Here is a 46,780-nt window from a genome sequence, read left to right on the forward strand (position 1 = left end):
TGGGGGGTGGGGTGGTACCCCGCCCCCGCGGGTTCCCCACCCCTCAGACGGTCACCCGGTGGTTTCTAGTAGAACCAGACGGAGAGGCGGGCGGTGTTCGGGGCGACGTCGCAGAAGTAGCCGACCGCCTCCCCGCGAGCCACATAGGCCTTGCCGGCCGCGTCGCACGCGGCGCCGCTCGGGTACATGCCGACGTAGGTGTAACCGGTCGTCCTCGTGGTGGACGCCTGGGCCGCGGGGGCGGCCATCAGACCGCCCGCAACCGTGAGCAGCCCGGCCAGGGCCATGGTGGAAACCGCCTTGCGAAGTGCCATGTCGATGTCTTCCTCGCTCAAGGGAGAACACCGGAGTCCGCTTCCCGGTGCTCGGCGGCGAGCCTTCCGGAATCCCGGATTCGGGGCAATGGTAGAGACCAATTTGGCAGAAAAGAGCCGCCCGCTGCGCAGTTGCGCACACCTCGGCCCCGCCGCCCCTGGGCTGGGGCGGCGGGGCCGAGGGCTGTGGTCAGCGGGCGTCGAACTCGCCGGTGCGGACGGCGGTGACGAAGGCCTGCCAGGCGGAGGCGGGGAAGAGGAGGGCCGGGCCGGAGGGGTCCTTGGAGTCGCGCACGGGCATGACGCCGGCGAAGCCGTCGGCGACCTCGATGCATGCGCCGCCGTTTGCGCCGCTGTACGAACTCGTTCGCCAGGACGCCTCGGTCAGGTCGACATCCACTCCAGGTCTCTCCTTGCCGCACGGATGAAAGCCAGCGATTCGGCCTGGCCGAGGGCCTCGACCGCAAGCCGATCGTAGCTCCTGGCGAGTGTGGCAACCGACTTGGCATCGCGGTCGATGTAGCCACGCGATTCAATTTCGCCGTAAGCGAGAACTTTGCGGTTCGGCATGGTAAGGAGATACGTCATGTGTGTGAACGGCCGGTTCTCGCCCATGGAGAACGGAGCCACCTGGATGACCACGTTGGGCCGAGAGGACAACTGCTCCAGGTGAAGCAGCTGTTCGACCATCACATTGCGTCCGCCGATGATCCTCCTGAGGCACGTTTCGTCCAGCACCGCGTGGACGAGTGGGGGAGGCGTTCGCCCCAGGACCTGCTGCCGGGCAAGCCTGAATTCGATGCGTTCCTCGGCCAGCTTCTGGGATGAAAGGCCTTGCCTGACGAAACCCATCTGAACGGCGGTTGCGTATCCCCGGGTCTGCAGAAGTCCGGCGACGAGGTCGACTTCGAAGATCCTCATCTCTTCCGCGAGCGCCTCGTACCGGGCGTACTCCGGAAAGCCCTCCAGGATTGCGGCGTTCTTCAGCTGATACCACATCAGCATCATGGTGCCGCCCGTGTCGAGCGCGATGTCGGAGAGTTCGGCGAGCTTGCGACTCGGGGGCCGGTGCGCAAGTTCGACGTAGGAGAGGTGCGACGGCGAGCACCCGATGAGCGGAGCCAGGTCCTCCTGGAGGATGTCCTTGGCCTCTCGAAAGGCGCGGAGTTGGATTCCGAAGGGTGCCCACGGGCTCGACTCGGGGTCGATCTTCTTCTTGTTCATGGCAGCCCCTCAACTTCCCTGCGGCCCCTCGGCAAGTAGCAGGCCGCTTCCGATGGTAGGCGACCTTGCGCCACCATATGCACAGAACGTGAAACTCCGATCGCAGAGAGTTCCCCCATGCGCCACGACCAACTCCCTCGCCTCCACGGCTACGGCGTCCGCTGGGACGCCGAGGCCGACCGTTACCGGGTCCGCAACGAGATGACCGGCGAGTGGCTGCACCGGCCCACCGGCGAACTCGCCTCCTTCGTCTTCTTCGGGGACGCGTACAGCGCCTGGCGTACCTTCGAGGTCCACAAGCGGCCCGGGGAGAAGTGAGATGTCCACCCTCTCCCGCGCGACCGCCGAGCAGCGCCGGCAGGCCGCCGACGTCCTGGACGACCTCGCCACCGTCCTCGCCCTCGGCGGCGTCGAGCTCCCCACGCTCGAAGTCGACTGGGCGGAGGGTCGCCTGACGTGCAGCTACCTGCTGCGCCTCACCGCGCGCCCGCTCGACCTCCTGCGCATGGTCGACCTGCTCCGCAAGGGGCTGCGCTACGAACGCCTCACCCACGACGACTGAGCATCCCCCACCGCGTCGAGAAAGCGACCTCCCCCGTGCAAGATCCCCGCCTGCTCGCCAAGCCCCCCGTCTGCCGGCTCGGCTGCCTCGTCCTCGTCCGCAACCGGCGCGGCGACGTCCTGCTGGTCGACCCGGACTACATGGACGGCATGATCCTGCCGGGCGGCTCCGCCAAGCCCAACGAGCCCCCGCATCTGGCCGCCGCCCGGCACCTGCACGCCGGGACCGGCCTGATCGTCCGCCTCACCGACGTCCTCGCCGTCGACTTCACCCCGGCCGACCGCTTCCTGGAGCGCCTCACCCTGGTGTTCGACGGCGGCGCCGTCCCCGACGGCACCCTCATCACCGTCCCCGGGCAGCGCAGGAGCGGCCTGCTCGGCGCCCGCTTCGTGCCCGCCCGCAGCCTCCCGGACTTCATGGCCCCTTCTCAGGCCGCCCGCGCCGCCGAGGCCCTCGCCGGCCGCTCCCTGCCCGCCCTCCTGCTCGGCCAGCGCGCCGCGTGACGGCACGTGGACATGCCCCGGCCCGGCGCGGGCTCCCCGCGCCGGGCCGGGGCGGATCCGTCAGTCCCTCGGGGCGCGGCGACAGGCGTCTGCCGCGACGGTGGCGGCGATTCGTCGTACCAGCTTCATAGTGATCAAATCCTCTCGGATGACATGGAGTTGGCGGGACGGCGGGAGCATGATTCGCCCGCGATCATCGGCCCGGGACATACATGCCGGACCGCACACCCTGCCCGTCCGGACGCCGCGCCGACATCCGACCAAGATCACCCGAAGACGAGGGGGAGGGTCGTTCCGGGCCCGCCGACCACTGCGGTGGCAGGATGGCGGCATGGAACGAGTGCTGGGAATCGGCGGGTACTTCCTGCGGGCCGCCGACCCTGCGGCGCTGGGTGCCTGGTACCGCGACTGCCTGGGGCTGGACGCCGACGAACACGGCCTGTGGCGCCAGGAGCCCGGGCCGACGGTCTTCGCGGCCTTCGAGTCCGGGACCGACTACTTCGGCTCCCGCAGCCAGCGGACCATGCTCAACTTCCGCGTCCGCGACCTGGACGCGATGCTCGCCCAACTGCGCGCCCGGGGGGCGGACGTGGCCGAGGAGACCCAGGACATGGCGGGCGTCGGCCGGTTCGGCTGGGTCACCGACCCCGAGGGCAACCGGATCGAGCTCTGGCAGCCCGCCCGACCGGGCTGAGCCGAGGCGGGCCGAGGTGATCACCTCCCCATCCCGGTACGGGAGATGAGGGTTCTCTGAGGGTGCTTTCTCGGGGACAACCCCGATGCCGGACCCGGCCGTGGGGCCCGAGACTCGGATGCATGCGCATCACACGGGCCGGCTGGGCCGTCATGACGGTGCTCTCCACCCTCATCGTCGCCGTCTCCGCCAAGTACCTCAGCTTCGATCCTGCGGTCTTCATCGAGGAGCAGCGCGCCACCTACCTGAGTCACGAAGTGCCGCTCTACATCCACATATTCGGCGCGCTCACCGCTCTGCTGGTGGGGCCGTGGCAGTTCTCCCGCCGCCTGCGCGAACGCCGCCCGCGCCTGCACCGCCGCATCGGCGTCACCTACCTGATCGGCTGCCTGGTCGGTGGAGCGGGCGCGCTGCTGATGGCGCCCGTCGCGTTCGGGGGCGCGGCCTCCGGGATCGGCTTCGCCTGCCTGGCCGTCGCCTGGCTGGTGACCGGCGGCGCCGGGCTGCGGGCGATCCTCGACGGGCGGGTGGTCGACCACCGCCGCTGGATGGTCCGCAGCTTCGCGCTCACCTTCGCTGCCGTCACCCTGCGGCTCATGCTGGTCGTGGTCATGGCCGCGCACCTGGACTTCCGCACCTCCTACACCGCCATCGCCTGGCTGTGCTGGGTGCCCAACCTGCTGCTGGCCTGCTGGTTCACCCGCCGGCGCCCCGTCGCGGGGGCGCCGGCGTGACCGGTGCCCGGACCCGGGTGCGGACGTGGGTGGTGGGGCTGCGGCCCGGGGTGCGGACGATGCGCAGGGCGCTGCCCGAGTAGCTGACGTTCGGCTTGTCGCCGGCGGCGGCGGAACTGGGCGAGGTGACGGCCACTCATGTTTGTGCCGCCGGCTGGTCGTTGATCGAACAGGGGAGTGCGGCCCCCGTTAGCCCGGCCGGGCAGCGGGGTTCCTCCGCCCGGGTAGCGGATGTCACCCCTGGCGGCGGGTCAGGGTGGTTCGGGTACGGATCGGGGTCGATGCGGGGAACAGTCCGCCGTCGACACAGCCCGACCCACACCCCACACCCCACACCCCACGTCCCAGGAGGCCGCCGTGGCCCGTACGAAGACCCTCGTCCTGACCGCCCTCACCGCCTTCAGTGTCCTGGCCGCGAGTGCCGCCGTCGCCTTCGCCGACGGCAAGCCCGCCGGCAAGCCGAGCGTCGTCGTGCCCCACGACGAGGCCGCCGCCGACCCCGCGCTGCTGTCCGCGCACAACCAGGTCTTCGGCGACTTCGTCGACGTGGCCCCGGGCGGCAACGGGTTCGCGACCGTGACCTGTCCCTCCGGCCAGGTGCCGACCGGTGGCGGCGGCCAGACCAGCGCCTTCCGGATCTTCTTCACCGACTCCTACCCGAGCGGCAGCTCCTGGGTCGTCCGCGGCACCAACACCGGTACCGCGACGGAGTCCATCCTGGCGACCGCCGTCTGCACCACCCCCTGAGTTCCGGGGGCGCGGCCCGGGTCCGGCGTTCGGGCCCGGGCCGCTGCATGTCCCGCGCCCGGGGCCGCCCCGCCGGTGGGCGACCTCGCCGGAGGGTCACTTCGGCGCCGGCAGCAGCCCGAGGTCGGAGACCGGCCCGAGGTGGGCGAGCTTGTCGGGGTTGGACACGGCGTGGACGGCCCGCACCGCGCCGTCGGCGTCGATGTCCAGCTCGATGACACTGGCCACGCGCTGCTCGGCGTCGTACACCACCGCGCCCGGGCGGCCGTTGACCCGGGCCGGGGCGAGGCGCGCGCCCAGGCGGCGGATGCGGCGCAGGCCGCCGACGAGCAGCTGGGCGACGCGACGCGGATCGGTGAGGGAGTGCGCCAGTGCGCGGGCCTTGCCGCCGCCGTCGCCCCGGAGCACCACGTCGGGGGCGAGCATGCCGAGCAGCGCGTCCAGGTCCCCGCCCTCGGCGGCCTCGAAGAAGCGGCGGGCCAGCTCCTCGCCCTGCGCGCGGTGGGCCGGGGCCGGCAGGACGGGGCCGTCCTCGGGGCCGTCCTCGGACGCGGCCAGGCGCTTGCGGGCGCGGGAGAGGATCTGACGGCAGTTCGCCTCGCTCCGTCCGACCATCTCCGCCACCTCCGGGTAGCCGTACCCGAACGCCTCGCGCAGCGTGAACACCGCGCGCTCGACCGGGGAGAGGGCCTCCAGCAGCACCAGGAACGCCATCGACAGGGTGTCCGCCAGCTCGGCGTGCTCGGCCGGGCCGGGGCGCCCGGCGGTGGTCGCGACCGGCTCGGGCAGCCACTGGCCGACATAGCTCTCGCGGCGCACCCGGGCGGACTTCAGGTGGTTGATGCCCAGGCGGGTGACGGCCGTGGTCAGGTAGGCCTTCGGGTCGGCGATCGCGGTGCCGGCCCGCTCGGCGCGGGTGAGGCCGAGGAAGGTGTCCTGGACGAGGTCCTCGGCGTCGCCGACCGAACCCGTCATCCCGTAGGCGATGGAGAACAGCAGCGGCCGGTACCCGGCCGCGCCCGCCACATCCGTCGAACTCACCCTGGACTCCCCCGTCCCGATCGTGGCCAGCAGGCTACCCGAGGCCCGCCGCGGCCCGCGGGCGGACGGTGTGGCGCAGGTCACGGCGGGCGGGCGGCGCGGGGATGTCACAAAACGGCGGGCTGTCCTGTCTTCAAGGGCAGCAACGGGACCACCGACCGAGGAGCACCCCATGGAACCCCGCCTGAACCCCTTCGCCAGCCCCGTCATGGGCAAGGTCTTCAAGCACCTGATCGCCGCCAACAGGCCCGTCGCCGAGTCGAGCCTGCCGTACACCGTCCAGGAACTGGTGCGGCTGCGCGCCAGCCAGATCAACGGCTGCGGCGCCTGCATCGACATGCACTTCAAGGAGGCCGTCCACGCCGGGGAGGACCCGGTGCGCCTCAACCTGGTCGCCGCCTGGCGCGAGGCCACCGTGTTCACCGACGCCGAGCGCGCCGCGCTGGAACTCGCCGAGGAGGGCACCCGGCTCGCGGACGCGGCCGGCGGGGTGAGCGACGAGGTGTGGGCGAACGCCGCCAAGCACTACGACGAGGAGCAGCTCGCCGCGCTGGTCTGCGTGATCGCGATCATCAACGCCTTCAACCGGGCCAATGTGATGCTCCGCCAGCCCGGCGGCGGCTACGAGGTCGGCATGTACCAGCACTGACCGGGCCGGGACGCGAGGAGAGGGGGACGCCGTGAATGTCGCGCTGTGGATCGTCGCCGGGCTGCTGGCCGCCGCCTACCTGCTGGGCGGCGTGTTCAAGATGCTCGCGCCGAAGGAGAGGATCGCCGCCGCCGGGGCCGCCGGCCGCTGGGTGGAGGACTTCAGCGCGGGCGGGGTGAAGGCCATCGGCGCGGTCGAGGTGTTGGCGGCGGCCGGGCTGGTCCTGCCCGCCGTGCTCGGCATCGCGCCGGTGTTCGTGCCGCTGGCGGCCGTCGGACTGGTGCTGCTGATGGCCGGTGCGGCGGCCGTGCGGATGCGCCGCCGGGAGTACCGGCTGGTGGCGGTGGACGCGGTCTACATCCTGTTGGCCGCCTTCGTCGCCTGGGGCCGCTTCGGACCCGAGTCCTTCCTCACCTGACCGGCCGGGCAGGGCCGGTGGGAGGACCGGGGCCGCCCGACGGTACGGCCGCCGCGAGGGCGCGGCGCCGCGCCGCCGGGCGGCCCCGGCGGCCGTTCACCGGGCGCCCGGACCGGGCGGGTGCGGGTGGCCTACCATGTCCCACTGATGATCATCTCGTGGCCGCACCCGGTGCAGGGGAGCGGGCCGAAGGGGGACGGGTATGGAGATCGGGCTCGCGGACACCATTCGGGCGCTTCGGCAGGAGCTCGCCACCGCGATGGCCGACGGCGAGGGTTCGCCGGTGCGGCTGCGCGTCAACTCGGTCAAGCTCGATGTCGAGGTCGCCGTCACCGCCTCGGCCGAGGTCGAGGGCGGGGTCAAGTTCTGGGTGGTCTCCGGCGGGGCCAAGGCCGCCGGCGCCAGGACCGCCACGCACACGGTGTCGCTGGAGCTGACGGCCGAGACCGAGCAGGGCGGTGCGGTGCTGACCAACTCCGAGGCCGGGATCCTGCTGCCCGACTGACGCCGGGCGGGGCCCGGCGGACGGCGGTAGTCACCACCGGGGAGGCTTTGCGGAACGGTCCGAACGGCGGGTGGGGGACAGGGCATGCGGCGCGGCCCGAACGGCATGCTGGACAGGGTGGTGATGGTCGCCCGACGGGACCGGACGACCGGCGGGACGCGGTTCCTCGCCTCGGGCTTCCTGCTCGCGAGCGGTCTCGCACTCTCCGTGCGCCACGCCTTCGAGGACTCCGAGCGCTACGCGTACGAGGTCCGTCCGGCGGCGGGAACGGCCGGCGGGAGCGGCAAGCCCGTCGCCGTCGACCTGGTGGTGAGCCACCAGGACCCCTCCCTCGACCTGGCCCTGCTGGTGCTGGCCGAGGACCACGGCGACCTGCCGCCGATCCGGCTCGGCGTCGCGCCCACCCGGCTCGGCCGCATCGCCTTCACCGCCGTCGGCTTCCCGGACTTCGCCATCGACCGGATGCGGCCGACCACCCGGCAGATCGACGGCGACGTGCTGCTCGGCTCCTTCCTGGGCCGCGCCGACCTGGAACTGTCGCTGACCTCCCCGCCCCCCGAGACGCCCCCCGCGGCGCCCACCGACCGGCCCGGACCGGCATCACCGTGGACGGGCTTCTCCGGCGCCGGCGTGTTCACCCGCGACGACGTCCTGCTGGGCGTGTGCAGCAGCCACCACACCCGCGGGGGGACCGCGAGCCTGACGGCCACCGGCTTCCAGGGGCTGTCCGAGGACCCCAGGTTCGTCCGCTACCTGCGCGCCCACGACGTCGACCCGGACCCGGTCGCGGTCACCGACCGCGAGGAGTCCGCGCAACGCCTGCGGGAGATCCACACCCACGACGAGGTCGTCCGGGGACTGCACGGACGCGAGACCCGCCTCGTGGACGACCGCCTCTCCTTCGTCAGCCCCGGCCCCCTCCACGAGGCCCAGCCGCGGAACCTGCTGCGCCGTCTCTCGACACCGGACCCGCGAGGCGTCCTCCTGGTCGGACAGGCCGGCGCGGGAAAGACCCGGACCTGCTTCGAGGTCGCGCGGGCCGCCCATCTCGACGGCTGGCAGGTCCTCCACCTCCAGGCGAACAACTCCGTGACGGTGGACGACCTCTCGCAGGTCGTGCGTGAGGCCGAGCGGCCCCGGGTCCTCCTCGTCCTCGACTCCCTCGACACCTGCGCCCAGCTGGACCTGCGGGCACTCGTCGACGCCCTGCTGCCCGAGGCCAAACGGTGCGGCGTCCACGTCGCGGCGCTCGCCTCGACCCGCCCGGGAGCACGCCACCGACTCCACCAGCGCGGTGCCGGGCTCCTCTTCGACGAGGTCCTGCTGCGCCAGGACGAGGACCACCGGACCACGGTGATCACCCACATCCTCCGTGAAGTCGCCCCGCAAGCGCTCCAGCGGTGGGGGGAGGAGGAACTCGCCCGGGCCTGCGGGCGCCGTCCGGTCATCGCCCTGCTCATCGCCGACGCCCTCGAACGCCGGATCCGCGCCGGCCACCCCGCCCCGGACCTCGCGCGGGTGCGCCCCGGTGAACTGGTCAGCTGGATCCGGGAGGGAATCCGGCAGGACTCGCTGACCCCCGTCGGCACCGGGGACGCGACCGGCCCGCTGGCCACCGCCCTGCCCGACCTCGCCCACCTGGCCTTCGCCACGGCGGTCAGCATCTGCCCGCAGCCCCGCCCGGCCGTGGAGGAGGCGCTCGACGCGCTGCTCGACGCCCACCCCTCCACCGCCGCGGGCGTCATGGGCGGACGGCACGTCACCGACACCCTGGTCTCGCTGGGGTGGATGGACGAGTCCGAGGGCGAACTCCACGTCGTCCACGACATCGTGACGGACGAACTGGTCCTCCACTCCCTCCTTCCGCCACCGGGCTGGAGCATCCACGGCGCATCCGCCGAAACGCTGTTCGACGCCACGTCCCGGCACTCCCGTTCGTTCGCCCTGTTCACCGGCCATCTGCAGCGGCTGGCCTCCGACCTGGACGGGCCGGCAACGGGCCACCGGGCCGGCGCACTGGAGCGCTTCTGCCGGGACTGGGCCACCCGCAACGCCGTCAGGCTGGGAAAGCTGCTGGAGCACGCGGGCAGGGACGGCGAGCAGGCGCTGCTCGCCATGACCCTCGACCCGCCCTGGAAGTCCGCGGCCCTGGAGACCTGGGACGCACTGGTCCACCCCTGGCTGACCCGGGCCGAACTCGACCACGCCGCACGGCCGTTCCTCTCGGCGGCGCTCGGCGATCCGCAGAACGTGCCGCAGCCGCTGATCTCGGCCTCGCTGTCCTGGCTGTCCCGGCGGGCCGGGCAGACCGACGCCGACCACGTCATCCAGGCGCTCCTGGAACGGGACGACCTCTCCTGCGGCCAGGAGCGGCTGGCCGTGGACCACGCCCTGGAGTGGGTCCGCGGACACGCCGGCTGGCGCTCCGCTCCACTGGTCCTCAAACAGCTGCTCAAGCGGGACCACGACACCCCCACCCGCGGCCGGGTGGTCCAGTGCGCCTTCGACTGGCTGAGCCCGCGCCGCCCGTCCGAGGCGAGCGCCGCCGTCCTGCAGCACCTGCTGACGTACGGGAACCCGGCGGGGGAGCAGCGGGAGGAGGCCGTGCGCCGCACCCTCGCCTGGTTCGCCGACCACCGGGACGCCGCCGGCACACTGCGGGCCGCGTCGCTCCTGCGCACGCTCCTGAGCCACCCCACGCTGACGGCGCCCGAGGAGCACGCGGCGCTCGAACGGGGCCTCGACTGGCTCGCGGAGCACCACGCCGAGGTCCCCACCGCGGGCGCGGTGCTCCGCGTCGTCCTGGAGCGCCACACGCTCACCCCCGACCGGGCCCGGCGGGTGACCCGCTACGTCGAGGCCTGGAGCAGGCTCCATCCCGCCAGCCCGCACCGCAGCCACGTCCTGCGCGTCCTGCTGGCCAGCGAAGGCACCGGCACCGGCGAAGGCACCGGCACCGGCGAAGGCACCGGCGCGGGCACCGGACTGCTGCACCAGCTGGCCGGCGACCCCGCCGACCCGGCGGCGGCCGTCGCACTGCAACGACTGCTCGAACGCCCGCTGACTCCCGAGCAGGCCCGCCCCCTCGTCTCCCGGGCGTTCCGGTGGCTGGAGCTGAACGAGACCTCCGCCGACCGCCGGCGCGTCCTCCAGGTCCTGCTGTGGCGCAGGGAACTGACCGGGGAGCAGCTGACCGAGGTGGCCGATCTGGTGGTGGCGGAGCTCCGCGCCGGCCCCGCCCAGCCGGCCCTCCTCGGCTCGCTCCTCGGCCGCCGCACCGGACTGCGGCCCGACCAGGCCCGGTTCGGGATCGACCTCGCGATCGACCTGTGCGCCGTCCACACCACCTTCCACTTCCAGCGGCCGTTCCTGTGCCCGCTCCTGAGACGGTCGGACCTGACCCCCGAACAGGCCTCCCGGGCGGTGGCGCTGGGACTGGAGCGGCTCTCGGCGAACTTCAGCAACAAGACCCGGGAGATCCTCTGCGCCCTGCTGGAACGGCGGGACCTCTCCCCGGCCCAGCTGTCCCTGCTCCTGCGGCACACGACGGATTGGCTGGCCAGGCGCGGCTCGACGCCGAGGGCCCCCTTCGTCCTGCTGCACCTGCTGGAGCGCGACGACCTGCCGGCCGGGATCGAGCAGGAGGCTCTCCGCAGGGCCCGGGAGGCACTCCTGGCGTACCCGGACGCCCTGCCGGCGGAGCGCCTGCGCGCACGGCTGGCCGGGCGCGGCCCGGCCGGGGCCTGAGCGCGGGACACCAGGTCCGGGATCCGGTCGCGGCCGGGCCCAACAGCGCGGGCCCGCCCGGGCGAAGCGGTGCGGCGGCCCGGCGGGTCCCGGTCGGCGTTGTTCAGCCCAGCACCGCCGCCACCGCGCGCGGCGTCCAGTGCCCGGCCGCGCCCGGGCGGGTGGCGAGGTAGCCGGCCGCGCGCCACGGCCCCCAGCCGTGGGACTCGGCCAGGCCGGCGGCCAGGGTGCGCAGGTAGGGCGGGGTGGGGGCGTTGAGATCGGCGCCGGCCACGCCTCTCGGGGCGGTGAAGGTCAGCAGCGGGTGGCCGTCCGACTCGCCGACGTGCAGCAGGGTTTCGTAGCGGCCCGGGCCCAGTTCGGCGCGCCCGGTGGCGAGCGCGGGGGCGAGGTCGAGGTCGGTGCCGGGGCTCCGGCGCATCTCCTGGGCGGCGATGTCGCTTAACTGACCGGCCGTCACCAGATAGGCGCGGCATGGCACTTCGCCGCCGGCAGTCGGGTCGTAGAAGGCCGAGCCGCCGCCCCAGGTGGGCGAGTGCCCGGCGAAGTAGAGCGTGCCCGGCAGCACGGTGGCCACCGCCCGGCGCGGCGGACGCGGATCGCGACAGCCGGGTTGGGCCCGCGCCCCGCCGTCCGGGCGCCCGCCGCGCAGGTAGCAGGCGAGGCGGGCGGCGTGCAGGTTCGAGCCGTACGCCACGTACCAGACGAGCGTGCTCCCGTTCCGGCCGGCGGCGTTTGTCCGCGGCCCCTCGTCCTCGGTGGAATGCCCGGCCGATTCCCAGTCCGAGGGGGCCTTGCCCGGCCCGCTCACAGGACGGAGCCGCGGCGAGGTGTGCGAAAGGATCCCACGCGAAGATGTGAAAACCGTGAACAGTCCGATGATCTGACCAGAACCCCCCGATCCGGTAGCGACCCCCTCGCCACCGGTAGCGTTCCGGACGCCATGGTGTTCATCGCCCTTCCCCCTCCCGTCGCGCCGTTCCGGTATTCGGCGATTACTCTTCACCAGCGGAAACGAGCGAAAACCCGCGAAATGTCATTCGATTCATACCGTTGCTGTTCCTGTGCGGCATCGATGATGAGAATTCCCTTTGATCGAACCTTCGCTGCATCCAGCCGACTCCCAGCAGAGTCATGGTGAGTGGGCGCCCTCCGCAGGTGACAACCGGGTCATCCGGCGTCACACCCGTACACCCGTACGCGCCCCCAGGACCCCGGAGCCAAGGAAACCCATCCATGGACGCACGCCACGACACGGCCGGCCCAGGCACGCTGCACCGCCCCCACCAGGGCCCCGCGGCCGGCTGGCTGGTGGCCCAGGCCGCCCACCCCCGCAGCCTGCTCGACATCATCGCCGCCACCGCCGACGCCCACCCCCACGCGCCCGCGCTCGACACCGGCGACACCCTCCTCGACTACCGCGCCCTGCTCCACGAGGTCGACACCCTCGCCGGGCAGCTGGCCGGCCACGGCATCGGCCGCGGCGACCGCGTCGGCATCCGCATCCCCTCCGGCACCGCCGACCTCTACATCGCCGTCCTCGCCGTGCTGCGCTGCGGCGCCGCCTACGTCCCCGTCGACGCCGACGACCCCGACGAGCGCGCCGGGATGATCTGGCAGGACGCCGCCGTCTGCGCCGTCCTCGGCCCCGGCCGCGGCCTCCACCCCGGCGCCGCCGCCCACCCCGGCGGCCGCCCCGCCTGGCCCGGCCCCGCCGACGACGCCTGGATCATCTTCACCTCCGGCACCACCGGCCGCCCCAAGGGCGTCGCCGTCACCCACCGCTCCGCCGCCGCCTTCGTCGACGCCGAGGCCCGCCTCTTCCTCACCCACCGGCCGCTCGGCCCCGGCGACCGCGTCCTCGCCGGCCTCTCCGTGGCCTTCGACGCCTCCTGCGAGGAGATGTGGCTGGCCTGGCGCCACGGCGCCTGCCTCGTCCCCGCCCCCCGCGCCCTGGTCAAGGCCGGCACCGACCTCGGCCCCTGGCTCGTGACCCGGCGCATCACCGCCGTCTCCACCGTCCCCACCCTGCTCGCCCTGTGGCCGCAGGAATGCCTGGACGCCGTCCGCCTGATCATCGTCGGCGGCGAGGCCTGCCCCGCCGAACTCGTCGAACGCCTCGCCGTCGACGGCCGCGAGTTCTGGAACACCTACGGCCCCACCGAGACCACCGTCGTCGCCACCGCCGCCCGCCTGCTCCCCGGCGAACCCGTACGCATCGGCGCCCCCCTCGACGGCTGGGAGATCGCCGTCGTCGACCGGGCCGGACACCCCGTCCCCTGGCACGCCAGCGGCGAACTGCTCATCACCGGCGTCGGCACCGCCCGCTACCTCGACCCCGCCAAGGACGCCGAGAAGTTCAGCGCCCACCCCGCCCTCGCCTCACCCCGCGTCTACCGCAGCGGCGACCTCGTGCGCAACGACCCCGACGGCCTCGTCTTCCTCGGCCGCGCCGACGACCAGGTCAAACTCGGCGGCCGCCGCATCGAACTCGGCGAGATCGACGCCGCCCTCCAGGCCCTGCCCGGCATCCGCGCCGCCGCCGCGGCCGTCCGCAGGACCCCCGCCGGCGCCGACCTGCTCGTCGGCTACCTCGTCGCCCACCCCGGCACCACCCCCGACCTCACCACCGCCCGCCGCCGGCTCCTGGAACGCCTGCCCGCCCCGCTGGTGCCCGTCCTCGCCCTCGTCGACTCCCTGCCCACCCGCACCTCCGGCAAGGTCGACCGCGGCGCCCTGCCCTGGCCGCTCGCCACCACCGGCACCGCCCCCGCCGCCCCGGCCCTCGACGGCACCGCCGGCCGGCTCGCCGGCCACTGGGAACGCCTGCTCGGCACCACCCCCGGCCCCGACGACGACTTCTTCGCCCTCGGCGGCTCCAGCCTCACCGCCGCCCGCCTCGTCTCCGAACTGCGCACCCGTCACAACGGCGTCTCCGTCGCCGACCTGTACGCCCACCCCGTCCTCGCCGACCTCGCCGCCCACCTCGACACCCTCAGCCCCACCACCGCACCCGAGGACACGGCCGCCACCACCGCCGCCCGCGGCCGCACCGTGCGCCGCACCCCCCGCAGCGCCGGCCTCTGGCAGACCCTCCTGCTCCTCGGCATGTTCTCCCTCGCCGGACTGCGCTGGATCCTCGTCCTGATCGCCCTCGACAACCTCACCGGCAGCGACCTCGCCTGGGCCCCCCACAGCTCCTGGTGGCCCGTCGCCGCCGGCCTGCTCCTCCTCTACAGCGCCCCCGGCCGCACCCTGCTCGCCGCCACCGGCGCCCGCCTGCTCACCGCCGGCATCCGCCCCGGCAGCCACCCCCGCGGCGGCCACGTCCACCTGCGCCTGTGGGCCGCCGAACGCTACACCGCCATGTTCGGCACCGCCGCCCTCGCCGGCACCCCCTGGGCCCCCCGCTACGCCAAGGCCCTCGGCTGCCGCGTCGGCCCCGGCGTCCAACTCCACACCCTGCCCCCCGTCACCGGCCTCGCCCGCCTCGGCGCCCACGCCTGCGTCGAACCCGAAGCCGACCTCGCCGGCTGGTGGCTCGACGGCGACACCCTCCACCTCGGCCGCATCGACATCGGCGAAGGCGCCCGCATCGGCCACCGCGCCACCCTCATGCCCGGCGCCCGCATCGGCGCCCGCGCCGAGATCGCCCCCGGCTCCTGCGTCACCGCCACCACCCCCGTCCCACCCGGCGCACACTGGACCGGCTCCCCGGCCCGCCCCGCCACCGAAACCCCCGCCGACTGGCCCACCACCCCCGCCCCCGCCCCCCGCCGCTGGAACCTCGCCTACGGCGCCGGCTTCACCGTCCTCGGCCTCGTCCCGATCATCGCCGCCCTGCCCGCCCTGCTCATCGTCTACCCGATGATCGACACCGACGCCACCCTGGCCGGCGCCCTCCTCCAACTCCTGCCCGCCACCGTCCCCCTCGCCGCCCTCACCATCACCTGCTACGCCACCCTCATAGCGCTCCTCGTCCGCCTCCTGTCCCGCCCGCTGCGCCCCGGCTTCCATCCCGCCACCGGCCGCGTCGCCTTCTGCGCCTGGGCCGTCAGCCGCCTCGCCGACACCGCCCGGCGCACCCTCTTCCCCTTCTACGCCAGCCTCCTCACCCCCGTGTGGCTGCGCCTGCTCGGCGCCCGCGTCGGCCGCCGCGTCGAAGCCTCCACCGTGCTCGCCCTGCCCGGCCTGATGCGGGTCGACGACGGTGCCTTCCTCGCCGACGACACCCTCGTCGCCCCCTACGAACTGCGCGGCGGCTGGCTCCACCTCGGCCCCGCCCACATCGGACGCCGCTCCTTCGTCGGCAACTCCGGCATCGTCGGCCCCGGCCGCCACCTGCCCGACAACTCCCTCGTCGGCGTACTGTCCGACACTCCCGCCCACGCCCCCGAAGGCTCCTCCTGGCTCGGCCGCCCCGCCTTCGCCCTGCCCCGCGTCGCCGACACCGGCACCGAAGGCCGCACCTACGACCCGCCCCGGCGCCTGATCTGGGCGCGCGCCGGCGTCGAACTGTGCCGGCTGCTGCCCATCGTCCTCGCCGCCCTGCTCGGCGACCTCGTCCTCGCCGCCCTCCAGGAACTGCGCGACGACTACGGGCTCGGCGCCGCCCTCGGCGCCGCCGGACTCGTCCTGATCGCCGCCGCCGTCACCGCCTGCGCCCTCACCACCGCCGCCAAATGGCTGCTCGTCGGACGCTTCCGCGTCGCCGAACACCCCCTGTGGTCCTCCTTCGTATGGCGCAACGAGCTCTACGACACCTTCGTCGAGGAACTCGCGATGCCCTTCGGCGGCCACACCATCACCGGCACCCCCTACCTGAACGTGTGGCTGCGCAGCCTCGGCGCCCGCATCGGACGCGGCGTGTGGTGCGAGACCCACTGGCTGCCCGAGACCGACCTGGTCACCGTCGAGGCCGGCGCCAGCGTCAACCGCGGCACCGTCCTGCAGACCCACCTCTTCCACGACCGGGTGATGCGCCTGGGCCCCGTCCACCTCGCCGCCGGCTCCACCACCGGCCCGCACTCCATCGTGCTGCTCAACTCCTCCCTCGGCGCCGGCACCACCGTCGGCCCGGCCTCCCTCGTCATGCGCGGTGAGAACGTCCCCGGCGGAGGGCACTGGCTCGGCAACCCCGTCGCCGCCTGGAACGCCGACCCCACCCCGCCCGCCGGGCGGCGCCGCCGCCGGGCCACCGCCGGAGTGTGACGCGGATCATCCCCGCGGGGCGATGAGTTCGCGGTGCGGTCACGGTCCATATCCGTGACCGCACCGCTTCTTGCCGTGCCCCGCCGAGAGGAACCGCTCATGACCGCCACCCCCGCCGCCGCGAAGAAGCCGGCCGCCAAGGGCAACCCCGCCTCCTACTTCCCCGCCGTCGAGAAGAAGTACGGCCGCCCGATCGAGGAGTGGAAGGATCTCGTGCGCACCTCCCCGCTCGTCAAGCACATGGAACTCGTCGCCTGGCTCAAGACCGAGCACGGCCTCGGCCACGGCCACGCCAACGCCCTCGTCGCCCACACCCTCGCCGAGAAGGCCGCCTGAGCCCCGTGGCCGACCACGTGTCCACGACGATTGACCAGCGCCGGAGGGAATTCGGAGAGGACGCGAGGGGGCGTCCTCACCCCATTAGGCTGCAGGTATGACGATCAAGGCTGTGGTGTTCGACGTCGGGGAGTGCCTGGTCGACGAGACTCGGGAGTACGGCACCTGGGCCGACTGGGTGGGCGTGCCGAGGCACACGTTCGTCGCCCAGTTCGGCGCGGTGATCGCGCAGGGCCGGGACTACCGGGAGACCTTCCAGGTCTTCGCCCCCGGCTTCGACCTCCATGCGGAACGCGAGAAGCGGGCTGCTGCCGGCCAGGCGGAAACGTTCGGTGAGGATGATCTCTATCCGGATGTTCGGGGTGCCTTCGCTCAACTTCGGGCGGAGGGGCTGTGGTTGATGATCGCCGGAAATCAGACCGTGCGGGCCGGGGCGATCCTTCGCCGACTGTTCACGGGCGACGTCGACTTGATCGGCACTTCCGACGACTGGGGCGCGAGCAAGCCGGACCTCGCCTTCTTCGAGCGCGTCGCCGAGGTGGTACCCGCCGAGCCGCACGAGATCCTCTACGTCGGTGACCGGCTCGACAACGACGTGCTCCCCGCCCGGACGGCAGGGATGCGGACGGCGTTGATCCGGCGCGGCCCCTGGGGCTGGATCCAGCAGTACGATCCGGCTGCGGAGCAGGCGACCTTCCGGATCGACTCGCTGGCGGAACTTCCGGAACTGATCGGAAAGTTCAACGCTGGAGCGAGCTGAGCATTGCTGACCAGGAGTAGAGGCGGTCGTCCACACCCCGGACGGCCGCCGTGTCCTGCCATGGGGTGAGTGCCCGTCGGGCCTCGCGCACGCGTTCCATGCCGGTGGCGTACCAGGTGATGGCCAGTTGGTCGAGGGCCTGCTCCAGCAGGGCACACGCGTGTTCTGGCCGCCGGGCTGCGGCCTCGACCGACGCGAGGTCGGCGAGCACGACGACGCGCTGCTTACCGTCGGTCTCCGGGAGTTCGGCGAGCGTCTGCTCCAGTGTGGTCCGGGCCTGCGGAAGCAGACCGGCCTGCAACTCGGTGTTGCCACGGAACGCGTGCAGCCGGGTAGCCGAGAACCAGGTGAACCAATCGGGTGGCAGAACGTCGCTGCCGGAGGCAAGCACGTCCTCGGCGTGCCGCAGCAGAGCGAGAGCGCCGCGATGGTCGCCGCATCGAGTGAGACACTCGGCCTCGACCGCGTCGAGCCAGGACAATACGTCGGCGGATACCGAGGCCCGACGAGCATAGGTGCGGGCAGCATGCATACGTTCCCGTGCGCCGTTGAGGTGGCCGGCCCAGCCAGGCACGAACGCGCTGTGAGCAAGAATCGCGGCACCGAGCAGGTTGTCGTCTGCCTCGCCAGCAGCCTGAAGCGCGCGAACAAAGGTCGCGTCGGCAGCGTCGGGCTGTCGCAGGTCGAAGAACTCGATTCGGCCGAGCAGTAGCAGCGACTCGGCGAGGGCGGCGGCCAGCACCTTGCGGGCCACTCCGTTTGTCTCCCCGAGTAGCACGGCGCCGAGGTCGGCATGTGCGGCCACCGCTGGGTGCAGCGCGGCTGGCGTTGTGGACAGGTAGAGCCGGCGGTGAGCTTCGGTGACTATGGCGTAGTCGGAGCCGACCGTCCCTGGCTGGCTCCCTTGCGGCCCATATGGCCGAGGTAGTGCGCCGCGGAGGGCTGTTGACGTTGTGCGGGGCGTGGCCGCAGGTGTGGCAACGGTCGCAGTCGTGGGCTGGTCACGGTTCCAGGGGGCGCGGAAGCCCAGGTCTTCGATCGACTGCCGTAGGACGTGCGTCAGGAGACGCTGGTAGTCCTCCCCAGGCCAAGGGGGCGTGTCGGATTCCCAACGGCGGATCTGACGCACGCTGACGGAGATGCCGCGAAGGCCAAGCTGTTGGGCTGCTCGCGTGAGGGCGTCGGCCAGGGCCTGCTGGCTGGCGTAGCCGGCGGCTTGCCTGGCTGCTTTAAGAGCGGTGTTGGGCACGGTCTCCTCCGCACATGCTGATGACGAATCAACTCTACGGAATCACAGGACATTTTGGGGACTCATCGGGCGAGTGGCAGGCCTGTGAGTCCTCTGTGTGTCCCTCAAGAGTCCTCTATAAGGCCTTCAGGACGTCCTTTGGGTGGACGACGATTAGTCCGCCACCAACCGGTGCAGCCAGGCTAATGACAGTAGGTTCGCGTGCTTGAGGCAGAGCGGTCAGGCCCGGTCGGGCCTCGCTCGACTGGGCGGTCGTCGCATACCCCGCATGCCGCGGAGGCGATTTGTGATATCAGCCGTGAGTCGGACCCCGTTGTCGGGCGGTGTGGCGATCGAACTCAACGTCCGCAAGGGCGTTCGGTAAGTATCCACCGAATACCGGCTCGCCGCGGTGATCTCTCGCGGCGTCCATTCAGGCCACTGGATGGCGCTACGTCAGACATACGCAGCCGATGCCGCGCTTCATTCGTACACCCTTCCGTCTCCCGAGGCCCCCATGCTCATTTCCCGTCGCCCCCGCATGTTCGTCGCGCGTCTCGACTCGCGGGCCGAATCCGCGCCCCTGGCCCGCTACTTGCTCCGCGCCTACCTCTCCGGGCTGCCCGCCGGTGAGCGCTACGCCGACACCGCCGAATTCCTCCTCGCCGAACTCTTCGCCAACGCCGTCCGGCACTCCGACGCCCCCTCGGACCGGCACATCGAGATCCGCTTCGCGCTCGTCAACTCCCGCCTGCGTCTCGAAGTTCACGACGCGGGGGCCGGGCGTCCGTCCCTGCGCGCGACCTCCCCCGAGGACGAGCACGGGCGTGGCCTCCTGCTCGTCAACGAACTCGCCGAGCGCTGGGGTTGCTGCCCGCGCCCGGGTGGTATCGGCAAGTTCGTCTGGGCCCTCGTCGCGCCCGCCCCCACCCCCGTCCTCGTCATCGCCTGAAAGTCCTTCCCCCATGCACCTCGCCACCCTCGCCCGCCACACCCTCTCCCGTGGCGCCACCCCCGCCGCCACCTACGCCCTCCTCGCCCGCCTCGGGCACAAGCCCGCCCCCTGCGCCGAGGCCGTCTGCCTCGCCCTCGACATCCCGCCCGCCGAGACCGCCCGGCGTCTGGGGGAGTGCCACGACGCCCTGCTCGCCTATCCCCGTCCCGACTCCGAGGCCGACACCGGTGAAGTCCTCGAAGCCCTCGGCGTCTTCGACGTCCCCAAGCAGCTCACCGACACCGAACGGGCTGTCGTCGCCCATTTCCTGACCGCCGTCGACGCCATCGGCGGCATCCGCCCCGGCCACCGGCACGGCCTCCAGCGCTGGTTCACCACCGGCAACCTCGCCGCCGCCTACCTCTCCCTCGCCTCCACCGCACCCCTGCCGCGTACCGGAGACCCGGCCGCCTACTGGACCGCCCTCGTCATGGTCGGCGAACTCCTCACCACCACCAGCCCCGACCCCCGCGTCCGCTACGCCCTCACCCGCTGCCGCACCCAAGCCGCCCGCACCTGAGGCGCCCGCGCAGGACGTCGACCCCGCCGACTTCCTGCGCATCGGCCTCGCCGAGGTGGTGATCGACCGTATGAAGACTCTCGTCATCGGAGCTACCGAACCCTCGGAAGCGCCGTCGCCGACGCCCCCGGCCCGGGGGAGTGGGGGCGGAAGGCTACGGCCGCCGGGTCACGAAGACGAACTCCCGCCCCGGCCGGTCGGGCGCGTCGCGCACCTCCTCCACCGTGAAGCCGCAGGCGGCCAGATCCCGCTCGACCTCCTCCCGCTCCCAAAAACGCAGCGTCGAATCCGAGGTCAGCACCTGCCCGTCCGCGGCGAACACGTACGTCCACCGGAACGACACCAGCGGCCGGCGCACCCCGACCAGGTCGACCCAGCTCTCGACCGCGCCGACCCCCGGGACGTCCGTCACCCGGTGGGAGCGCTCGCGGGTCCACTCCTCCCAGGCGCGGGCGGCCGGGTCGCGGGTCTCGAAGACCAGCCGCCCGCCCGGCCGCAGCGCCCCGAAGGCGCCCCGCAGCGTCCTCCGCCACTCGGTCGGGTCGGTGATCGCCTGAGCGACGTTCGCCGTCATCGTCGCCAGGTCGACCCGCAGCGGCGGCAGGCCCGTCGCGTCCCCGTGGATCCAACGCACCTTCGCGGCACCCGGTTTGGCGCGCGCGACCTCGACGGACGCGAGCGCGGGATCGACGCCGACGACCTCGGCCCCGCGCCCGGCCAGCAGCAGCGCGAACACCCCCGTGCCGCAGCCGATGTCCAGCACCTGGCGCGCCCCGAACTCCTCCGCCATCCGCAGATAGGCGTCGAGATCGCCGCGGTCGGGGTCCAGCGGGTCGTAGACCGCGGCGAGCCGCGGGTGCGCGAAGCATGCGTCAGCCATGAGCCGAACGTAGGCGGGGCCCCGCCCGGCATCAAACAGGTCTACACCTCTGCGGCCCCGGGCTGGCCGAAACCGGACCCGTCCCGCGCCGCCCCCGCAGCCCGCGAACCCCGGTGCCCACCAGTCCCGGGAGCGCCCGCGGCCAGTCCCGCGGGGCCGTCGGGATCCGGCCGAAGCCCCCGGCACCGCTTGTCCGTCGGCGAACCGAGCAGGAAGAGTGGAAGACCGCCGGCCGGCGATCGTGTCCCGCTCCGACTCCCTTGCGAACGAGAGGACATCATCATGACCGACGACGTGTACGAGCCCCCGGAGCTGATCGAACTCGGCGACTTCGCCGACCTCACCCGCGGCTTCGACATCGGCAACCTGTCCGACGTCCACGGCTACTACCTCGCCCCCTGAGGACCGGGCCGTGAGCGGTCACCGGCAGGCCTGGTTCGTGGTCCTGCCGGACACCGAAACCGGGCCCGCCGGGGCCGCGGTGGCCGCGGTGCGGGGCACGGCCGAGCGCCGTGCCCTGCACCATCCCAGCGGACGCCCCTGGATCCTCGGCCACTGGCCGGCCGGCGAACCGGTCACCGCCCGGGCCGGACCGGTCGCGCTGGCCGTGTTCGGCACCTGCGACACCGACGCCCACCACCTGCGCCGCCACGCCGCACGCATCCGCGACCCCTACGACGCCCTCGCCCTCGCCGCCGACCTGGCCGGCAGCTTCCACCTGATCGCCACCGTGCACGGCACCGTCGCCGCCCGCGGCTCACTGTCCGGACTGCACCGCCTGCACCTGGCCGAGATCGACGGCGTCCCCGTCCTCGCCGACCGGGCCGACACCCTCGCCGCCGCGGCCGGCCTCACCCCGTCCCTCGAACGCCTCGCCCTGCGCCTGACCCACCCGCTGCCCCACCCCGCCGACACCCAGCCGCTGTGGCCCGGCATCACCCCCGTACCGCCGGACCACGCCGCCCTGCTCACCCCCGGCCGCCCCGCCCGCACCCACGCCCACTGGCACCCGCCGGCCCCGGACCGACCCCGACCCGAAGCCGCCACCGCCCTGCGACAGGCCCTGCGGCGGGCCGTCGCCGCCCGCACCCGCGACGGCGGAACCATCGCCGCCGACCTCTCCGGCGGACTCGACTCCACCCCCCTGTGCTTCCTCGCCGCCACCGGCCCCGCCGAACTGCTCACCGTCACCCTCGGCTCCCTCGACCCGCACCACGAGGACGCCGCCTGGGCCGACCGGGCCGCCCGCCACCTGCCCGGCAGCCGGCTCGTCCTGCCCGCCGAGGACCTCCCCACGATGTTCGCCGACATCGACACCCCCGGCCCCCAGGGCGACGAACCGTTCGCCTGGACCCGCACCAGGGCCCGCGACGAAGCCGTCACCCGACTGCTCGCCGCCCACGGCGCCCGACTGCGGCTCAGCGGCGAAGGCGGCGACGAGACCCTCCAGGCCCTCCCCGCCTACCTGCGCACCCTCCTGCCACGACACCCGGCCACCGCCACCCGCCACCTGCGCGGCCACCGCGCCCGCCTGCGCTGGAAACTGCCCGACGCCCTCGCCGCCCTCACCGACCCCCGGCCCTACCCCGCCTGGCTCGCCCACGCCGCCGACCGCCTCACCCGCCCCGACCCGCCACCCACCACCCAACTCCTCGGCTGGGGAACCGAACCCCGCCTGCCGCCCTGGGCCACCACCCATGCCGCCGACCTGGTCCGCGAACAGCTCGAAGCCCTCCACGACACACCACCACTGGCACCGCACCACACCCACCACCAGACCCTGCACCTCGTCCGCCACAGCGCCTCCGCCGTACGCCAACTCAACGACACCACCGCATCGTCGGGCGTACCCCACAGCACCCCCTACCTGGACGACCAGGTCCTCGACGCCTGCCTCGCCGCCGAACCCGCCACCCGCGGCACACCCTTCGCCTACAAGCCGCTGCTCACCGAGGCCCTCGCCCCCCACCTGCCCGCCGGCCTCCTGCGGCGCACCGGCAAAGGCGACTTCACCCCGGACACCCACCAGGGCCTCGCCCGCCACCGCGCCCGACTCGCCGCCCTCATCGAGGACAGCGCCCTGGCCCGCGCCGGACTGATCGACCCCGACGCACTGCGCCGCGCCTGCCTCGGGCTCTACCCGCCCGGCACCCCCTACGCGGCCCTCGACGCGACACTCGCCTGCGAACACTGGCTGCGCGCCCACCCCACCACCCCCCGACCGTCCACCGAAGGAGCCTGAATGGCCGCCGAGCTGTGCCCCGACGTGACGCTCACCCCGACCGACGACGGCGCCGTCGTGCTGGACGAGCGCTCCGGCCGCTACTACCAGCTCAACCGCACCGGGCTCCTCACCCTGCGAGCCCTGCTGGACGGCCGGAGCGCCGACGAGATCGCCGCCGACCTCGGCGGCCGCCACCCGGTCACCGCCGAACGGGCGCGCTCCGACGTCGAGCGGCTGCACCGCAACCTGCGCACCGCCGGACTGGTCACCGGATGAGCCTGCACGACCACGCCACCCGCGCCGGCCGCCCGCCCCGGCACCTGCGGCCCGCCGCCCTCGCCGCGATCGGCGCGGCCCGGCTGATCGAGAGGCTCCCCCCGGCCCGGATCCGCCGCCTCCTGCTCGCGCTGCGCCGCGGCGCCCGGCCCGCCCGCCGGGCCGAGGCCCTCGCCGCGCGGCAGGCCGTGGTCGCGCTCAGCATGCGCTGCGCCGGCCAGGGCTGCCTCCAACGCTCCATCGCGGCGGCCCTGTTGTGCCGAGCCCGGGGCACCTGGCCGACCTGGCGCACGGGCGTGCGCACCGCCCCCTTCCGCGCCCACGCCTGGATCGAGGCCGAGGGTGAACCCGTCGACGAACCCGCCGAACTCGCCCACTTCCGCCCGCTGATCACCATCGCCCCGCCCCAGCCCCCGCCCCAGTCCCGGACGCCGGGCCGCCGACGCTGACCAGGAGGCACGGGAAGTCGGACGGGCCGACCTCCCGCGTCCCGTCCGGGCGGGGCCGCTACCGGTGCGGGGCCGGGATGCCGGCGGCGCGCAGCCGGGCCTCGGTGAGCGCCGTCAGGCGGGCCGAGACCGGGGCCTGCTCGTCGCGGTGACGGTCGATCAGCCGGTACTGGGTGGCGGCCCTGGCCCAGGCGCGCAGGCTGTCGGGGTCGCCCAGCAGCGCGGGGTTGGCGAGGCAGCGGTCGGCCATGGCGGTGGCCAGCTCCTCGATCCTCGGGTCGTCCACGTCCCAGGCCTCGGCCTCCTGGCCGCGCCTGGCCAGGGCGACGAACTCCGGGTCGTCCAGGCGGTGTTCGAGCTGGGTCAGGAAGCCGTCGAAGCCCTCCGGTACCAGCGCCCGCGCCAGCACCAGGGCCTCGCGCTGCGCCGCCACGTAGTCGGGGCCGAAGCCGAGCGCGGGCATCTTCTCCAGGGCCGCGCAGGCGCGGTCGGGCAGCAGGGCCCGGTCGCCGTCGGCGAGCCGGTGCAGGGTGTCGCGGCGTGCGGTCAGCTCCGCGATCCGCTCGTCCAGCCGCCGCTCCACGTCGCCGAGGGCGGCGGTGAACCGCTCGCCGTCGGCGTCGAGCAGCGGCCCGATCTCCGCCAGCGGCACCCCGGCGCCGGCCAGCGTCCGGACCTGCACCAGCCGCAGCAACTCGGCCGACCCGTACCGCCGGTAGCCGGAGGCGTCGCGCCGCGGCTCGTCGACCAGCCCCTGCCGGTGGTAGTGCCGCACCGTCTTCACCGTGACGCCGACGTAGGCCGCGGCCTGCCCGATCGTGACTCCGTTCATCCGCTCAGCCTGCCGTGCGGTCCGGGTGCCGCGCGACCCGGGCCTGCGTGCGGCCGGGCCCGGTGCCGAACACCTCGTCGACGAGCCGTCGCTGGGCGTTCTGGAACGCCGCCGCGATGGACACGTCGGCGTCGTCCACGTAGTTCAGCCCGGCGGTCAGGGTCGTGCGGCCGTCCGGCGAGCCGTACATCAGCGCCGCCGAGCCGATGGTGGCGCCGTTGTGGTGGAAGACGGTGCCCGTGTCCGTCTCCTGGGCGAACACGCCCAGGCCGTAGCCGACCGTCGCCTCCGGCGTGCGCATCTCGGCCAGCAGGCCGGGCGGCAGCAGCCTGCCGCCCATCAGCGCGGAGAAGTAGGTGTGCAGGTCCCGGGTGGTCGAGATCATGTCGCCGCCGGCCGAGACCCAGGACGGGTTGTGCCGGGTGACGTCGACCGTCCGCTCCCGCCCGGCGTCCTCGTAGCGGTAGAAGCTGCGGCTGTGCGGCTCGGGGACCTCCGGCGAGGCGCCCGGCGCCACCGTGCCGCTCAGCCCCAGCGGCCCCACGACCGTCCGCCGCAGCTCCTCGGCGAACGGCCGCCCGCTGACCCGCTCGACCACCAGCCGGGCCAGCACGTAGTTGGTGTTGGCGTAGCTCCAGCCCGTCCCCGGCGCGAACCGCGCCGGCCGCGACAGCGACAGCCGCACCAGCTCCTCGGGCGGGTACGTGCGGAAGCGGCCGTCCACCCACTCCTTGCCCCGCCACGGGACCCCCGGCACGAACGTGCCGTCCGCCTCCAGCTCGCCGGTGTGGTTGAAGATCCCGCTGGTGTGCTGCAGCAGCATCCGCACCGTGATCCGCCGGTCCGGTCCGAACTCCGGCAGGTGGTCGCCCACCGGGGCGTCCAGGGCCAGCCGGCCCTCGGCCACCAGCATGAGCACCGACGTCGCGACGAAGCTCTTGGTGATGCTGCCGATCCGGAAGTGCCCGTCGACCGGCGGCCTGCCGTCGCGGCCCGGCTCACGGACCCCGGCACTGGTGACCCACTCGCCGCCCGCGTCGTTCACCCGCACCTGCACGCCGAGGAAACCGGATTCGACGATCTCCTCGATCGCCCGCCGCAGCCCCGGGCGCTCCGGACCGGAACCGACGTGGTGGGTGATGGACATGCTGCCCCCTGTATCCGTGGGGCCCGCGTCGTCGTCGGGCCCGATGAGGGGAGCCTGCACCCTGACCCGAGGTCAACCTCAACCGTGATCCGGCTCACAGCCGCGGCCCGCCCGCCCAGGCGGGTGGACGGGTAGAAGGGGGACGGGTGGAGGGGGGCGGGGCGACCCGGGACCGGGGCCGCCGTCGGCACGATCGGGAAGACGGCGGCCCCGGCCCCGGTACGGGTCCGTACGGGCGGGGCATCGACCGCGGGGTTGCCCGTACGGCTGCGGTCGGCACCCATTCCACGACTTCAACAGGACTTGAAGTCAAGCCCCGTCCGAGGCGAGGCCCCGCCCGAGGGTGCCGTTCCGGGGCGGGGTAGCCTCGCTGCGGCGGGGGACTGCGGAGGACAGACACGGACAAGACGGACAGGGGCGGGTGGATGACGGAGCAGCACAGCTACTGGCGGGCGTCGGACGGCGCGGCGGTCGGCGCCAGCCAGGCGCACATCGTGTGGACCAGGGCGGCCTACCCCGCGCTGGTGGAGGTGGCGCGCCGCTACCACGCGGTGATCAGCTACGCGGACCTGGCCGAGGCGGTGCAGGAGGCCTCCGGGGTGCGCACCCGGATCAACCAGCGGCACTGGATCGGCAAGGTGCTGTCCCTGGTGATCCTGGAGGCGCACCGGCGCGGCGACCCGCCGTTGACGGCCCTGGTGGTGCACGCCACGGACGGCAGGGTCGGCCCCGGCTACCAGGAGGTGCTGGCGGTGGCCGGACAGCCGCCGGTGGCCGCGGAGATGGACCGCGAGCAGCACGCGGCCGCCGCCCGCCTGGCCTGCTACCGGCACTTCGGCGCCGACCTGCCCGCCGACGGCGGCACCCCCGCCCTGGCCCCGCGCCTGCGCGCCTCGGTGGAGCGCAAGGCCGCCGCCGTCGCCGCCCCGCCGCGCCCGCCGGCGATCTGTCCGAACTGCTTCCTGGAACTGCCCGCGACGCGGGTGTGCGACTCCTGCGGGGCGACCGTCGCGCCGTGAGCGGGTAGCGCGGCCGTGAGCCGGCGGCCCGAGGGCTGAGCGGACGTCCCGTCACACGGCGGCGGGCAGCCGCCCGGGCATCTGCCAGCCCTCGGCGAGACGCGAGGGGGACAGGCGCCGCCCGTCGCCGAAGAACTCGCAGAACTTCATGATCAGCGGGTCCCAGCCGACCGGGTCGACGTAGTGGTCGCTGCCGGGCACCAGCAGGCTCTCCTCGACGTGGGCGCGCACCACCGACACCTCGAAGGCGGTGCGCCCGCCGCCGGTCAGCGCCGTCGCCGACTCCACCCGGCACTCCAACTGCACCGGGCACTCGGCGGCACGCGGCGCCCGCACCAGCTCGCCGGGCACCTCGGTCATACCGGCGGCGGCGAACTTCCGCCGCTCGTGGCGGTAGCCCTGCTTGAGCCGGTACTCGGCGATCCGCGGGTTGGCGGTCAGCAGCGCGAGGGCGTCCACGGAGTCCACCTGCGCCGAGGAGGGCAGGTTGAGCACGCACTCGCCCTCGCGCCGCAGGTTGGCGGCCGTCTGCGAACTGTCGCCCAGACCCAGCACGCAGGACTGCCCCAGCCACCACGCCGAGGACATCGGCATGAGGTTGGCGCTGCCGTCCTCGTTGCGGGAACCGATCAGCACCACCGGGGTGCCGAAGTAGAGAACCTTGAGATCGATGACCTTGTGCACGGGAACTGCCGTCCTCGGGATGGGGAATCGTTGCCGGTCACCGACTCTGCCCCGGCCCGGCCGGGGGCGCTGGCGGTGATCGGACATCGCGTTTCCGCGAGCCCCGCAGGTCAGGCGGCTCCCGCAGCTCCCGCAGGCCCGGCAACTCCCGAGGACGGCAAGGCCCGCCGCGGCGGGCGCTCCGTCAGCCCACCGGCCCCCGGGCGGCGACCAGCCGGGCCCGGCCGTCGCGCAGCCGGTAGGACAGGCCCACCACGGCCACCTTCCCCTCGGCGATCTTCGCGGCCAGCGCCTGCGAGCGCTCCACCAGCAGGTCCACGGTCTGGCGGATGTGCTCGTCCACGATCCCGTCGCGGTCCTCGATGCCCGCCGCCCTGGCGGACAGCACGCTCGGGGTCACCCGCTCCACCACGTCCCGGACGAAACCGCCCGGCAGCTGCCCCTGCTCCAGGGAGTCCAGCGCCGCCGCCACCGCACCGCAGGAGTCGTGGCCCAGCACCACCACCAGCGGGCAGTCCAGCACGCTCACCCCGTACTCGATGCTGCCCAGCGCCTCCGCACCGGTGACGTGCCCGGCGGTGCGCACCACGAACAGGTCGCCCAGACCCTGGTCGAAGATGATCTCGGCGGCCAGCCGGGAGTCCGAACAGCCGAACAGCACCGCGAAGGGCCGCTGCGCCGGGGCGAGCGCCGCGCGGCGCCCGGCGTCCTGGTTGGGGTGCTCGGGGTTGCCCGCGACGAACCGGGCGTTGCCCTGCATCATCACGCGCAGCGCCTGGGCGGGGTCGGTCAGGAAGTCGTCCGTCGGGCCGTCGAGCGGGCCGGGCTCGGGCGCGGATATCGGTGTGCGGATCATGTCTGCACCCTAGATCGCCGCAGGTGGACCCCGCAGCCGGGGGTCAAGGGTCGGACGGCCCCACGGAAGGGCCCGTGCGACCCCGTGCGCTCCGCATGCGACCTCCGTACGGCCGCATGCGCCCCACCCGGGCCCGTGCCGCCCCCGCGGGGTCCGGCGGGCTACGGGGCGGTGCGCAGGGCGAGGACGGTGACGTCGTCGCGGCTGTGGCCGCCGCTCCAGCGCCGGGCCCGCCGGTCGAGGGCCTCGGGCAGGGCGTCGGCGGGGGTGGCGGCGAGGTCGGCCAGACCCTGTTCGACCGGGTAGAACGTGCCGGAGGCGTCCTGGGCCTCGGTGATGCCGTCGGTGAGCAGGACCAGCACCCCGTCCCCGGGCAGCGCGAAGCGCCGCACGGGGCGCGGCTCGCCGGGGGCGGCCAGGGCGGCGAGGCCGAGCGGGATGCCGGCGTCCAGGGGGACGGGCTCCACGCGGCCGTCGGCGTGCAGCAGGTAGGGGGAGAGGTGGCCGCAGTTGACGGCCCGTACCTCGGTGGCGGAGCCGTCCCGGGCCCGGGACCCGTTCCCGTCCGCGTTCCCGTTCCCGTCCGCGTTCCCGTCCGGGCCGCCGACGCACAGCACGGTGGCGGTGACGAACCGCTCCTGCTCGCCGCTCTGCACCGCGTACGCGTTGTGCCGCTCCACCGCCGCCTCCAGGGCATCGGCGACGGCGGGCAGCCGCGCCTCGCGGAAGGCCGCCTCCCGGAAGGCGCTCAGCACCGCGAAGCCCGTCCCGATCGCGGGCAGGCCCTTGCCCTGGACATCGCCGACCAGCACCCGGGTGCCGTGCGGGGTCTCGGCGACGTCGTACAGGTCGCCGCCGACCATGGCGTCCTCCTCCACCGGCCGGTACAGCCCGTCCAGGCACACGTCCGAGGTGGTGACGGGCAGCGGGCGCAGCAGCTGGCGCTGGAGGGCGACGGCGCTCTGCCGCATCCGCGACAGCTGCCGCTCGCGCCGCACCCGCCGCGCGCACAGGCCGATCACGGCAGCCTCGGCGGCGACCACGCCCACCAGGGTGCCCAGCCGGGCCGGCAGGTCGCCGGGCGGGACCACCAGCGAGTGGACCACGACCACGGCGGTCACCCACACCGAGACGGCCACCGTCTGCGCGATGGTGCCCAGACCCGCCATCAGCGCGGGCAGGAACACCAGCAGCAGCACCAGGCGCGAGCTGGTGCCGCTGGCCGCCTGGACCAGCAGCACGGCGGCGGTGGCGGCCAGCACGCCGAGCACCACCGTCCGGTTGGCGGGGGCGCGCGGGGCGGCGGGCTGCTGATCCTTGCGGTCCACCCCTGCCGTCCTCTCCGCCGCCCGGCCGTCCCTCCAGGGTGGTCGGCGCGGCGGGGCGGGCGCGAGCGGGCTGCGCCGGGCGGGGGACGGCGACTGTCGGCGGCGCTCGGTACGGTGGCCGGTGTGTCCTCCCCGTCCACGCCCCCGCCCCCGTCAGCGCCCCGGCCTGTGCCCCCGCCCCCGCCTGTGGCGCCGTCCCCGCCTGTACCGCCGTCCTCCCGTGCGACCCCGGCGGGCCGGGTGCCGATCGACGACCTGGTGCGGCTGCGCCGGGCCCGGGACCGGATGGACCGCGAGTACGCGCAGCCGCTGGACGTGCCGGCGCTGGCCCGTACCGCGCTGATGTCCTCCGGCCACTTCTCGCGCAGCTTCCGCACCGCCTACGGCGAGACCCCGTACAGCTACCTCATGACCCGACGGATCGAGCGGGCCAAGGCGCTGCTGCGGCGCGGGGACCTGAGCGTGACCGAGGTGTGCATGGCGGTGGGCTGCACCTCGCTGGGCTCCTTCAGCACCCGTTTCACCGAGCTGGTCGGGCAGAGCCCCAGCGCCTACCGGGCCGGCGACCACGAGCCGGGCGCGGCGATCCCGGCCTGCGTCGCCAAGGTCCGCACCCGCCCGGTGCGCCGTGCGGACGCCAAGGGGGCGAAGGAGGCCAAGGGGGCCAAGGGGGCCAAGGAGGCGAAGGGTGCCCGGCGGGACGGCGGCCCCGGCGCTCCCGTAGCGTGACGCGCATGAGCATCGAACTCGCGCAGTGCTTCATCGCCGTCGACGACCACGACCGGGCGCTCTCCTTCTACCGCGACGTCCTCGGCTTCGAGGTGCGCAACGACGTCGGCTTCGAGGGCATGCGCTGGGTCACCGTCGGCTCGCCCGACCAGCCCGGCGTGGAGATCGTCCTGGAGCCCCCGCTGGCCGACCCGCACGCCTCCGAGAACGACCGCCTGGCCGCCGCCGAACTCCTCGCCAAGGGCCTGCTGCGCGGAGTCATCTTCCGCACCGACGACTGCGACGCCACCTTCGAGCGGCTGAGGGCGGCCGGCGCCGAGGTCCTCCAGGAGCCGATGGACCAGCCCTACGGGGTGCGCGACTGCGCCTTCCGCGACCCGTCGGGCAACATGCTGCGCTTCAACCAGCCGCGCACGAGGTAGCGGCCCGGGGCGGCCCGGGGCGGGTCAGACGGGCTGGAGCCGGGTGCGCAGGAGGCAGAACTCGTTGCCCTCCGGGTCGGCCAGGACGTGCCAGGCGGCGTCGGCGGGCTGGCCGACGTCGACCGGCTTGGCGCCGAGCGCGAGCAGCCGCTCCAGCTCGGCGTCCTGGTCGCGGTCGGTGGGGTTGACGTCGATGTGCAGCCGGAGCTTGCCGGGCCGCGGCTCGCTGTTGGGGAGGAAGAAGAGGGTGGGTTGCGGGCCGCCGAAGCCGGTGCCGGGCGGCCCGATCTCGATGCAGCCGCCGCCCTCGCGGCCGACTTCGACGTAGCCGAGGACCTCGCTCCAGAACGCGGCGAGCCGCTCGGGGTCGGCGGTTTCGATGACCAGTTCACTGATGCGGCATGCCATGGTCCGTCAGCCTATGTCGATCATGTCGCGGCGCAAGGGAATTTATCCGCCCGCCCGGACGACGGGGCGCCTCGGGGGCCGGAGGCCGATGCGTGGGGATCCCGATCCCGCTCGACCTCGAAGGGCCCGACGGGCCTGCGGGCGCCTGCCCGCGGGCCGGGCGGCGCGCGGGGGCGTTCGTGCAGGCGTACGGCCCGGCGCGCACCCCGGTGCGGCACGATGGGGCGATGGAGAGCACTCGACAGACAGTCAGTTCCGGCTCGCCCCTCGAACCGCGGATCGGTTTCTCCCGGGCCGTGCGCAAGGGCGATTACGTCGCGGTCGCGGGCACCGCCCCGATCGGCGAGGACGGCGCGCCGGTCGGCCAGGGCGACGTCCACGCCCAGACCGTCCGCTGCCTGGACATCGCCGAGGCCGCCCTGCGGGAGGCGGGCGCCACGCTCGCGGACGTCGTGCGGACCCGCATCATGCTCACCGACATGAGCCGGTGGCGGGAGGCGGCGCGCGCCCACGGCGAGCGCTTCGCGCAGATCCGCCCGGTCACCACCTTCGTGGAGGTGTCGCGGTTCATCGACGAGCGGTGGCTGGTGGAGGTCGAGGTGGACGCGGTGATCGGCTAGCGGGCCGACCGGGCCGGCCTGCGGCCCCCTGGAGGGCGCCGTCGGCCGGTAGGGGAATGAACTGCGGGATGGGTGCTGTTGTCGCAGGTCGAGATACCCCCACCCGTATTTTTTTCGGGCGTCCGCACCCCGGACACCCGAGAACGGAGCCCCCGTGAACCGCCCCGCCGAAGCCGTACGGCCCGCCGCCCCGCCCCCCGGCGCCCCCGCGAGCGGCGGCGCCCCCGAGGGCGGCCGACCCGGGCCGCTCGGCCGCCTCGGCGTCTGGTCCACCCGGCACTTCAAGGCCGTCCTGGTCGGCTGGCTGATCGTCGTCATCGGCCTCGGCGCCTTCGCCCCCAAGGTCACCACCGCGCTGTCCGGCGCCGGCTGGCAGGCCAACGGCTCCCAGTCCGTCCAGGTCCGCGAACTCGCCGAGCAGCACTTCGCCGGCAACGCCTCCTCCGCGATCCAGATCGTCGTCGCCGCCGACCGCCCCGTCACCGACCCGGCCGTCCAGCAGGTGATCACCGCGGCCGGCGACCTCGCCGCCGCCGACCCCCGGGTCTCCACCGTCATCGCCCCCCAGCCCGGCGCCACCATCAGCCCCGACGGCCGCACCGCTGTCCTGATCGCCGGCGCCAAGGCCTCGCCCGACGACATGGTCCGCGCCGCCGACGACCTCAAGGAACCGCTGGGCGCCCTGTCCACCGACGGCGTCAGCGTCCACGCCACCGGCGCCTCCGTCCTGTGGAGCGACTTCAACAAGGCCAACCACGACGCCATGATGAAGTCCGAGTTCATGTCCTGGCCGGTCACCCTCGCCATCCTGGTGCTCGCCTTCGGCTCCCTCGTCGCCGCCGGCCTGCCCCTGCTGCTCACCATGGCCGGCCTCGCCGCCTCCGCCGGCTCCCTGGTGCTGATCAGCCACCTCTTCCCGGTCTCCGTCTGGGCGATGAACTTCGCCATGATGTTCGCCCTCGCCCTGGGCATCGACTACGCGCTCTTCCTCGTCGTGCGCTTCCGCGCCGCCCGCCGGGCCCGCACCGCGCGCGGCACCGCCGGGGCCGCGGACGCCGTGCGCGCCGTCGCCGAGACCATGGACACCGCCGGCAAGGCCGTCCTGCTCTCCGGCGCCACCGTCCTGATCAGCCTCTCCGCCGTCATGCTCGTCCCCTCCCCGGCGTTCCGCTCGATGGCCGGCGGCATCATGCTCGCCGTCCTCTTCGTCCTCGCCGCCACCCTCACCCTGCTGCCCGCCGTCCTCGGCCGGCTCGGCCACCGCGTCGACGCCCTCGCCCTGCCCCGGTCCAAGTCCGCCCGGTCCGACACCTCCGCCTCCCCGCGCTTCGCCGCCTGGGGCGAACGCCTGTGGAAGCACCCGCTGCGCTACGGCGCCCTCGCCCTCGCCGCACTGATCGCCCTCGCCGCCCCTGTCATCGGCCTGCGCACCGCGATGCCGTCCATCACCGTCCTGCCCGGGGACGCCAGCGCCCGCGCCGGCTACACCGCCGTCCAGCAGGCCTTCGGCCCCGGCGCCCCCGGCACCCTGCAGATCCTCACCCCCACCGACCGGGCCGCCGACGTCACCGCCCGGGTCGCCGCCACCCCCGGCATCGCCGCCGCCATGCCCGCCCAGCCGGCCGCCGACGGCTCCGGCTGGTCGATGATCCAGGCCGTGCCCACCGTCGACCCCTCCAGCCCCGACCTCGCCGGCACCGTCCACACCCTGCGCGCCGAACTGCCCGCCGACACCATGGTCGGCGGCGCCGCCGTCGAGAACCTCGACCTGCAGCACCTGCTCACCGAGAAGACCCCGCTGGTCATCGGCGTCGTCATGGCCCTCGGCTTCCTGCTGCTGCTCGCCGCCCTGCGCGCCCCGCTGATCGCCGCCCTCGGCACAGCCGCCAGCCTGCTGTCCACCGGAGCCGCCTTCGGTGTCGCCCGCCTGGTCTTCCAGGACGGCCACGGAGCCGGCCTGCTGGGCTTCACCCCGCAGGGCTTCCTCGACGGCTGGGCACCGGTGTTCTTCTTCGCGATGATCTTCGCCATCGCGATGGACTACACCGTCTTCCTCCTCGCCTCCGCCAAGGAGCACTACGAACGCACCGGCGACCCCAAGGCCGCCATGACCGGCGCCCTGGCCCACTCCGGCCGGGTCGTCTTCGCCGCCGCCGGCGTCATGGTCGCGGTGTTCCTCACCTTCGCCCTGTCCGGCCCGCTGCCGCCCAAGGAGATGGGCATCGTGCTCGGCACCGCCGTCCTCCTCGACGCGGCCCTGGTGCGGCTCGTCCTGCTGCCCGTCCTGCTGCGCCTGACCGGGCGCGCCGCCTGGCACACCCCGCGCCGGCTGGACCGGGTGCTGCCGCGGATCACCTTCTCGCACGACTGACGGGCCACCCGCCCCGCGCACCGGCGCACCGGCGCGCCGGCCGGCGCGCCGGCGCGCGGGCGCCGTCCCGCCCTACCGGCCGCCCCGCAGCGCCCCCGGCACCGCCGACAGGTCCTGCTCGGCGATCTCCGGGTGCGCCAGCAGCACCTCGCGGGCCGCCGTCAGCACCGGGCCGCCGCCCGCCAGGGCGAGGTCCTTGGCGGCCAGCCGGACCGGGAAGTCCGACCCCGTGCCGAACGCCCGGGCCGCCACCCCCGCGAGCGGCCCGGCCGACAGCACCTCCCGCGCCTGCTCCTGCGGCACGCCCAACTCCTCGGCCACCGCCAGGACTTCGCCCAGCGCGGTGACGCAGGCGACGATCGCGCCGATCACCACCACCTTCAGCGCCGCGCCCGCGCCCGGGCCGCCGCAGCGCCGTACCCGGCCCAGCTGCTCCAGGACCGGCTGCGCGCGGTCCAGGTCGGCGTCCTCGCCGCCCGCGAGGACCGTCAGGCCGCCGGTGGCCGCCGGGCCCGTGCTGCCCAGCACCGGGGCGTCCACCAGGGCGACGCCGTCCGGCAGCCCGGCGCGCAGGTCGGCGGTGGCCCGCGGGCCGATCGAGGACATGTCGATCCACAGGGTGCCCGGGGCCAGCTCCGCCGCGCACCGCCCGGCCACCTCGGCGACGGCCGCCGGGTCGGACAGCATCGTGACGACGACGTCCGCGCCGCGCACGGCCTCGGCCGGGGTGGCGGCCCCGGTGGCCCCGGCCAGGTCCCCGGCGCGGCCGGGGGAGCGGTTCCAGACGGTCAACGGGTAACCGGCGGCGGCGAGTCGGCGGGCCATCGGCAGGCCCATCCGGCCCAGCCCCAGAAAAGCGATCTTCTTCATGGCCGCCACGCTAGGCAGCCACGAGCCAGGCGACAAGCGAATGTCCGGCATGGTAGTCATGCGTAATGGACATGGCTTGGCTGGACGTCTTCCGCACCGTCGCCCACCTGGGCTCCTTCACCGCCGCCGGCGAGCGACTGGGCTACACCCAGTCCGCGATATCCCGTCAGATCGCCACCCTGGAAGGCGAGTTGGGCACGCCACTGTTCGACCGGCTGGCGCGCGGCGTACGGCTGACCGAGCACGGCCGCGCCCTGCTGCCGCACGCCGAGGCGATGCTGCAACGGCTCGACGCCACCCGGCGCGACCTGACCGCCCTCACCGAACTCACCGCCGGACGGCTGCGGGTGGGCGCCTTCGACAGCGCCAACGCCGACCTCGTCCCCGGCGCCCTCGCCGCCTTCCGCGCCGCACACCCGGACGTGGAGATCGGCCTCACCGAGGGGCTGGCGGCGCACCTGCTGGACCTGCTCGCCGAGGGGGCCGTCGACCTCGCCCTCGTCGCCTCGTACACCGAACCCGCCGACGACGGCGACCGCTTCGACTTCCGCCCGCTGATGGACGACCCGGTGCTGGTCGCCCTCCCGCGCGGGCACCGCCTCGCCGGACGCCGCCGACTGCGGCTGGCCGAACTCGCCGACGAACCGTGGATCGCCGCCCGCCGCCACGCCGAATCCACCCTCCTCGCCGCCTGCGTCCGCAGCGGGTTCCAGCCCCGCATCGAGTACACCGTCGCCGCCTGGACCGCCAAACTCGGCCTGGTCGCCGCCGGGTTGGGCGCCACCCTGATCCCCTCCCTCGCCGCCCGCGTCAGCCGCCCCGGCATCGCCCTCGTCCCCCTGCACCCGGACGACACCCCGGTCCGGCAGGTGTACACGGTGACGCGCAGAGGACAGCGGGTGCCCCCGGCGGTGGCGGCCTTCGAAGCGATCCTGCGCGAGGGCACCGGTTAGCGGTGCAGGGCGAGGACGGCGGTCAGGGCACTGACCGCCGGGCCGCCGGGGAGCAGGACGGCCGGATGGCGGGGCCGGGACCGCGGGGTCGGGCGGAAGCCGCCCACGCGGAACTCCAGGAACGGGCGAGGGGGACCGCCGTGCGACAAGCGCTGGATCAGCAGACGGTGTCCGCGGCCGGCAGCGCCCTCGTCGACAGGTAGGCGTCCACCGCCGCGTTCGCGCACGGGCTGTAGGCGTTGAGGTAGAGGGTGTGGACGCGCCCCGGGACGGTCACCAGGCGGGAGCCGGGCAGACGGGAGTGCAGCGCCAGGGCGCCCTGGTAGGTCGCGTGGGTGTCGCCGGTGGCGTGGAGCTGGAGGGCGGGGACGGCGTTGCGGACCCCGACGGGCGGCTCCAGCGGGGCGCTGCGCCAAGCAGCGCACGGGACGGGGGCGTTGTAGACCGGGCCGAAGACCGGTTCGGCGGCGCGGGAGCGCTCGACGGCGTCGCGGTACCAAGAGGCCGAACGCGGCATCGCCACGTCGTCGCACAGGATGCCGAGGGTGGACGACAGGCCGGCGCCGGCCTCCGGGTCCGGGGCGAGGAGCATGGTCAGCAGCTGGTGCAGGGCCGGGCCCGCCTGGACCGGCCGGCCGTCGGCGGCGTCCAGCAACTGCCGCAGCACGTCCGCGCACAGGGCGCCGTCGCGGTCGTCGCTCAGGCAGACCGCGAGCAGCACCGGGAGCAGCGCCCCGTCGAGCCGGAAGCCGTCGACGGCGATCGGCGCCGCCTCGGCCCGGCGCGCCAACTGCTCGACGGTGGCCCGCACCGCCGCCGGGGTGGCGCCCAGGTGGTAGGCGCCGTCCTGCGGCGCGGCCCAGGCGGCGAAGTCGTCCAGGGCCCGCTCGTTGGCGCCGGCCATGTCCTGGAACGCCCTCATGCCGTACCGCGCCGGGTCCAGGGCGCTGTCCAGCACCAGCCGGTCGACACGCTGCGGGAACAGCTGCGCGTACACCGCGCCCAGCATCGCGCCGTAGGACTGCCCGAAGAAGGAGGTCCGCCGCTCGCCCAGCGCCGCGCGCAGCACGTCGACGTCCCGGGCGGTGTTGCGGGTGGTCAGATGGGGCAGCAGATCGGGGTCCTTGTTCCAGCAGGCGTCCGCGTCGGCCTCGGCCAGGCGCCAGGCCTGCTCGAAGCCCGCCCGGCCGGTGCCGGCCGAGCGCAGCCACGTGCCGCGCGTCAGGCCGCAGTCCGGGCCGCCGGCGCCGACCCCGCGCGGGTCCATGCCGACGATGTCGTAGGCCGCCGCCGTCCCGGGGGCCAGCTGCTCCCGCAGCGCGACCGGCATGTCCAGCCCGCGATCGCCGGGGCCGCCGGGGTTGGTCTGCAGGACGCCCCGGCGCTTGGCCGGGTCCGCGGACCTGATCCGGGAGACGGCCAGGGACAGGGTGCGGCCCCGCGGCTCGCGGTAGTCCAGCGGCACGGTCAGGGAGGCGCATTCGGCGCCGGCGGCGGCCAACTGCGGCTCCTGGCAGGCGGCCCAGGCGAGCTGCTGGCGGCGGTAGGGCTCCAGCTGATCGGCGCCGGCCGAGGAGGTGGAGGAGGCGGAGGAAGCGGAGGAGGTGGAGGAGGCGGGGGCGGCGGGGGCGGCGAAGGGCGCCGAGGAGGCGGGGACGGCTGCGGTGAGCACGGTGGCCGCGGACAGGGCGAGGGCGGTGGCGAGCGCCGGTGCGGTCTTCATGTCGGCCAGCCTAGAAGGGAGTTGGCCACCACCGGGGATCCGGCCCGCCGATCCGCCTTGACCTCAAGTCGGCTTGAGGTCCTACGGTCGGTCGCGTCCTGACGATCAGTCGATCGTCGATCGGCCGAAGGAGCACCGGACATGACGATCAAGACCTACGAACCGCAGATCATCGCCGCCCAGCCCATCGGGGCATGGACCGGCGAGGTCTTCCGTCGCCTGGTGGTGGAGGGCCTGCGCGAACAGCTGGCGGTGGAAGGCCTCACCCAGCCCCACTGGTGGACGCTCAACCACGCGGCCGGCCGCCCCGGCGGATGGACCCGCACGACCCTGACCGAGCGGCTCACCCCCTACGACGACCAGGACACCGCCTTCGACACCGTCTACGACGACCTGATCGCCCGCGGCTGGCTGACCGAGGACGCCGACGGCGCCCTCACCCTCACCGAGGAGGGCGAGGCCGGCCGCCTGCGCGCCCGCGAACGCAACCTGAGGATCAGCGAACGGGCCCACCAGGGCATCGACACCGACGAGTTCGTGACCACGATCAACGTGCTGCGCCGCATGGTGGCGAACCTGGGTGGCAACGGCAATCTCCCCGACTGACCGCCCCTGACTGACCGCCCCGAACGACCGCCCCGGCAGGACGGTACGGGCCCGGTCGCAGGAGGGAATTGACCCATGGAAACGATCGCCGATTGCCACCCGATCGACGGTCTTTCCATCCATAGGCTGGTCACATGACGACGACGAAGAACACCACCGCCCCCGTCCTGACCCGCTGCGCCGAGGCCGAGACCTGCAGCGACCCGAGCTCCACCATGACCCTGCTGGCCGACTCGGCCCCGGAGGAGGGCGGCTTCACCGTCTACCGCTCCACCTTCGCCGCCGGAGCCCCCGGAGCGCCCGCCCACTTCCACGCCCGGGCCTGGGAGCTGTTCTTCGTGATCAGCGGTTCGCTGCGGGTGCTGGTCGGCGAGGAGGTCTCCGTGCTGGGCGCGGGCGACTTCCTCGCCGTGCCCCCGCACACCCCGCACGCCTTCGCCGCCGCCCCCGGCGCCGAGGCCGACGTGCTGTGCGTGTTCACCCCCGGCATGGACCGCTTCGACTACCTGCGCCTGCTGGGCAGCGTCATGCGCGGCGAGAGCGACCCGGGCGCGATCGCCGCCTCGGCGGAGCGCTTCGACAACCACTACGTGGACAGCCCGGCCTGGCGGGCGGCCCTGGCGGGCGACGGCGCCTGAGCCCCGCACACCGCCGCCGGACAGGGTCGAGCCGCCCGACGGGGCCGGGCCGCTCGACGGGCCGGGCCCGCCCGGGTGTGGAACGGTGGTAGCCCGGGAGTGTCCCGGTTGCGAGAGGAGTGGCCATGTCGTCGAAGCGCCGCCGCAAGAAGAAGGCCAGGGCCAGGCGCGGGGCCAACCACGGCCGCCGCCCCCAGTGCTGAGCCGCGGCTGAACGGGTGAGGCGCGCCCGGACGGCCTTCCCGGCCGCTCCGGGCGCCGCCCGGTCGCTGTCCGAAGAGCCCCTGCCCTCCGAGGCCCCCGGCTCAGAGCCGCCCGCGCCCCAGGAAGCCGCCGCGCGCCACCTTGTGGTACTGGCAGTAGCCGACCCGGTTCGCACCGAACGCCAGCTCCAGGACCACACCCCGCCCGTCCGCGCGGACCTCGCTCAGCAGCTGCGCCGCGTCCACGTCCGCCGGCGTCTGCTCGAACACGTAGAGCCGGTTGATGTACGGGCCCGCCGGGATCGGGTCCCGGTGGGGGATGCCGTCCCGGTCCCAGGTCAGCGTCGCGCCGGGGCTGGACAGGCAGGGGGACTGCATCCGCCGGCCGTCGGCGTCGATTCCGCCGTCGCGGTGCCAGCGCAGCGCGTGGTCGAGGCTGCCGGCCGGGTCCGGCCCCTGGCCGTGGGCCTGCCACTGGACCACGTCCGCCGCCTCGATCCGCCGCAGGACGTCGAGGACGTCCTCCCGGACGACGAAGTAGGCGCGGGCGTAGATCCGGCAGACCAGCAGGGTGTCCCGGGGGTGGTCCAGGCCGTAGGAGGACGGGAGGGTGGACTGGTCCAGGACCTGGGTCAGCACGTGCTCGACACCCTCCACCGCCCCCAGCGCCTCGACCAGTCCCCGGATCCGCTCCCGCTCCGCCGCCCGGGCCGCCCGCGCCGCCGGCGAGTCGATCAGTTTCAGCTTGCGCCGCTCGGTGGGCCAGTGCATCGCCCGCAGCGACTGCACACCGTTGAGGACCGGGTTCACCAGCATGACGACGAGACAGACGAGGCTCGTGGCCACGTCCTTCAGCAGCTTCTTCACCAGCAGGAGGTCCTCTCGGGTCGCGCGCGCGTCTGCGTCCCACACCCTGTCCCGCCCGCACCCGGCCCCGCAATCCGCGCCCGTACTCAACTCCCCTCCGTGGGCGTCCGGTTGCCGAGCGCGTCCACCGCCGGCCGTCGGGTCGATTCGGAGCGGTCGGGCCGCAGCGGCCACCGGTCCGCCGCCCCGGCGGCGGGGCGGTCGTCGGCGGCGTGACCTATGGTGGCGCCATGGACGAGTACGCGGTGCCGATCCTGCCCAGCCGGGACCTGGACGAGACCCAGGAGTTCTACGCCCGCCTGGGCTTCGAGCCGCGCGGGCGCTGGGACGGCGAGGACGGCTACCTGATCCTCGTCCGGGGCACGGTCGAACTGCACTTCCGCCACGACCCCGGGGTGGACCCGCTGTCCACCGCCGCCGGTTGCTACCTGCAGGTGCGGGACGCGGACGCACTGCACCGCGACTGGGCCCGGCTCGGCGTGCCCACCGACCCGGCCACCGGCAGCCGCCTGACCCCGCCCGCCGACACCGCCTACCGGATGCGGGAGTTCGCCCTGGTCGACCGCAGCGGCAATCTGCTGCGGATCGGCGGCCCGCACGGGCCCGGGTAGGCCCGGGCCGCGTCCGTACGGCGACCCGTTCGCGAGGGCCCGCGCACGCTCAGGGGCCCGCGGGCTCCGCGGGCTCAGCGGGCCGGCCCCCGGGGGCCGGGGACGGCGTACGGGAGCGGCTTCGCACGCCGGTGACGACGAGCCACAGGCAGGTCAGCAGGGCCATGGCGGAGAACGTCGCGATGAGCAGCTGGGTGTCGGGCATGTCGTCGTCGGGGTAGTGGGTACCCAGCACGCGGGCCGTCGCCGGGTGGTCCGCGGCCACCTCCAGGGGAACGGCCACGCCGACGGCCGGGTGGGCGACGGAACGCCCGACCTTGAGCGAGGTCGTACTGTACTCGCGCTCGCCGACCCGGTACGTGAGGGTGCGCTCCACCCCGCTCTTCTCCCTGTTCCGTTCGGCGCCGATCGTGGCATCCACGCGCAGCGGCGAGGCGTCGATGCGGTCCGCCGCCCGGTGCTGCGCGAGCATGCCGGACAGGCTCAGGCCGAACACCAGCAGCGCGAGTGCCGCGCCCGCCGACGGCAGCGGCCACCTCCGCCGGATCAGTTCCTTCATGGCCCGACGGTATCCGCCACGACCCGGGCGGGTCCACGGAGTTGAGCGAACGGGCCGGTTCCGCGCGGGCGCCCGTGTCATCGCGCGTCGGTGCGTGTCAGTACGTGTCGGTGCGCGTCGGTGCGCGTCGGTGCGCGTCAGTACGTGTCGGCGCCGTCAGCGCGTGGCCACGGTGGTCGTCACGCGGACGAGCGAGGGCCGCCGCGGGGTGGAGCCGAAGCCGAACCGCACCGGTGCGACCGGTGCGAGCGGGCCGAGCCGTCGGCCGTCGAGCACGGCGGTCACCGCGGTGACCGCGTGGAGGTCGCGGACGCCGTACCACTCGCGCCGGCCCTGGCCCGCGGTGCCCCGGGTCCGCACGCCGAGCAGGAGCCGGGCGAGCGGGTCGGTCACCGCGGTCCAGCCGGGCCGGGCCGCGATCGGCCCGGGCACCGCCCTGAGCGCGAGCCCCAGAGCGCCACGCCGCCCGGTGGTGAAGCGCAGGTCGAGCGGGCCCGCCGTGACCCGCCAGCGCGTCGCGCCCCGCTGCACCGCGACCGGTACGACCCGCACCCGGTCGAAGGCGTACGTGCCGGCGACGAACTCCGCCGTCCCCTCGGTGGGCGCCAGCAGGATCCGGGTCCCGTCGGCGTGCTCGACCATGACGTCGGAGAACGGCCCGAACGGCGAGGCCGCCCAGTGGCCCACGACCACGCGCGTGCCTGAGGCGGTGCCGATGCCGGCGATCCAGCCGTCGAACCGCAGCCGGCGCGGGCCCGCAGGCCCTCGGGCGGTCGCCGGGCGACGGGCCCGGGCCGTGTGCGGCGGATCCATCGCTCCTCCTCGCAGGCCCGGCGGGACGCCTGCGGCATCCATCCTCGACGGCTCCCCGGACCGTGTCCACGCGGGCCCGGGCGGTGCCCGGGGGAGAGGGGCCGGCACCCGGGCCGCTCCGCCCCGTGGTCGGGGCCGCCGTCCGTCGGCCGGCCCCGCGACCGCCCGCGAGCGAGCGGCCCCGTGACCTGCCGGGCGGCCGACCGAACGACCGGCCCCGCCCGGTCGCGCGGGCAGGACCGAACCGGCTTGCTACACCGTGCCGTTGGTCCGCGGGGCGGCTGCCGCGCGGACTCGTTGGCGCAGGAACAGGGCGGCGCGGTCCAGCGCCTCGTCCGCCTCGTCGAGGACGCCGGCGAACGCCTGGAACACGTGCGGCACGTCGGCGGTGACGTCGAGGACGACGTCCACGCCCGCCGCGTTCGCCCGGGCGGCCAGGCGGGTGGAGTCGTCCAGCAGCATCTCGTTGCCGCCGACCTGGAGCAGCATCGGGGGGAAGCCGGTCAGGTCGGCGCAGACGGCCGGGCTGAGCAGCGGCTGGTGCGGGTCGGCCCCGGCGAGGTACATGGCTCCGGTGCGTTCCAGGCCCACGCGGGTGAAGACGGGGTCGACGCCCTCCCTGGTCTCCATGCTCGCGCCGCCGCGGGTCGCGTCGAGGCCCGGGGAGAAGGCCAGCAGGGCGGCGGGCAGCGGCAGGCCCGCGTCTCGCGCGGCGAGGCAGGTGGTGACGGCCAGGCCACCGCCGGCGGAGTCGCCCGCGAAGACGACGGCCGAGGGGTCCTCGCCCCGGTCGAGCAGGGCGCGGTAGGCGCTCAGGGCGTCCTCGATCGCGGCCGGGAAGGGGTGCTCGGGGGCGAGCCGGTAGTCCAGCGAGTACGCCCCGAGGCCGGTCCTGGCCACGAGGTTCCCGGTCAGGGAGAGGGCGGTCCCGGGCGAGCCGAAGACCCAGCCGCCGCCGTGGAAGTAGAGGATCGTCCCGGCGGCGCCCGGGGCCGCCCGCTCTCCCGCGCCGGGCCCGTCGACCGGCTCCACCCGCAGGGCCGGGCGGCCGCCCAGCGTCGTCGGGACGGTGCGGATGCTGTCGTGGGGCACGATCATCCGGGCCATCAGCTCCCGGAATCCGGCCCGGACCTCCTCGACCGACCGGGGCCCCGCGGGGCCCTGCTGCCGCAGGATCCCGTCGACCCGGACGCGCTGCTCCCTGCTCATGGGCGTGCTCCTGCCGTAAGTAGCTTCCGGTACACTATATGCCGTGGAATATACATCGAGCGGTGACCGTGCCGAGGCCGGGCTCCCCGGGCTCTTCGCCGACCTGGTCCGGTGCGAGACGCGCCTGTACAACGCCCTCGGCGACCGCCTGCGCGAGCGGCACGGGATCGTCCTCTCGCAGTACGAGTTCCTCGGCTACCTGCGCGACCACCCGGGCTGCCGAGTGGCGGACATCGCCGCCGAGTTCGCCATCGGCGTCGGCGCGACCAGCAAGGGCGTCGACCGCCTGGAGAAGCAGGGATGGGCGGCCCGCCGGCCCAACCCCTCGGACCGCCGGTCCTCGATCCTGGACCTCACCGACGCCGGTGCGCGGCTCGTCCGGGAGGCCGAGCGGACCTACACCGGCGGCCTGGCCGAGCTGCTCGGAGGCACCCTCGACGCCCCCGCGCTGTCGGCGGTCGCACAGGCCCTGTCGACCCTGCGGTCCGCCCTCGAACGCGACCGGGTCGGCACGCCCACCGGCTGACCGGGGCCCGACCCGGGGCCCGCCGCGCCCCGACGTCCGAGACGGTCGGCCGGGCAGGCGGGCGGCCCGCGCCGGGCCTAGGACTCCAGCCCGTTACGCCGCCCCGGCGTCCCGCCTACGGTCCTCTCCCGTGGACACGACAGGGATTCTGGACGAAGCACTCCAACGACTGCACGCCTGCGGGCCCGAGCGGCTCGGCCGGCTCACCAACCACGCGCCGATGGCCGTCGAGGCCCTCACCGCCCGCGGACAGGCGCCGTCGGTGCACCGCTGGCTCGACCTCTACGCGCGCAAGCTGGAGGACCTCCCGCCCCGCGTCGAGCCGGTGACGGACGCCAACTGGCGTACGGCGCTGGGCGATCCGAGGCGTGCGGCCGACTGGATCGGCCACTTCGAGCGGGAGGTCGCCGAGCGCCCCTGGCGCGAAGTGCTGGCCCGGTGGTGGCCGCGGCTGCTGCCCGGCCTGTACGGCGGATCGACGCACCCGGTGATCCGGGTGGGCCACGCGGTGCGCACGCTGCTGGCCGGCGAGGCCACCGGGCCGCGCCTGGCGGAACTCGCCCACGGCCTGGGCTACTGGGCGGCCCGCCACCGGACCGTCGCGCTGCCCGCCCGCCTGCCGGGCGCCGCCTCCGCGGCCGCCGCCCTCGACGCGGTGCCGGCCGTCGACGTCCGGGACGGAGGCTTCCCGGAAAGGCTCGGCCGCGTCACGGCCCTGCCGGTGTGGGCCGGGGCCGAGGCACCGCACCCGGGGGAGGTGCCCGGCCGCCTCGCCGAACTGGTCCGGGCGGCGACCCACCGCTACGCCACCCACGGCCACGGCGAGGAGACGATGCTCGTCCACGCGGCCACGGCCCCCAACGCCGTGCTGCGCACGCTGCCCGCGCTCCCGCGGGCACTGTGGCCGGCGAGCCTGCGGGCGGCCTGGACGGCCTCGGCGGCGGTGACGGCGATGTACGCGCCCGCCGCACCGGTGGTGTACGTGCCGCCCGGCACGCTCACCCCCGAGGAGGTCTTCGAGCGGGCGCTGGCGCACGGCGACGAACACGTCATCAAGCTGACGGACGCCGCCCTCGACGTCGGCGACGCACCCGCCCTGGCGGCGGCCCTGCGCGCCATGGAGCTGAGCACCCCGCTGGGATGAGGCGCACGGCGCGGGCCCGGCGGATTCGTGCGCCGGGCCCGTCGTCGGAATCGACGGCGCGAACGTGTACATGAGGGGCGGCAACTCCCCGACGGCGACCGCCGCATGCCTCCCGAACGCCGACCCCGACGCCCGCGCGACCGTCGCGCACCGGCCGTACAGCCCACCGCCTCCACCACGAAGGAGTCCTGACCATGCGGAAGTTCGTCCTCGACCTGGTCGAGCGCACCGTCGCCACGTACGCCGCGGCGTTCCTCGGCCTGCTGCTGGCCGACAAGTTCGACCTCACGTCGATCGGCTCGCTCAAGGCGGCGGCGGTAGCGGCGCTGCCGGCCGCACTGACCGTGCTCAAGGGCGCGGTGGCCACCCGCATCGGCGACCCGACCTCGGCCGCCCTGCTGGGCCGCCCCCGCGAGTAGCCGGACCGGCCGGCGAGGGGCGGGGCGCCCCGCCCCTCGCCTCGGGCGTGCCCGGTGCCGGTCGGCTGACAGTGAGGACGGTGAGCTGCCGGTGGGATGCGAGTGGCCCGCGGGAGCGTGGGAACCGGGCGGGACCGGCTGCGATGCGCGGGTCCGCCCGTACCGCCGGATCACCGTGCCGAGTTCCAGGAGCCCGCCATGCCCTCCCTGCCCCACACCCCGCCGTGGGACGTCCACCGGCTGCCCCGCGCCGAGGGGAGGAACGTCCTGGTCACCGGCGGCAACGCGGGCATCGGGTACTTCGTTGCCGAGCAACTCGCCGCCACCGGCGCCACAGTGGTCCTCGGCAGCCGCGACCGGGCGAAGGCCGAAGCCGCGATGGCCTCCATCCGCTCGCGCGTCCCCGGCGCCAGGGTGCGGCACCTGCCGCTGGACCTCGCCGACCTCGCCTCGCTCGGCCCGTCCGTGGACGCCCTGGCCCTGGACCGCCTCCACGCGGTCGTCCACAACGCCGGCGTGGCGCTCGACCACCCACCGCGCCGCGAAACCACCGACGGGCACGAGCTGATGTTCGCCACCAACCACCTGGGCCACTTCGCGCTGACCCACCACCTCGCGCCCCTGCTCGCGGCCGCGCCCGGGAGCCGGATCGTCACCACCGGCAGCTTCGCCGCCAAGTCCGAACGCCTGGACCTCGACGACCTCCAGAGCACGCGCGACTACCGGCCCAAGCGCACCTACGCGCGCTCCAAGCTGGCCCAGATGCTCTTCGCCGTCGAACTCGACCGCCGTCTGCGCGCCGCCGGCAGCACGACGCTGAGCGTGCTCGTCCACCCCGGCGGCGCGCTCGACTCCCTCACCCCCTCGCGCCCGCCGGTCCACGTCCGCACCACCGGCGAGCGGCTGCGCCACCTGCCGCTCGGGCTGGTCGTCCAGGGCAAGGACGCCGCCGCGTGGCCCGCCGTCCGGGCCGTGCTCGACCCGGCCGTGCGGGGCGGTCAGATGTGGAGCCCCCGCGCGTTCGGGCTGCGCGGTGAGCCCAGGGCCGAGCCGCTCTGGGGCCACCTGGCCGACACCGCGACCGCCGCGCGGCTGTGGGCGGCCGGTCGCGAGCTGACCGGTCACGACCCGACGCCCGCCCATTGAGCGCCCCCCACTGAGTGCCGCGCGCGGCACTCAGTGGGGGAGGGGGCGGGCGAAGGGGCCT

General features: G+C 74.5%; 51 protein-coding genes. 32 read left to right on the forward strand and 19 right to left on the reverse strand.

From position 1 onward, the window contains the following. Positions 1 to 65 precede the first annotated feature (65 nt). The 3 genes from ACWGJO_RS15120 to ACWGJO_RS15130 form a co-directional block, all read right to left on the reverse strand. Positions 66 to 314, reverse strand: a complete 249-nt coding sequence (locus ACWGJO_RS15120; RefSeq protein WP_452183944.1) for a hypothetical protein — start codon at positions 312 to 314, stop codon at positions 66 to 68. Positions 315 to 504: 190 nt separating this feature from the next. Continuing rightward, positions 505 to 714, reverse strand: coding sequence for a DUF397 domain-containing protein (locus tag ACWGJO_RS15125; RefSeq protein WP_452183946.1), 210 nt, complete (start codon positions 712 to 714; stop codon positions 505 to 507). Further along, entirely contained in the window at positions 699 to 1,538 is an 840-nt protein-coding gene (locus ACWGJO_RS15130) for a helix-turn-helix domain-containing protein (protein ID WP_452183948.1), read from the reverse strand. The genes ACWGJO_RS15125 and ACWGJO_RS15130 overlap by 16 nt, the downstream gene beginning before the upstream one ends. Before the next feature lie 117 nt (positions 1,539 to 1,655). Here ACWGJO_RS15130 and ACWGJO_RS15135 point away from each other — a divergent pair, with 117 nt between their 5' ends. The 6 genes from ACWGJO_RS15135 (at position 1,656) to ACWGJO_RS15160 (ending at position 4,778) form a co-directional block, all read left to right on the forward strand. Beyond that, positions 1,656 to 1,856, forward strand: a complete 201-nt coding sequence (locus ACWGJO_RS15135; RefSeq protein ID WP_452183950.1) for a hypothetical protein — start codon at positions 1,656 to 1,658, stop codon at positions 1,854 to 1,856. Between the two features lies 1 nt (position 1,857). Next, positions 1,858 to 2,100 carry a hypothetical protein gene (locus tag ACWGJO_RS15140; RefSeq protein ID WP_452183952.1) on the forward strand — a complete coding sequence of 81 codons (243 nt, stop codon included), beginning with the start codon at positions 1,858 to 1,860 and terminating at the stop codon, positions 2,098 to 2,100. A 35-nt stretch (positions 2,101 to 2,135) separates the two neighbouring features. Beyond that, positions 2,136 to 2,603, forward strand: a complete 468-nt coding sequence (locus tag ACWGJO_RS15145) for an NUDIX domain-containing protein (protein WP_452183954.1) — start codon at positions 2,136 to 2,138, stop codon at positions 2,601 to 2,603. Positions 2,604 to 2,934: 331 nt separating this feature from the next. Next, a complete protein-coding gene (locus ACWGJO_RS15150) occupies positions 2,935 to 3,297 on the forward strand; it encodes a VOC family protein (protein WP_452183956.1) in 363 nt (120 codons plus the stop codon). A gap of 122 nt (positions 3,298 to 3,419) precedes the next feature. Next, complete coding sequence (locus ACWGJO_RS15155; RefSeq protein ID WP_452183958.1) at positions 3,420 to 4,031, forward strand: DUF2306 domain-containing protein; 612 nt, start codon at positions 3,420 to 3,422, stop codon at positions 4,029 to 4,031. A 357-nt stretch (positions 4,032 to 4,388) separates the two neighbouring features. After that, positions 4,389 to 4,778: a hypothetical protein gene (locus tag ACWGJO_RS15160; protein WP_452183960.1), complete on the forward strand. Its 390-nt coding sequence runs from the start codon at positions 4,389 to 4,391 to the stop codon at positions 4,776 to 4,778. A 96-nt stretch (positions 4,779 to 4,874) separates the two neighbouring features. Here the strand turns inward: ACWGJO_RS15160 and sigJ are convergent, their stop codons facing one another. Then, positions 4,875 to 5,819 carry an RNA polymerase sigma factor SigJ gene (gene sigJ / locus ACWGJO_RS15165; RefSeq protein ID WP_452183962.1) on the reverse strand — a complete coding sequence of 315 codons (945 nt, stop codon included), beginning with the start codon at positions 5,817 to 5,819 and terminating at the stop codon, positions 4,875 to 4,877. Positions 5,820 to 5,991: 172 nt separating this feature from the next. Here sigJ and ACWGJO_RS15170 point away from each other — a divergent pair, with 172 nt between their 5' ends. From ACWGJO_RS15170 to ACWGJO_RS15185, 4 genes are all read left to right on the forward strand, one after another. Then, complete coding sequence (locus ACWGJO_RS15170) at positions 5,992 to 6,468, forward strand: carboxymuconolactone decarboxylase family protein (protein WP_452183964.1); 477 nt, start codon at positions 5,992 to 5,994, stop codon at positions 6,466 to 6,468. 31 nt (positions 6,469 to 6,499) lie between these two features. Next, positions 6,500 to 6,886 (forward strand): DoxX family protein, encoded by a 387-nt coding sequence (locus ACWGJO_RS15175; RefSeq protein WP_452183966.1) that lies wholly within the window; start codon positions 6,500 to 6,502, stop codon positions 6,884 to 6,886. Between the two features lie 202 nt (positions 6,887 to 7,088). Further along, complete coding sequence (locus ACWGJO_RS15180; protein ID WP_359906629.1) at positions 7,089 to 7,391, forward strand: trypco2 family protein; 303 nt, start codon at positions 7,089 to 7,091, stop codon at positions 7,389 to 7,391. Positions 7,392 to 7,475: 84 nt separating this feature from the next. Then, the gene (locus tag ACWGJO_RS15185; RefSeq protein WP_452183968.1) at positions 7,476 to 11,138 is read left to right on the forward strand and encodes a serine protease; all 3,663 of its coding nucleotides are present in this window, start codon (positions 7,476 to 7,478) and stop codon (positions 11,136 to 11,138) included. 103 nt (positions 11,139 to 11,241) lie between these two features. On the opposite strand, the gene ACWGJO_RS15190 is transcribed toward ACWGJO_RS15185, so the two are convergent. Next, positions 11,242 to 11,835, reverse strand: a complete 594-nt coding sequence (locus ACWGJO_RS15190; protein ID WP_452183970.1) for a histone deacetylase — start codon at positions 11,833 to 11,835, stop codon at positions 11,242 to 11,244. A gap of 539 nt (positions 11,836 to 12,374) precedes the next feature. Here ACWGJO_RS15190 and ACWGJO_RS15195 point away from each other — a divergent pair. The 3 genes from ACWGJO_RS15195 (at position 12,375) to ACWGJO_RS15205 (ending at position 17,445) form a co-directional block, all read left to right on the forward strand. After that, positions 12,375 to 16,349 carry a Pls/PosA family non-ribosomal peptide synthetase gene (locus tag ACWGJO_RS15195; protein ID WP_452183972.1) on the forward strand — a complete coding sequence of 1,325 codons (3,975 nt, stop codon included), beginning with the start codon at positions 12,375 to 12,377 and terminating at the stop codon, positions 16,347 to 16,349. Between the two features lie 99 nt (positions 16,350 to 16,448). Beyond that, positions 16,449 to 16,685, forward strand: a complete 237-nt coding sequence (locus ACWGJO_RS15200; RefSeq protein WP_452183974.1) for a DUF4287 domain-containing protein — start codon at positions 16,449 to 16,451, stop codon at positions 16,683 to 16,685. A gap of 97 nt (positions 16,686 to 16,782) precedes the next feature. After that, positions 16,783 to 17,445 carry an HAD family hydrolase gene (locus ACWGJO_RS15205; protein WP_452183976.1) on the forward strand — a complete coding sequence of 221 codons (663 nt, stop codon included), beginning with the start codon at positions 16,783 to 16,785 and terminating at the stop codon, positions 17,443 to 17,445. Here the strand turns inward: ACWGJO_RS15205 and ACWGJO_RS15210 are convergent. Then, positions 17,426 to 18,199, reverse strand: a complete 774-nt coding sequence (locus ACWGJO_RS15210) for a transcriptional regulator (RefSeq protein ID WP_452183978.1) — start codon at positions 18,197 to 18,199, stop codon at positions 17,426 to 17,428. The two genes, ACWGJO_RS15205 and ACWGJO_RS15210, sit on opposite strands and share 20 nt — an antisense overlap. Positions 18,200 to 19,214: 1,015 nt before the next feature. On the opposite strand from ACWGJO_RS15210, the gene ACWGJO_RS15215 reads away from it, so the two are divergent. Continuing rightward, positions 19,215 to 19,625, forward strand: a complete 411-nt coding sequence (locus tag ACWGJO_RS15215; RefSeq protein ID WP_452183980.1) for an ATP-binding protein — start codon at positions 19,215 to 19,217, stop codon at positions 19,623 to 19,625. A 13-nt stretch (positions 19,626 to 19,638) separates the two neighbouring features. After that, a complete protein-coding gene (locus tag ACWGJO_RS15220) occupies positions 19,639 to 20,187 on the forward strand; it encodes a hypothetical protein (protein WP_452183982.1) in 549 nt (182 codons plus the stop codon). A gap of 154 nt (positions 20,188 to 20,341) precedes the next feature. Here ACWGJO_RS15220 and ACWGJO_RS15225 read toward each other — a convergent pair whose 3' ends face one another. Beyond that, positions 20,342 to 21,067 carry a class I SAM-dependent methyltransferase gene (locus tag ACWGJO_RS15225; protein WP_452183984.1) on the reverse strand — a complete coding sequence of 242 codons (726 nt, stop codon included), beginning with the start codon at positions 21,065 to 21,067 and terminating at the stop codon, positions 20,342 to 20,344. A gap of 282 nt (positions 21,068 to 21,349) precedes the next feature. Here ACWGJO_RS15225 and ACWGJO_RS15230 point away from each other — a divergent pair, with 282 nt between their 5' ends. From ACWGJO_RS15230 to ACWGJO_RS15245, 4 genes are read left to right on the forward strand one after another with little or no spacing between them, the layout of a single operon-like run. Further along, positions 21,350 to 21,469: a lasso RiPP family leader peptide-containing protein gene (locus tag ACWGJO_RS15230; protein WP_452183986.1), complete on the forward strand. Its 120-nt coding sequence runs from the start codon at positions 21,350 to 21,352 to the stop codon at positions 21,467 to 21,469. A 10-nt stretch (positions 21,470 to 21,479) separates the two neighbouring features. Further along, positions 21,480 to 23,309, forward strand: a complete 1,830-nt coding sequence (locus tag ACWGJO_RS15235; RefSeq protein WP_452183988.1) for an asparagine synthase-related protein — start codon at positions 21,480 to 21,482, stop codon at positions 23,307 to 23,309. Further along, a complete protein-coding gene (locus ACWGJO_RS15240; RefSeq protein ID WP_452183990.1) occupies positions 23,310 to 23,567 on the forward strand; it encodes a lasso peptide biosynthesis PqqD family chaperone in 258 nt (85 codons plus the stop codon). Next, positions 23,564 to 24,016, forward strand: a complete 453-nt coding sequence (locus tag ACWGJO_RS15245; RefSeq protein WP_452183992.1) for a lasso peptide biosynthesis B2 protein — start codon at positions 23,564 to 23,566, stop codon at positions 24,014 to 24,016. Before ACWGJO_RS15240 ends, ACWGJO_RS15245 begins: the two co-directional genes overlap by 4 nt. A gap of 58 nt (positions 24,017 to 24,074) precedes the next feature. Here ACWGJO_RS15245 and ACWGJO_RS15250 read toward each other — a convergent pair whose 3' ends face one another. Together ACWGJO_RS15250 and ACWGJO_RS15255 are read right to left on the reverse strand one after the other, a co-directional pair. Beyond that, positions 24,075 to 24,848, reverse strand: a complete 774-nt coding sequence (locus tag ACWGJO_RS15250) for a MerR family transcriptional regulator (RefSeq protein WP_452183994.1) — start codon at positions 24,846 to 24,848, stop codon at positions 24,075 to 24,077. A 4-nt stretch (positions 24,849 to 24,852) separates the two neighbouring features. After that, positions 24,853 to 25,995 (reverse strand): serine hydrolase domain-containing protein, encoded by a 1,143-nt coding sequence (locus tag ACWGJO_RS15255; RefSeq protein ID WP_452183995.1) that lies wholly within the window; start codon positions 25,993 to 25,995, stop codon positions 24,853 to 24,855. Positions 25,996 to 26,420: 425 nt separating this feature from the next. On the opposite strand from ACWGJO_RS15255, the gene ACWGJO_RS15260 reads away from it, so the two are divergent. Further along, positions 26,421 to 27,014: a hypothetical protein gene (locus ACWGJO_RS15260; protein WP_452183997.1), complete on the forward strand. Its 594-nt coding sequence runs from the start codon at positions 26,421 to 26,423 to the stop codon at positions 27,012 to 27,014. Positions 27,015 to 27,065: 51 nt separating this feature from the next. Here ACWGJO_RS15260 and ACWGJO_RS15265 read toward each other — a convergent pair whose 3' ends face one another. The 3 genes from ACWGJO_RS15265 to ACWGJO_RS15275 all read right to left on the reverse strand — a co-directional run bounded on the left by ACWGJO_RS15265 (position 27,066) and on the right by ACWGJO_RS15275 (position 29,882). Further along, positions 27,066 to 27,698 (reverse strand): flavin reductase family protein, encoded by a 633-nt coding sequence (locus tag ACWGJO_RS15265; RefSeq protein WP_452183999.1) that lies wholly within the window; start codon positions 27,696 to 27,698, stop codon positions 27,066 to 27,068. A gap of 184 nt (positions 27,699 to 27,882) precedes the next feature. Then, complete coding sequence (locus ACWGJO_RS15270) at positions 27,883 to 28,461, reverse strand: carbonic anhydrase (protein ID WP_452184033.1); 579 nt, start codon at positions 28,459 to 28,461, stop codon at positions 27,883 to 27,885. Between the two features lie 254 nt (positions 28,462 to 28,715). Beyond that, positions 28,716 to 29,882, reverse strand: a complete 1,167-nt coding sequence (locus ACWGJO_RS15275; RefSeq protein ID WP_452184001.1) for a PP2C family protein-serine/threonine phosphatase — start codon at positions 29,880 to 29,882, stop codon at positions 28,716 to 28,718. 285 nt (positions 29,883 to 30,167) lie between these two features. Between ACWGJO_RS15275 and ACWGJO_RS15280 the strand changes: the two genes are divergently transcribed. Both ACWGJO_RS15280 and ACWGJO_RS15285 read left to right on the forward strand, forming a co-directional pair. Continuing rightward, complete coding sequence (locus ACWGJO_RS15280; RefSeq protein ID WP_452184035.1) at positions 30,168 to 30,611, forward strand: helix-turn-helix transcriptional regulator; 444 nt, start codon at positions 30,168 to 30,170, stop codon at positions 30,609 to 30,611. 5 nt (positions 30,612 to 30,616) lie between these two features. Further along, positions 30,617 to 31,033, forward strand: coding sequence for a VOC family protein (locus ACWGJO_RS15285; RefSeq protein ID WP_387690467.1), 417 nt, complete (start codon positions 30,617 to 30,619; stop codon positions 31,031 to 31,033). A 24-nt stretch (positions 31,034 to 31,057) separates the two neighbouring features. Here ACWGJO_RS15285 and ACWGJO_RS15290 read toward each other — a convergent pair whose 3' ends face one another. Next, on the reverse strand, positions 31,058 to 31,441 hold the full coding sequence (locus ACWGJO_RS15290) for a VOC family protein (protein WP_452184003.1): 384 nt from the start codon (positions 31,439 to 31,441) through the stop codon (positions 31,058 to 31,060). Positions 31,442 to 31,533: 92 nt separating this feature from the next. On the opposite strand from ACWGJO_RS15290, the gene ACWGJO_RS15295 reads away from it, so the two are divergent. Next, the gene (locus ACWGJO_RS15295) at positions 31,534 to 32,061 is read left to right on the forward strand and encodes a RidA family protein (protein WP_452184005.1); all 528 of its coding nucleotides are present in this window, start codon (positions 31,534 to 31,536) and stop codon (positions 32,059 to 32,061) included. 154 nt (positions 32,062 to 32,215) lie between these two features. Then, complete coding sequence (locus tag ACWGJO_RS15300) at positions 32,216 to 34,432, forward strand: MMPL family transporter (RefSeq protein ID WP_452184007.1); 2,217 nt, start codon at positions 32,216 to 32,218, stop codon at positions 34,430 to 34,432. A 72-nt stretch (positions 34,433 to 34,504) separates the two neighbouring features. Here the strand turns inward: ACWGJO_RS15300 and ACWGJO_RS15305 are convergent, their stop codons facing one another. Further along, positions 34,505 to 35,302, reverse strand: a complete 798-nt coding sequence (locus ACWGJO_RS15305; protein ID WP_452184009.1) for an NAD(P)-dependent oxidoreductase — start codon at positions 35,300 to 35,302, stop codon at positions 34,505 to 34,507. A gap of 65 nt (positions 35,303 to 35,367) precedes the next feature. Here ACWGJO_RS15305 and ACWGJO_RS15310 point away from each other — a divergent pair, with 65 nt between their 5' ends. Continuing rightward, positions 35,368 to 36,255 carry a LysR family transcriptional regulator gene (locus ACWGJO_RS15310; RefSeq protein ID WP_452184011.1) on the forward strand — a complete coding sequence of 296 codons (888 nt, stop codon included), beginning with the start codon at positions 35,368 to 35,370 and terminating at the stop codon, positions 36,253 to 36,255. A gap of 157 nt (positions 36,256 to 36,412) precedes the next feature. Here the strand turns inward: ACWGJO_RS15310 and ACWGJO_RS15315 are convergent, their stop codons facing one another. Further along, on the reverse strand, positions 36,413 to 37,978 hold the full coding sequence (locus ACWGJO_RS15315; protein WP_452184013.1) for an alpha/beta hydrolase: 1,566 nt from the start codon (positions 37,976 to 37,978) through the stop codon (positions 36,413 to 36,415). A gap of 141 nt (positions 37,979 to 38,119) precedes the next feature. On the opposite strand from ACWGJO_RS15315, the gene ACWGJO_RS15320 reads away from it, so the two are divergent. Together ACWGJO_RS15320 and ACWGJO_RS15325 are read left to right on the forward strand one after the other, a co-directional pair. Beyond that, complete coding sequence (locus ACWGJO_RS15320; RefSeq protein WP_380633764.1) at positions 38,120 to 38,584, forward strand: MarR family transcriptional regulator; 465 nt, start codon at positions 38,120 to 38,122, stop codon at positions 38,582 to 38,584. A gap of 134 nt (positions 38,585 to 38,718) precedes the next feature. After that, complete coding sequence (locus tag ACWGJO_RS15325) at positions 38,719 to 39,222, forward strand: cupin domain-containing protein (protein ID WP_452184015.1); 504 nt, start codon at positions 38,719 to 38,721, stop codon at positions 39,220 to 39,222. Positions 39,223 to 39,527: 305 nt separating this feature from the next. On the opposite strand, the gene ACWGJO_RS15330 is transcribed toward ACWGJO_RS15325, so the two are convergent. Continuing rightward, positions 39,528 to 40,292 (reverse strand): hypothetical protein, encoded by a 765-nt coding sequence (locus ACWGJO_RS15330; RefSeq protein WP_452184017.1) that lies wholly within the window; start codon positions 40,290 to 40,292, stop codon positions 39,528 to 39,530. A 230-nt stretch (positions 40,293 to 40,522) separates the two neighbouring features. Between ACWGJO_RS15330 and ACWGJO_RS15335 the strand changes: the two genes are divergently transcribed. Continuing rightward, complete coding sequence (locus ACWGJO_RS15335; protein WP_452184019.1) at positions 40,523 to 40,903, forward strand: bleomycin resistance protein; 381 nt, start codon at positions 40,523 to 40,525, stop codon at positions 40,901 to 40,903. 49 nt (positions 40,904 to 40,952) lie between these two features. Here ACWGJO_RS15335 and ACWGJO_RS15340 read toward each other — a convergent pair whose 3' ends face one another. The 3 genes from ACWGJO_RS15340 to ACWGJO_RS15350 form a co-directional block, all read right to left on the reverse strand. Beyond that, positions 40,953 to 41,462, reverse strand: a complete 510-nt coding sequence (locus ACWGJO_RS15340) for a hypothetical protein (RefSeq protein WP_452184021.1) — start codon at positions 41,460 to 41,462, stop codon at positions 40,953 to 40,955. A 156-nt stretch (positions 41,463 to 41,618) separates the two neighbouring features. Next, complete coding sequence (locus ACWGJO_RS15345; protein ID WP_452184023.1) at positions 41,619 to 42,275, reverse strand: hypothetical protein; 657 nt, start codon at positions 42,273 to 42,275, stop codon at positions 41,619 to 41,621. Between the two features lie 252 nt (positions 42,276 to 42,527). Then, positions 42,528 to 43,484 (reverse strand): alpha/beta hydrolase, encoded by a 957-nt coding sequence (locus ACWGJO_RS15350; RefSeq protein ID WP_452184024.1) that lies wholly within the window; start codon positions 43,482 to 43,484, stop codon positions 42,528 to 42,530. 43 nt (positions 43,485 to 43,527) lie between these two features. Between ACWGJO_RS15350 and ACWGJO_RS15355 the strand changes: the two genes are divergently transcribed. From ACWGJO_RS15355 to ACWGJO_RS15370, 4 genes are all read left to right on the forward strand, one after another. After that, a complete protein-coding gene (locus ACWGJO_RS15355) occupies positions 43,528 to 44,010 on the forward strand; it encodes a MarR family winged helix-turn-helix transcriptional regulator (RefSeq protein ID WP_452184025.1) in 483 nt (160 codons plus the stop codon). Between the two features lie 130 nt (positions 44,011 to 44,140). Then, positions 44,141 to 45,154, forward strand: a complete 1,014-nt coding sequence (locus ACWGJO_RS15360; RefSeq protein ID WP_452184027.1) for a questin oxidase family protein — start codon at positions 44,141 to 44,143, stop codon at positions 45,152 to 45,154. A gap of 194 nt (positions 45,155 to 45,348) precedes the next feature. Beyond that, entirely contained in the window at positions 45,349 to 45,573 is a 225-nt protein-coding gene (locus tag ACWGJO_RS15365) for a holin (protein ID WP_452184029.1), read from the forward strand. A gap of 198 nt (positions 45,574 to 45,771) precedes the next feature. Continuing rightward, positions 45,772 to 46,719, forward strand: coding sequence for an SDR family NAD(P)-dependent oxidoreductase (locus ACWGJO_RS15370; protein WP_452184031.1), 948 nt, complete (start codon positions 45,772 to 45,774; stop codon positions 46,717 to 46,719). Positions 46,720 to 46,780: the final 61 nt, after the last annotated feature.

Source organism: Kitasatospora sp. NPDC054795 (assembly GCF_053611565.1).

What these genes read in the sequence shown, in the direction of transcription:
- ACWGJO_RS15290 (WP_452184003.1), bottom strand. Translation starts at nt 31,441, where the DNA reads ATGGCATGCCGCATCAGTGAACTGGTCATCGAAACCGCCGACCCCGAG.
- ACWGJO_RS15315 (WP_452184013.1), bottom strand. Translation starts at nt 37,978, where the DNA reads ATGAAGACCGCACCGGCGCTCGCCACCGCCCTCGCCCTGTCCGCGGCC.
- ACWGJO_RS15320 (WP_380633764.1), top strand. Translation starts at nt 38,120, where the DNA reads ATGACGATCAAGACCTACGAACCGCAGATCATCGCCGCCCAGCCCATC.
- ACWGJO_RS15180 (WP_359906629.1), top strand. Translation starts at nt 7,089, where the DNA reads ATGGAGATCGGGCTCGCGGACACCATTCGGGCGCTTCGGCAGGAGCTC.
- ACWGJO_RS15335 (WP_452184019.1), top strand. Translation starts at nt 40,523, where the DNA reads ATGGACGAGTACGCGGTGCCGATCCTGCCCAGCCGGGACCTGGACGAG.
- ACWGJO_RS15200 (WP_452183974.1), top strand. Translation starts at nt 16,449, where the DNA reads ATGACCGCCACCCCCGCCGCCGCGAAGAAGCCGGCCGCCAAGGGCAAC.
- ACWGJO_RS15240 (WP_452183990.1), top strand. Translation starts at nt 23,310, where the DNA reads ATGGCCGCCGAGCTGTGCCCCGACGTGACGCTCACCCCGACCGACGAC.
- ACWGJO_RS15135 (WP_452183950.1), top strand. Translation starts at nt 1,656, where the DNA reads ATGCGCCACGACCAACTCCCTCGCCTCCACGGCTACGGCGTCCGCTGG.
- ACWGJO_RS15260 (WP_452183997.1), top strand. Translation starts at nt 26,421, where the DNA reads ATGACGGAGCAGCACAGCTACTGGCGGGCGTCGGACGGCGCGGCGGTC.
- ACWGJO_RS15195 (WP_452183972.1), top strand. Translation starts at nt 12,375, where the DNA reads ATGGACGCACGCCACGACACGGCCGGCCCAGGCACGCTGCACCGCCCC.
- ACWGJO_RS15215 (WP_452183980.1), top strand. Translation starts at nt 19,215, where the DNA reads ATGTTCGTCGCGCGTCTCGACTCGCGGGCCGAATCCGCGCCCCTGGCC.
- ACWGJO_RS15250 (WP_452183994.1), bottom strand. Translation starts at nt 24,848, where the DNA reads ATGAACGGAGTCACGATCGGGCAGGCCGCGGCCTACGTCGGCGTCACG.
- ACWGJO_RS15245 (WP_452183992.1), top strand. Translation starts at nt 23,564, where the DNA reads ATGAGCCTGCACGACCACGCCACCCGCGCCGGCCGCCCGCCCCGGCAC.
- ACWGJO_RS15270 (WP_452184033.1), bottom strand. Translation starts at nt 28,461, where the DNA reads ATGATGCAGGGCAACGCCCGGTTCGTCGCGGGCAACCCCGAGCACCCC.
- ACWGJO_RS15340 (WP_452184021.1), bottom strand. Translation starts at nt 41,462, where the DNA reads ATGAAGGAACTGATCCGGCGGAGGTGGCCGCTGCCGTCGGCGGGCGCG.
- ACWGJO_RS15140 (WP_452183952.1), top strand. Translation starts at nt 1,858, where the DNA reads ATGTCCACCCTCTCCCGCGCGACCGCCGAGCAGCGCCGGCAGGCCGCC.
- ACWGJO_RS15350 (WP_452184024.1), bottom strand. Translation starts at nt 43,484, where the DNA reads ATGAGCAGGGAGCAGCGCGTCCGGGTCGACGGGATCCTGCGGCAGCAG.
- ACWGJO_RS15230 (WP_452183986.1), top strand. Translation starts at nt 21,350, where the DNA reads ATGACCGACGACGTGTACGAGCCCCCGGAGCTGATCGAACTCGGCGAC.
- ACWGJO_RS15130 (WP_452183948.1), bottom strand. Translation starts at nt 1,538, where the DNA reads ATGAACAAGAAGAAGATCGACCCCGAGTCGAGCCCGTGGGCACCCTTC.
- ACWGJO_RS15280 (WP_452184035.1), top strand. Translation starts at nt 30,168, where the DNA reads ATGGACCGCGAGTACGCGCAGCCGCTGGACGTGCCGGCGCTGGCCCGT.
- ACWGJO_RS15150 (WP_452183956.1), top strand. Translation starts at nt 2,935, where the DNA reads ATGGAACGAGTGCTGGGAATCGGCGGGTACTTCCTGCGGGCCGCCGAC.
- ACWGJO_RS15370 (WP_452184031.1), top strand. Translation starts at nt 45,772, where the DNA reads ATGCCCTCCCTGCCCCACACCCCGCCGTGGGACGTCCACCGGCTGCCC.
- ACWGJO_RS15225 (WP_452183984.1), bottom strand. Translation starts at nt 21,067, where the DNA reads ATGGCTGACGCATGCTTCGCGCACCCGCGGCTCGCCGCGGTCTACGAC.
- ACWGJO_RS15325 (WP_452184015.1), top strand. Translation starts at nt 38,719, where the DNA reads ATGACGACGACGAAGAACACCACCGCCCCCGTCCTGACCCGCTGCGCC.
- ACWGJO_RS15205 (WP_452183976.1), top strand. Translation starts at nt 16,783, where the DNA reads ATGACGATCAAGGCTGTGGTGTTCGACGTCGGGGAGTGCCTGGTCGAC.
- ACWGJO_RS15345 (WP_452184023.1), bottom strand. Translation starts at nt 42,275, where the DNA reads ATGGATCCGCCGCACACGGCCCGGGCCCGTCGCCCGGCGACCGCCCGA.
- ACWGJO_RS15255 (WP_452183995.1), bottom strand. Translation starts at nt 25,995, where the DNA reads ATGTCCATCACCCACCACGTCGGTTCCGGTCCGGAGCGCCCGGGGCTG.
- ACWGJO_RS15120 (WP_452183944.1), bottom strand. Translation starts at nt 314, where the DNA reads ATGGCACTTCGCAAGGCGGTTTCCACCATGGCCCTGGCCGGGCTGCTC.
- ACWGJO_RS15185 (WP_452183968.1), top strand. Translation starts at nt 7,476, where the DNA reads ATGCGGCGCGGCCCGAACGGCATGCTGGACAGGGTGGTGATGGTCGCC.
- ACWGJO_RS15155 (WP_452183958.1), top strand. Translation starts at nt 3,420, where the DNA reads ATGCGCATCACACGGGCCGGCTGGGCCGTCATGACGGTGCTCTCCACC.
- ACWGJO_RS15310 (WP_452184011.1), top strand. Translation starts at nt 35,368, where the DNA reads ATGGACATGGCTTGGCTGGACGTCTTCCGCACCGTCGCCCACCTGGGC.
- ACWGJO_RS15305 (WP_452184009.1), bottom strand. Translation starts at nt 35,302, where the DNA reads ATGAAGAAGATCGCTTTTCTGGGGCTGGGCCGGATGGGCCTGCCGATG.
- ACWGJO_RS15220 (WP_452183982.1), top strand. Translation starts at nt 19,639, where the DNA reads ATGCACCTCGCCACCCTCGCCCGCCACACCCTCTCCCGTGGCGCCACC.
- ACWGJO_RS15365 (WP_452184029.1), top strand. Translation starts at nt 45,349, where the DNA reads ATGCGGAAGTTCGTCCTCGACCTGGTCGAGCGCACCGTCGCCACGTAC.
- ACWGJO_RS15285 (WP_387690467.1), top strand. Translation starts at nt 30,617, where the DNA reads ATGAGCATCGAACTCGCGCAGTGCTTCATCGCCGTCGACGACCACGAC.
- ACWGJO_RS15170 (WP_452183964.1), top strand. Translation starts at nt 5,992, where the DNA reads ATGGAACCCCGCCTGAACCCCTTCGCCAGCCCCGTCATGGGCAAGGTC.